This window comes from Lactobacillus sp. UMNPBX12 (genome assembly GCF_002553955.1).
Lineage (GTDB): Bacteria > Bacillota > Bacilli > Lactobacillales > Lactobacillaceae > Lactobacillus > Lactobacillus crispatus.
This window is the reverse complement of the sequence record NZ_PCYY01000007.1, coordinates 1-57,671: the sequence shown is the minus strand read 5'-3', so window position 1 is coordinate 57,671 and position 57,671 is coordinate 1. Positions and strand designations below refer to the sequence as shown.

Annotated in this window: 49 protein-coding genes and 4 pseudogenes (1 of these 53 running past the window's edge); 49 read left to right on the top strand and 4 right to left on the bottom strand. The window is 37.3% G+C overall.

The annotated features are described in order from the left end of the window. The 16 genes and pseudogenes from CP363_RS04260 to CP363_RS11180 form a co-directional block, all read left to right on the top strand. Window positions 1-166: the 3' portion of an exodeoxyribonuclease VII small subunit gene (locus CP363_RS04260; RefSeq protein WP_005723152.1), read on the top strand. Its footprint begins 77 nt before the window's first position; the window shows 166 of its 243 coding nt (coding positions 78-243); its start codon lies off the left edge, out of view; the stop codon is at window positions 164-166. 2 nt (window positions 167-168) lie between these two features. Beyond that, the gene (locus tag CP363_RS04255; RefSeq protein WP_098035879.1) at window positions 169-1,038 is read left to right on the top strand and encodes a polyprenyl synthetase family protein; all 870 of its coding nucleotides are present in this window, start codon (window positions 169-171) and stop codon (window positions 1,036-1,038) included. Further along, a complete protein-coding gene (locus CP363_RS04250) occupies window positions 1,039-1,851 on the top strand; it encodes a TlyA family RNA methyltransferase (RefSeq protein WP_005723149.1) in 813 nt (270 codons plus the stop codon). Window positions 1,852-1,861: 10 nt separating this feature from the next. Continuing rightward, window positions 1,862-3,544, top strand: a complete 1,683-nt coding sequence (gene recN / locus CP363_RS04245; RefSeq protein WP_098035878.1) for a DNA repair protein RecN — start codon at window positions 1,862-1,864, stop codon at window positions 3,542-3,544. Next, window positions 3,537-3,974 carry an ASCH domain-containing protein gene (locus tag CP363_RS04240; protein WP_005719391.1) on the top strand — a complete coding sequence of 146 codons (438 nt, stop codon included), beginning with the start codon at window positions 3,537-3,539 and terminating at the stop codon, window positions 3,972-3,974. Before recN ends, CP363_RS04240 begins: the two co-directional genes overlap by 8 nt. A gap of 107 nt (window positions 3,975-4,081) precedes the next feature. Further along, complete coding sequence (gene gmk, locus CP363_RS04235) at window positions 4,082-4,696, top strand: guanylate kinase (protein WP_005719389.1); 615 nt, start codon at window positions 4,082-4,084, stop codon at window positions 4,694-4,696. A gap of 5 nt (window positions 4,697-4,701) precedes the next feature. Then, window positions 4,702-4,926 (top strand): DNA-directed RNA polymerase subunit omega, encoded by a 225-nt coding sequence (rpoZ, locus tag CP363_RS04230; RefSeq protein ID WP_003547927.1) that lies wholly within the window; start codon window positions 4,702-4,704, stop codon window positions 4,924-4,926. Window positions 4,927-4,976: 50 nt separating this feature from the next. Further along, window positions 4,977-7,376, top strand: coding sequence for a primosomal protein N' (priA, locus tag CP363_RS04225; RefSeq protein ID WP_098035877.1), 2,400 nt, complete (start codon window positions 4,977-4,979; stop codon window positions 7,374-7,376). Window positions 7,377-7,388: 12 nt separating this feature from the next. Beyond that, a complete protein-coding gene (gene fmt, locus CP363_RS04220; protein WP_060461964.1) occupies window positions 7,389-8,333 on the top strand; it encodes a methionyl-tRNA formyltransferase in 945 nt (314 codons plus the stop codon). Next, window positions 8,284-9,645, top strand: a complete 1,362-nt coding sequence (gene rsmB, locus CP363_RS04215; RefSeq protein ID WP_089147615.1) for a 16S rRNA (cytosine(967)-C(5))-methyltransferase RsmB — start codon at window positions 8,284-8,286, stop codon at window positions 9,643-9,645. Before fmt ends, rsmB begins: the two co-directional genes overlap by 50 nt. Before the next feature lie 4 nt (window positions 9,646-9,649). Then, the gene (locus CP363_RS04210; RefSeq protein WP_005719381.1) at window positions 9,650-10,405 is read left to right on the top strand and encodes a Stp1/IreP family PP2C-type Ser/Thr phosphatase; all 756 of its coding nucleotides are present in this window, start codon (window positions 9,650-9,652) and stop codon (window positions 10,403-10,405) included. After that, the gene (pknB, locus tag CP363_RS04205) at window positions 10,395-12,425 is read left to right on the top strand and encodes a Stk1 family PASTA domain-containing Ser/Thr kinase (RefSeq protein ID WP_013086533.1); all 2,031 of its coding nucleotides are present in this window, start codon (window positions 10,395-10,397) and stop codon (window positions 12,423-12,425) included. The genes CP363_RS04210 and pknB overlap by 11 nt, the downstream gene beginning before the upstream one ends. After that, a complete protein-coding gene (gene rsgA, locus CP363_RS04200; protein WP_098035876.1) occupies window positions 12,426-13,316 on the top strand; it encodes a ribosome small subunit-dependent GTPase A in 891 nt (296 codons plus the stop codon). 12 nt (window positions 13,317-13,328) lie between these two features. Continuing rightward, window positions 13,329-13,979, top strand: a complete 651-nt coding sequence (gene rpe, locus CP363_RS04195; RefSeq protein WP_005719376.1) for a ribulose-phosphate 3-epimerase — start codon at window positions 13,329-13,331, stop codon at window positions 13,977-13,979. Further along, window positions 13,979-14,653 carry a thiamine diphosphokinase gene (locus CP363_RS04190; protein WP_065989486.1) on the top strand — a complete coding sequence of 225 codons (675 nt, stop codon included), beginning with the start codon at window positions 13,979-13,981 and terminating at the stop codon, window positions 14,651-14,653. Before rpe ends, CP363_RS04190 begins: the two co-directional genes overlap by 1 nt. 39 nt (window positions 14,654-14,692) lie before the next feature. Beyond that, window positions 14,693-14,996 (top strand): annotated as a pseudogene (locus tag CP363_RS11180) (hypothetical protein). A 116-nt stretch (window positions 14,997-15,112) separates the two neighbouring features. Here the strand turns inward: CP363_RS11180 and rpmB are convergent. Continuing rightward, complete coding sequence (gene rpmB, locus CP363_RS04180) at window positions 15,113-15,298, bottom strand: 50S ribosomal protein L28 (protein WP_005719372.1); 186 nt, start codon at window positions 15,296-15,298, stop codon at window positions 15,113-15,115. A gap of 167 nt (window positions 15,299-15,465) precedes the next feature. Between rpmB and CP363_RS04175 the strand changes: the two genes are divergently transcribed. The 17 genes and pseudogenes from CP363_RS04175 (at window position 15,466) to CP363_RS04090 (ending at window position 39,102) form a co-directional block, all read left to right on the top strand. After that, window positions 15,466-15,828 (top strand): Asp23/Gls24 family envelope stress response protein, encoded by a 363-nt coding sequence (locus CP363_RS04175; RefSeq protein WP_005719370.1) that lies wholly within the window; start codon window positions 15,466-15,468, stop codon window positions 15,826-15,828. A 21-nt stretch (window positions 15,829-15,849) separates the two neighbouring features. Further along, entirely contained in the window at window positions 15,850-17,511 is a 1,662-nt protein-coding gene (locus CP363_RS04170) for a DAK2 domain-containing protein (RefSeq protein ID WP_005719368.1), read from the top strand. A 2-nt stretch (window positions 17,512-17,513) separates the two neighbouring features. Further along, window positions 17,514-19,550 (top strand): ATP-dependent DNA helicase RecG, encoded by a 2,037-nt coding sequence (gene recG / locus CP363_RS04165; protein WP_089142891.1) that lies wholly within the window; start codon window positions 17,514-17,516, stop codon window positions 19,548-19,550. Window positions 19,551-19,569: 19 nt separating this feature from the next. Then, window positions 19,570-20,571, top strand: coding sequence for a phosphate acyltransferase PlsX (gene plsX / locus CP363_RS04160; protein ID WP_098035875.1), 1,002 nt, complete (start codon window positions 19,570-19,572; stop codon window positions 20,569-20,571). A gap of 30 nt (window positions 20,572-20,601) precedes the next feature. Next, window positions 20,602-20,844: an acyl carrier protein gene (gene acpP / locus CP363_RS04155; protein WP_057726637.1), complete on the top strand. Its 243-nt coding sequence runs from the start codon at window positions 20,602-20,604 to the stop codon at window positions 20,842-20,844. Between the two features lie 118 nt (window positions 20,845-20,962). Continuing rightward, a complete protein-coding gene (locus CP363_RS04150; protein WP_005723130.1) occupies window positions 20,963-21,979 on the top strand; it encodes an ABC transporter ATP-binding protein in 1,017 nt (338 codons plus the stop codon). 3 nt (window positions 21,980-21,982) lie between these two features. Further along, window positions 21,983-22,969: an ATP-binding cassette domain-containing protein gene (locus CP363_RS04145; RefSeq protein ID WP_023488745.1), complete on the top strand. Its 987-nt coding sequence runs from the start codon at window positions 21,983-21,985 to the stop codon at window positions 22,967-22,969. A 2-nt stretch (window positions 22,970-22,971) separates the two neighbouring features. Next, a complete protein-coding gene (gene opp4B / locus CP363_RS04140; RefSeq protein WP_065989480.1) occupies window positions 22,972-23,931 on the top strand; it encodes an oligopeptide ABC transporter permease in 960 nt (319 codons plus the stop codon). 14 nt (window positions 23,932-23,945) lie between these two features. Further along, window positions 23,946-24,875 (top strand): ABC transporter permease, encoded by a 930-nt coding sequence (locus tag CP363_RS04135; RefSeq protein WP_023488743.1) that lies wholly within the window; start codon window positions 23,946-23,948, stop codon window positions 24,873-24,875. Between the two features lie 196 nt (window positions 24,876-25,071). After that, window positions 25,072-26,857, top strand: a pseudogene (locus tag CP363_RS04130) (oligopeptide ABC transporter substrate-binding protein). Window positions 26,858-27,055: 198 nt separating this feature from the next. Beyond that, on the top strand, window positions 27,056-28,825 hold the full coding sequence (locus CP363_RS04125; protein ID WP_089146946.1) for an oligopeptide ABC transporter substrate-binding protein: 1,770 nt from the start codon (window positions 27,056-27,058) through the stop codon (window positions 28,823-28,825). Between the two features lie 106 nt (window positions 28,826-28,931). Next, window positions 28,932-29,621 (top strand): ribonuclease III, encoded by a 690-nt coding sequence (rnc, locus tag CP363_RS04120; protein WP_005728467.1) that lies wholly within the window; start codon window positions 28,932-28,934, stop codon window positions 29,619-29,621. Window positions 29,622-29,633: 12 nt separating this feature from the next. Next, window positions 29,634-33,203 carry a chromosome segregation protein SMC gene (gene smc, locus CP363_RS04115; RefSeq protein ID WP_089146945.1) on the top strand — a complete coding sequence of 1,190 codons (3,570 nt, stop codon included), beginning with the start codon at window positions 29,634-29,636 and terminating at the stop codon, window positions 33,201-33,203. After that, entirely contained in the window at window positions 33,204-34,502 is a 1,299-nt protein-coding gene (gene ftsY, locus CP363_RS04110) for a signal recognition particle-docking protein FtsY (protein ID WP_098035874.1), read from the top strand. 44 nt (window positions 34,503-34,546) lie between these two features. Continuing rightward, entirely contained in the window at window positions 34,547-35,968 is a 1,422-nt protein-coding gene (locus CP363_RS04105; protein WP_013086515.1) for a C69 family dipeptidase, read from the top strand. A 546-nt stretch (window positions 35,969-36,514) separates the two neighbouring features. Then, complete coding sequence (locus CP363_RS04095) at window positions 36,515-37,261, top strand: ABC transporter ATP-binding protein (RefSeq protein WP_013086514.1); 747 nt, start codon at window positions 36,515-36,517, stop codon at window positions 37,259-37,261. Window positions 37,262-37,275: 14 nt separating this feature from the next. Then, a complete protein-coding gene (locus CP363_RS04090) occupies window positions 37,276-39,102 on the top strand; it encodes an FtsX-like permease family protein (protein ID WP_089145369.1) in 1,827 nt (608 codons plus the stop codon). Between the two features lie 56 nt (window positions 39,103-39,158). Here the strand turns inward: CP363_RS04090 and CP363_RS04085 are convergent, their stop codons facing one another. Further along, window positions 39,159-40,589, bottom strand: a complete 1,431-nt coding sequence (locus CP363_RS04085; RefSeq protein WP_089149828.1) for an APC family permease — start codon at window positions 40,587-40,589, stop codon at window positions 39,159-39,161. Between the two features lie 172 nt (window positions 40,590-40,761). Between CP363_RS04085 and ylxM the strand changes: the two genes are divergently transcribed. The 9 genes from ylxM to CP363_RS04040 all read left to right on the top strand — a co-directional run bounded on the left by ylxM (window position 40,762) and on the right by CP363_RS04040 (window position 47,666). Next, window positions 40,762-41,103 carry a YlxM family DNA-binding protein gene (gene ylxM / locus CP363_RS04080; protein ID WP_013086512.1) on the top strand — a complete coding sequence of 114 codons (342 nt, stop codon included), beginning with the start codon at window positions 40,762-40,764 and terminating at the stop codon, window positions 41,101-41,103. Between the two features lie 3 nt (window positions 41,104-41,106). Continuing rightward, window positions 41,107-42,537, top strand: coding sequence for a signal recognition particle protein (ffh, locus tag CP363_RS04075; RefSeq protein ID WP_023488732.1), 1,431 nt, complete (start codon window positions 41,107-41,109; stop codon window positions 42,535-42,537). 87 nt (window positions 42,538-42,624) lie between these two features. Continuing rightward, complete coding sequence (rpsP, locus tag CP363_RS04070; protein WP_003547870.1) at window positions 42,625-42,897, top strand: 30S ribosomal protein S16; 273 nt, start codon at window positions 42,625-42,627, stop codon at window positions 42,895-42,897. 66 nt (window positions 42,898-42,963) lie between these two features. Continuing rightward, window positions 42,964-43,479, top strand: coding sequence for a ribosome maturation factor RimM (rimM, locus tag CP363_RS04065; protein ID WP_089150663.1), 516 nt, complete (start codon window positions 42,964-42,966; stop codon window positions 43,477-43,479). Further along, window positions 43,469-44,188: a tRNA (guanosine(37)-N1)-methyltransferase TrmD gene (gene trmD / locus CP363_RS04060; RefSeq protein WP_005719317.1), complete on the top strand. Its 720-nt coding sequence runs from the start codon at window positions 43,469-43,471 to the stop codon at window positions 44,186-44,188. Before rimM ends, trmD begins: the two co-directional genes overlap by 11 nt. Before the next feature lie 113 nt (window positions 44,189-44,301). Then, complete coding sequence (gene rplS / locus CP363_RS04055; protein WP_005722007.1) at window positions 44,302-44,649, top strand: 50S ribosomal protein L19; 348 nt, start codon at window positions 44,302-44,304, stop codon at window positions 44,647-44,649. A 111-nt stretch (window positions 44,650-44,760) separates the two neighbouring features. Beyond that, window positions 44,761-45,885, top strand: coding sequence for an SLAP domain-containing protein (locus tag CP363_RS04050; protein ID WP_098035873.1), 1,125 nt, complete (start codon window positions 44,761-44,763; stop codon window positions 45,883-45,885). 349 nt (window positions 45,886-46,234) lie between these two features. Beyond that, on the top strand, window positions 46,235-46,894 hold the full coding sequence (locus CP363_RS04045) for a uracil-DNA glycosylase (RefSeq protein ID WP_089149830.1): 660 nt from the start codon (window positions 46,235-46,237) through the stop codon (window positions 46,892-46,894). Next, window positions 46,887-47,666: an SGNH/GDSL hydrolase family protein gene (locus CP363_RS04040; RefSeq protein WP_065989466.1), complete on the top strand. Its 780-nt coding sequence runs from the start codon at window positions 46,887-46,889 to the stop codon at window positions 47,664-47,666. The genes CP363_RS04045 and CP363_RS04040 overlap by 8 nt, the downstream gene beginning before the upstream one ends. Before the next feature lie 38 nt (window positions 47,667-47,704). Here the strand turns inward: CP363_RS04040 and lexA are convergent, their stop codons facing one another. After that, window positions 47,705-48,331 (bottom strand): transcriptional repressor LexA, encoded by a 627-nt coding sequence (lexA, locus tag CP363_RS04035; RefSeq protein ID WP_005719307.1) that lies wholly within the window; start codon window positions 48,329-48,331, stop codon window positions 47,705-47,707. Window positions 48,332-48,487: 156 nt separating this feature from the next. Here lexA and CP363_RS04030 point away from each other — a divergent pair, with 156 nt between their 5' ends. From CP363_RS04030 to CP363_RS04000, 7 genes and pseudogenes are all read left to right on the top strand, one after another. After that, the gene (locus CP363_RS04030) at window positions 48,488-48,754 is read left to right on the top strand and encodes a DUF896 domain-containing protein (protein WP_013086506.1); all 267 of its coding nucleotides are present in this window, start codon (window positions 48,488-48,490) and stop codon (window positions 48,752-48,754) included. 69 nt (window positions 48,755-48,823) lie between these two features. Continuing rightward, the gene (locus CP363_RS04025) at window positions 48,824-49,042 is read left to right on the top strand and encodes a YneF family protein (RefSeq protein ID WP_057726609.1); all 219 of its coding nucleotides are present in this window, start codon (window positions 48,824-48,826) and stop codon (window positions 49,040-49,042) included. 79 nt (window positions 49,043-49,121) lie between these two features. Beyond that, window positions 49,122-50,888, top strand: a complete 1,767-nt coding sequence (locus CP363_RS04020) for an ABC transporter ATP-binding protein (RefSeq protein ID WP_089142883.1) — start codon at window positions 49,122-49,124, stop codon at window positions 50,886-50,888. Then, a complete protein-coding gene (locus CP363_RS04015) occupies window positions 50,881-52,680 on the top strand; it encodes an ABC transporter ATP-binding protein (protein ID WP_187354731.1) in 1,800 nt (599 codons plus the stop codon). The genes CP363_RS04020 and CP363_RS04015 overlap by 8 nt, the downstream gene beginning before the upstream one ends. Before the next feature lie 89 nt (window positions 52,681-52,769). Continuing rightward, window positions 52,770-54,713 carry a M13 family metallopeptidase gene (locus CP363_RS04010; protein ID WP_098035872.1) on the top strand — a complete coding sequence of 648 codons (1,944 nt, stop codon included), beginning with the start codon at window positions 52,770-52,772 and terminating at the stop codon, window positions 54,711-54,713. 35 nt (window positions 54,714-54,748) lie between these two features. Next, a pseudogene (locus tag CP363_RS04005) lies at window positions 54,749-54,985 on the top strand (FAD-dependent oxidoreductase); the annotation flags it as partial. Between the two features lie 34 nt (window positions 54,986-55,019). Further along, the gene (locus CP363_RS04000; RefSeq protein ID WP_035443727.1) at window positions 55,020-55,487 is read left to right on the top strand and encodes a DNA starvation/stationary phase protection protein; all 468 of its coding nucleotides are present in this window, start codon (window positions 55,020-55,022) and stop codon (window positions 55,485-55,487) included. Window positions 55,488-55,934: 447 nt separating this feature from the next. Here the strand turns inward: CP363_RS04000 and CP363_RS03995 are convergent. Continuing rightward, a pseudogene (locus CP363_RS03995) lies at window positions 55,935-57,602 on the bottom strand (oligopeptide ABC transporter substrate-binding protein); the annotation flags it as partial. Window positions 57,603-57,671: the final 69 nt, after the last annotated feature.

Sequence of the window (57,671 nt, the reverse complement as noted above, 5' to 3'; positions counted from 1 at the left end):
TGTTCCGTTGGAAGATGCCCTAAAAGAATTTCAGGAGGGCGTAAAGATTAGCCGTGATTTAGAAAAGAAGCTCAACAGTGCTGAAGAAACTGTGGCTAAGTTGATTGATAGTGACGGCACAGAACACAAATTAGATCCAAATAACGCATCAGCACCAGAGGAATAAATATGACAGCATTTACTTATTTTAAAGATGAATGGACCCCAGTAATTGATGATTATCTGGCTAAGCATTTGGCTAGTGAGGTTGAAGATCAAAAGATCAGTCAGATTATGGCCTACTCAGTGATGGCTGGCGGCAAGCGCTTGCGTCCGTTATTGTTTTTAGCTACGTTAAATGCTTTAGGCAGAAAGATTGAAGAACCTGAAATTATGATTGCCTGCGGGATTGAACTGATTCACACTTATTCCTTGATTCATGATGACCTGCCTGCCATGGATAACGATGACTATCGGCGCGGTAAGCTGACTAGCCACAAAAAATGGGGCGAGGCTGAGGCAATTTTAGCTGGGGATGCGCTCTTGCCGATGGGAATTCAATGGATTGCGGAAGGCAGTAAGTCGGCGAAATTGGTAGATTTAATTACCAAAGCAGTTGGCCCTAATGGGATGGTTGGCGGTCAATATTTGGATATTGATTCAACTAACAATGCTAGTGTTGCGGGTGATGCCAAGTTTATCAATAAGATGGAATGGCTGAAGACCGGTTGCTTAATTCAGGCTAGCGTTGAGATGGCTGCAGTTTATGCAGGAGCTAGTGATATTGAACAGGTAAAATTAGTCGATTTTGCCAAAATTTTTGGTCGTTCATACCAAATCTATGACGACTTGGTTGATGTCGTTGAAACTAGTGCAGAAGCTGGTAAGGCAACCCACAAAGATCAAGCTGAAGGTAAAAACAATACTTTGACTTTATTGGGAATTGACCAAAGCCGCAAAGAATTAACTGATTTGATCAAGCAGGCACAAGATGATTTGCATGGGCTCAAAGGCGAAGTACTTGCTGGCTTCTTAGATCTTTATCAAAAGGTGTTATAAATGGCAAAACAAAGAGCAGATATTTTATTAGCAGAACAAGGAATTTTTCATTCTCGTTCAGCTGCCCAAAGAGCGATTATGGCGGGGCTGGTTTCTGATCACAATCATCAACGAATTGATAAGAGCGGGACTAAGTTTCCTGAAGGGGAAAAGTTTTACGTGAAAGATGATGGTAAGAAATATGTTTCGCGTGGCGGCTTTAAACTGGAAAAAGCTCTTAAGGTCTTTGACATTGATTTAACAAATAAAATTTGTTTAGATATTGGTGCATCAACTGGCGGTTTTACTGATGTTGCTTTACAAAACGGTGCTCAGATGGTCTATGCCTTGGATGTTGGCTACAACCAGTTAGCTTGGCAATTGCGGGACGACCCGCGTGTAGTGGTGATGGAAAAGCAGAATTTCCGCTATTCGAAGCCGGAAGATTTTGATCAAGGACTGCCAGATTTTGCAATGACCGATGTGTCCTTTATCTCGTTAGATTTGATCATGGCACCGATGTATGCAATTTTGAAGAATCAATGTGATGCCGTTTGTTTGATTAAACCACAATTTGAAGCTGGCCCTGAGAATGTCGGTAAACACGGTATTGTTCATGATCATGAAGTGCACAAGGCGGTAATCGAGCACACCATGCAAAAGGCATTGGAGATCGGCTTCAATGTTTTAGGCGTTGATTATTCACCCATTAAAGGTGGCAAAGGCAATATTGAATTTTTGATTCATTTACAAAAAGACGAAGCAAATGGTGGCCGCAACTTATGGCAAGGGAGCCCAGCTGAAGTGGTTGAGCGCGCCGTAAGTGGTCTATAGGAGTGAAGCTATGCTAGTTGAGCTGGATATCAAAAACTTTGCAATTATAAAAAGCTTAAAAGTTCGTTTTCAAGAAAAAATGACGGTGATCATCGGTGAAACTGGTGCGGGTAAGTCAATTATTATTGATGCGGTTTCACTATTAATGGGTGGTCGTGGTCAAAAAGAAATGATTCGTTCAGGTGAGCCCAAGTCAATTATTACCGGCTTGTTTGAATTGGATAATCAAAAAGAGAAAATTGCGGAATTATGTGATCAATATGGATTGCCCCATGATGATGATCAATTAGTAATTAGTCGTGAATTAGCAGTAAAAGGCAGAAATGTAGTTCGCATTAATGGTCAACTAACTACAATTAATGTTTTACGCGAAATAGGTAACTATTTAGTCGATATTCACGGCCAGCATGATCAGCAAATTTTGATGGATCAGGACCGGCAGATTGACCTAGTTGATAATTATGCCCCTGCTTCTTTTAAGGCAGATTTAGCCACTTATCAAACTGATTATGCTCAATGGCAAAAGCTAACCAGTCAATTGCGGCACCTGCGTCAAGATGCCCAAGAATTAGCTCAGAAGCAAGATATTCTGCAGTTTCAGAATAATGAATTGGAAGCAGCCGACCTTGAGGATCCACAAGAAGATGAGAAACTTGAGGAAGAATATAACGAACTAAATAATTATCAAAAAATTGCGGATACGGCGAATTACTTCATGCAATTGTATGATGACGATGAGCATGGAATTGCGACTTTATTGGGGGATGCCCAGAATGCTGCAACTGATTTAACTGAATTTGGTTCAAAATTTAAGGATTTTGCTAAGACAGTTGATGATGGAGTTTATGCTTTAAATGATGCCCGTAGTGAATTGTCTAACTTGATGGATGCGATGGACTTCGATGAGGAACGTTTCCAATATGTAACTAATCGGTTAGATACTCTAAATTCATTGAAGAAAAAATATGGTCCGACCTTGGCTGATGTGTTTGCTTTTTATGAGAAAGTACAAAAAGAACTCAGTCAGTTTGAGACTGGTGGTCTTGATGAAGAAAAGCTGCAGGCAGAGGTAGCCAAGATTGAAGAAAAATTGACTAAAGAAGCCCGTAGCTTGCACTTGATTCGCGAGAAAGTTGCCCATTCACTAGAAGAGCAAATCAAGCAAGAACTGGCTGATCTCTACATGGAAAAAGCTCGCTTTTCTATTAATTTTGATGAAACAAAGACATTTACCGATAAGGGAACTGATGCGATTGTTTTCTTAATTGCACCTAATCCAGGTGAAGATTTAATGCCATTAGTTAAAATTGTTTCTGGTGGTGAACAATCAAGATTGATCTTAGCTTTGAAGGCAATCTTCAGCCGAGTTGAACCAGTGGGTACCATGATTTTTGACGAAATTGATACGGGAGTTTCTGGCCGAGTATCGGCTGCTATCGGGAAAAAGATGCACTCAATCGGTCGCAACAAGCAGGTAATTGCAATTACGCACTCACCACAAGTGGCTGCCGCGGGTGATCAACGCTACTTGGTAGCTAAGCAAGTAAAAGATGGTTCAACCTTTACTCAAATAGGCCCACTTAGCAAGGAAGAAACCATTACAGCGATTGCACAGATGATGGCTGGACAAGATGTAACCGATGCAGCAAAGAAGAATGCTGCAGATTTGATTAAGAGTATTAAAGATGACTAGTATTAGTAAATTTTGGCGTGATTTTTGTGTAGAACATCAAGTAAGTCCTACAGCATTAGAAGGTGCTTTTGCTTTTGGAGCTAATAGCCGGGATGCAGATATTCTTAGTGATTTGGTCAAAAGTGGAATTAAGACGGCAACGACTAGCCTGTATTCTGCGCAAGAAGATGTACCGGTTGTAGGGATGTACGCAATTGTTTTAAATGGACGAAATGAACCAGTTTGTGTGATTCAAAATAAGACTGTTGAGATTATGCCATTTAAAAATGTCTCAGCTGAGCATGCCTATTTAGAAGGCGAGGGCGATCGCTCATATGAATCTTGGCGTAAAGTACACGAGAAATTTTTTGCGCGCGAATGTCAAGAACTGGGACGAGAGTTCACAGATGAAACTGAAGTAGTGTGTGAGACATTCGAGAAAATAATTTAGTAAAGGAGCAGACGATTTTGTCTGTTTTTTTGTATGCAAAGAGAAAACTTGAAAAAGAAACAATTTTAGTGCAAACTAGATATATTACAAGTTAAGAGGAGTTCAGCATGGCAGATAAAGGTTTATTACTTGTGCTTTCTGGTCCTTCCGGCGTTGGTAAAGGAACTGTTAAAAGCGCGATTGTTGAAAACAAAGTCTTTCCATTTGAATATTCAGTTTCAATGACTACGCGTCAACCGCGACCAGGTGAGGTTAATGGCCAAGATTATTTTTTTGTTAGTGAAGATCGCTTTCAAGAGGCTATTAAAAATGGTGAGTTGTTAGAATATAATAAATATGTCGGTCACTATTATGGTACACCTCTTGCACCAGTGAAGAAGATGCTTCATGATGGCAAAGATGTTTTACTTGAGATTGATGTTAATGGGGCACAAAAAGTACGTGAAAAGATGCCCGATGGCGTGTTTATCTTTTTAACCCCACCAGATCTACATACGTTACATTTGCGTTTGGAACACCGTGGCACCGAGTCAGAAGATGTAATTCGTGGTCGAATTAAGCAAGCGCGCAATGAAATTTTGGAGATGGAAGACTATGATTATGCAGTAGTTAATGATACAGTAGCTAATGCAGTTGATCATATTAAAGCGATCGTCGATGCAGAACATGTCAGTGTTAAACGTGTAATTGATGACTATCGTAAGATGGTCAAGGAGGATTAATTATTATGAGAATTACTTACCCATCAATTGATAAATTATTGTCACGTGTTGATTCACGCTATTCATTATCTGTTCTTGCCGCTAAGAGAGCACATGAACTTGAAGCTGGTGATCCACCAACTTTGGAACATTTTAAGTGTGATAAGGCTGTTGGTAAGGCACTTGAAGAAATTGCTGCTGGTAAAGTTACTGTTGACCCAGCTCATGCCGAGGTTAACCTCGAAGATTAATTTATTGACCTTCATCCTTTGGGGTGAAGGTCTTTTTTACAGGTGATTAAATGATTGCTCAGGTTATTGTTGATGTAGCTGCACGGCAAACAGACCGTATTTTTGAATATCATATTCCAACAGAATTAGAAAAGGATATTGCGATTGGATCAAGAGTAGTTGTTCCATTTGGTCCTCGTAAAGTGCAAGGTTTTGTGGTGGGGATCACTGATCAAAGTGAATTTAAAGGTAAACTTAAGGATTTGCTAGTTGTGGTAGATGAGATGCCACCGCTTACGCCAGAGTTGGTAAAGTTATCTGCTGATTTAGCAAAAAATATTTTTTCTTACCGAATTAAAATTTTACAAGCGATGCTACCTTGGGTAATGCGAGCAAATTATCGCAAATTGCTAGTGCCAGCTAATGATAGAGCTGCCAAAATGCCGCTGTTTCAGGGTGATCCAATTGATTTAAATAAAATTACGGATCTGGCAGAGATTAAGCAATTCCGCAAATTATTGCAAGATGATCAAGCAAAGATTGAGTATGTGGTAGAAAATCGAGCCAAGAAGAAAAAAGAAAATCAATATGAACTAGCATTAAAAAAAGAGGAATATCCCAAAATTTACAATACTTTACGTCAAAATGCGGTAAAGCAAAAAAAGTTATTGATGGATATCATTGATAATGCAGCGGATTATCCCAAAAGCCAAAGCCAGCTAGAAAAACAGCTTGGATTGACGGCGGCGAGTTTGAATTCTGCGATTACCAAAGGTTGGTTGAATAAAAAAAGTGTTGAGGTTTATCGCGATCCGTTATCCGGATTTGATGACGGAGAACATAAAACAGCGGTTACCTTAAATGGTGAGCAGCAAGGTGCTTTGAACCAGATCACCCAAGCAATTGAACAGCGCCAGGCTGAGACTTTTTTGTTGGAAGGGATTACTGGTAGCGGGAAGACTGAAGTGTATTTACACGCTATTAGCAAGGCTCTTAAACAGGGGCGAAATGCATTAATGCTGGTGCCAGAAATTTCCTTGACGCCGCAAATGGTTCGTCAGGTTAAGGCACGTTTTGGTCAAGAGGTAGCCGTTTTACATAGTGCCCTATCTGAGGGAGAAAAATATGATGAGTGGCGCCGAATTCGTCGTGGCGAGACTAAGGTGGTCGTTGGTGCTCGGAGTGCAGTTTTTGCTCCACTAGATAATATTGGTTTAATCGTGATCGATGAGGAACATGAGTCTTCATATAAGCAAGAAACCGATCCACGTTATAATGCACGTGATGTGGCTATTTGGCGTAGTAAATTTCATAATTGTCCGTTGGTTTTAGGAAGTGCAACACCATCGTTGGGTAGCCGTGCACGCGCCCAAAAAAATGTCTATCATCTTTTACGGTTAACTGAAAGGGCTAATCAAAAGAAATTGCCTAAAGTTAATTTGATTGATCTAAAGCACGTGCAGTTTGCTGGTGGTCAATTTGATTTATCTGTTGAGCTAGTAGATGCAATAAAAAAGCGTTTGACAAAAAAAGAGCAGGTTATTTTAATGCTCAATCGACGTGGTTTTGCTAATTTTATGCTTTGCCGTGAATGTGGTTTTGTATTAAAATGTCCTAACTGTGATGTTTCTTTAAATTTGCATAAGGATACTAACAGTATGCAATGTCACTATTGTGGTCATACTGAGCCAGTGCCCACACGTTGTCCTAATTGCCAAAGCTCGCAAATTCGTTTTTTAGGTGCAGGTACACAGAAGGTACAAGAAGAATTAGAAGAGCTTCTGCCTGGTGCACGAATCTTGCGGATGGACGTTGATACAACTAGAAGAAAGGGTAGCTATAAGAAAATTCTAGATGCCTTTGGTGCTCATGAAGCTGATATTTTGTTAGGTACGCAAATGATTGCTAAAGGATTAGATTTCCCTAATGTAACTTTAGTTGGAGTAATCAATGCCGATACAGGATTATGGCTTTCTGACTATAATGCTTCTGAAAAGACTTTTGAATTATTAACTCAAGTAGCTGGCCGTGCAGGTCGTGCTGATAAGGAAGGAGAAGTCTTAATTCAAACTTATAATCCAGAGCATTATGCTATTCAACTAGCTCAAACTCAGGACTACGAACGATTTTATGGCTATGAGATGAATATGCGGCATGCTGGTAACTATCCACCATATTTTTATACCGTGCTGATTTCCATTGCTGCTAAAAAAGAACAGAATGCAGCTCGTGAGGCTTTTAGGATTAAGAGGTATTTGAATGAGCACTTGCATGAGCCAACGATTATTTTGGGACCAACGCCAAGTGCAATTTCTCGTGTAAAAAATCAATATTATTATCAAATACTGGTAAAATATAAAAAAGAACCAAATTTAAATGAATTATTACACCATGTTCAAGATTCCGCACAGGAAGCTAAGAAATATGGTTTAAGTATTTTTATTGATAATGAACCAGAGAGAATTATGTAAGGGGATGCTTTAATGACATCAATAATATTTATGGGAACACCGGAATTTTCAGTTCCAGTACTTGAAGGGTTAATTGATGAAGGCTATGAGATTAAAGCCGTGGTCACTCAACCTGATAAAAAGGTAGGACGTAAGCAGAAAATTACTAAGTCACCAGCCAAGATCGCAGCAGAAAAGCATGATTTGCCAATCTTTCAACCGGTTAAGTTGTCTGGATCAGACGAAATGCAGAAATTAATTGATATGCATGCAGATTTGATTGTAACTGCAGCATATGGGCAATTTTTACCAACTAAGTTTTTGAATTCGGTTAAAATTGCGGCAGTTAATGTTCACGGCTCACTTTTGCCTAAATACCGTGGCGGTGCACCAATTCAATATTCACTAATTAACGGTGATAAAGAAACTGGAATTACCATTATGGAAATGGTTAAGAAGATGGATGCTGGTGATATTTATGCTCAAGAAGCAATTAAGATTGAGCCTGATGATAACGCTGGCACTTTATTTAGTAAATTATCAATTGTTGGGCGGGACTTATTGCTTAAGACTTTACCAGCAATTATTGATGGCTCAATTAAAAAGGTTCCACAGGATCCAGAAAAGGTCGTCTTTTCACCTAACATCACTAAAGAACAAGAAAAGCTTAATGTTGATATGACAGCAGAAGAGGCCAACGATATGATTCGTGCTTTGAATCCAGATCCTGGTGCTTATTTGATGATTGAAGGCAAACGTTTCAAGATCTGGAAGGCAGAAATTGCATCTGATTCATCAAGTTTAAATGCCGGCTCTGTTGTTGCTAACAAAGGACGTTTTGCCATTAGTTTTGCTGATAATTCAGTACTTAACTTACTTGAAGTTCAACCAAGTGGCAAAAAGAGAATGGACATCAAGAGCTTTTTAAATGGTCAAGGTAGTAAGTTTGTCCCAGGTGAAGAAATTGTCGATCGATAAGAGTGCACGTGCAGTCAGCTTAGAGACATTGATCAAGGTCTTAGATCAAGGCTCCTATTCTAATATTAGTTTGAATAACAGCTTAAAGCACTCTAACTTGTCAATTGCAGACCAAAATTTAGCTACTAATATTGTTTATGGCACGATTCAGTATCGATTGTTTTTAGAATATCAGTTAAAAGGCTTAGTTAGGACAAAACTGACCGAAAAATATATTAAGCCATTATTGTTAATGTCACTTTACCAGTTGATTTTTTTGGATAAAGTGCCTGATCGTGCTGTACTTGATGAGGCTAATAAACTTGCTAAGCAATATGGCAAGCGACATTCAGCTGGCTTTCGGTTGGTAAATGGGATTTTGCGTTCGTTTACTAGGCGCGGGGTGATTTTACCAGCTGAAAATAATCCAGTTAAATATTTAAGTGTCAAAGAAAGCGTACCTGAATGGTTAGTTCAATATTTAATTGATAACTGGGGCCTAGACAAAGCAAAATCAGTTTTAAACAGTATTAATGAGCCAGCTAAAAACAGTGTACGTATTTCAAAGTTGGCAGATAAAGAGCAAGTTTTTGCCCAGTTAGAGCGGGATAACTATCAACCACAATGGTCTAAGTTATCAAGCGATGATGTGATTTTGAGTCACGGTGGCATTAGCGAAAGTGATTTGTTTGAAGAAGGCAAGTTAACAATTCAAGATGAGGCTGCCAGTTTAGTTGTAGAGGCTTTTGACTTTGAACAAGATGAGCATGTGCTTGATGCTTGTTCTGCTCCCGGTGGGAAAACCGTGCAAATTGCCGAAAGCATTGTTAATGGTGATGTGACTGCCTTAGATATTCATGATAAAAAATTACGTTTAGTACGAGATAATGCCCAGAGAATGCACGTTGCAAATAAGGTAAAGACTAAGGCATGTGATGCACGTAAGGCTACAGAGATTTTTGCGGCGGGTGAATTTACCAAAATTTTAGTCGATGCCCCTTGTTCTGGGCTTGGATTATTGCGTCGTAAGCCTGAAATTCGCTATACTAAGAGACAACGGGACTTACAAAATTTACAAAAAATTCAATTGGCAATCTTAACTGCAGTAAGTTCACTCTTAAAAAAGAATGGCGAGTTGGTTTATTCAACTTGCTCAATTTCAATGGAAGAAAATGAAGAGGTAGTTAAGAAGTTTTTGCAAGCACATCCTGACTTTGAACTAGTTCCATTTAAGTTAACTAAACTTGAATCAAAGACAGGGATGTTGAAAATAATGCCTGATCTAGATGGCAATGATGGATTTTTCATTGCTAAATTTAAGTTACGAGGTTAGATTTTTGATTGAAACAGCATACGCTTCGAGTATTGGTAAGGTACGGAAAAGCAATCAAGATTTTGTAAAAGTTTTTAAAAATCAAAAGGGAATTGTCTTAGCAATTGTCTGTGATGGTATGGGCGGCCATCAAGGTGGTGACGTTGCTTCAACAATGGCAGTCACCCATTTAGGACATAATTTTAGTATGACTGACTTTGCAGATGCTAATCTTGCTCATAAATGGCTTGATGTGCAATTAAATTCTGAAAATGAAACAATTTTAAAGACTGCTGATAAGTTTCCTGACTTAAATGGAATGGGGACAACGATTGTATTGGCGTTTGCATTTGATAAAAATGCCTTAATTGCTCATTTAGGTGATTCTCGGGCTTATAGTTATTCTGAAGGTAAATTTGTCCAATTAACTGAAGATCATTCTTTGGTTAACGAATTAGTTAAGATGGGTCAGATTACTAAAGAACAAGCTAAACACCATCCCCAGAAAAATATTATTACGCAAGCATTAGGCGTCTCAAGTACGATTGATCCTGAATTTGATGAGATCAAGATGGGGGGAAACGACATTATTTTGCTCTGTACTGATGGCCTAACCAATTCACTTAGCGATCCACAAATCCAACAAATTTTGGCAACTAAGGAGCTTAGCTTAAGAGAACGTTGTAATAAATTGATTAGTGAGGCCAATCGATTAGGTGGTGGTGATAATATTACTGTCTGCCTAATTTGGAACAAGGAGGACGAGAGCAGTGATCGATAAAGGTTATCTGCTTGGGGAACGTTACCGCATCATCGATACCTTAGGTGAAGGCGGAATGGCCAATGTCTATCTAGCGGAAGATATTATCCTGCAACGTAAGGTGGCAGTTAAAATTTTACGCCTTGATTTGCAGAATGAACCGCAAACCCAAGCTCGTTTTCAAAGAGAGGCATTAGCTACAAGTGAATTAAGTCATCCTAATATTGTTTCTGTACTTGATGTAGGTACCGATCATGGTTTGCCATACATGGTAATGGAGTATGTTGATGGTCCTAATCTAAAAGAATATATTCAAAAAAATTCACCTTTGGATTTAAATGAAATTATTCGAATTATGGATCAGATATTGAGTGCAGTTGCATTAGCTCATAAGCACAATGTTATTCATCGTGATCTAAAACCACAGAATATTTTGATGGATAAGCGCGGCAATATTAAAATAGCTGATTTCGGAATTGCCGTTGCTTTGAATCAAAGCTCGATTACACAAACTAATTCAGTAATGGGTTCAGTTCATTATATGTCTCCTGAGCAAACGCGTGGCGGAATGGTTACTAAACAATCTGACATCTATTCCTTGGGAATAATTTTATATGAATTGATCACAGGAACTGTTCCGTTTAACGGTGATACACCAGTGGCAATTGCACTGAAGCATGCGCAAGAACCAATTCCTTCAATTCGCAAGAAAGATTCAAGTGTACCACAAGCGCTGGAAAATGTTGTTTTAAAGGCAACCGCGAAAGATCCACGAGATAGATATGCTACAGCTCAGGAAATGAAAGCAGATTTGGATAGTAGCTTGGATCCTGAACGGGCAGATGAACCGGTTTTTGTACCATATCATGGTAATAACGATGATAAAACAATTGTATTGCCTGGATTTAAGCCACAAAAGGAAGAAAAAGAAGTGGTGGAGCCAGCAAAAACCGAATCAGTAGAATCAAGCAAGCCAGTAAAGAAAAAGACTTTTTTACAGAATGTCAAAAGTCACAAATGGTGGTGGCTGATCTCAATTATTGCCGCGGGTTTAATCATTTTTATGATGATTTTCGCTTTAAGTGGTACTGGAAATAAACGACAGGATGTTAATATTCCTGATGTAACTAATATTGCAGAAAAAGCAGCTGAGAGTAAACTTGAAGCAGCAGGCTTACAGGTTGGAAAAATTATTAGGCGACAATCAGATGATATAAAAAAAGGCAGGGTTATTGCGACAAAACCAACTGCAGGCAATAGTCTAGAACGGGGAAAGAGCGTTGATTTAATTGTTTCCAGCGGTTCTAGCATGGTTAAAGTTCCTGATATGGTTGGGAAGAACTATGCCGAAGCGGCAGAAAAATTAGAAAATATGGGCTTTGATGTAGTTAGAGAGGACCAATATTCTAATAAAGTTGACGAAAATCAAGTTATTTCTCAAAGCATTGCTGCAGGTGTAGAGGTTAAGCCGACCCAGACTACAATTACGTTGATAGTTTCACGTGGCAAGCAGGCTAGATCACATTCAAATATGGTTACCTTGAAAGACTTAAGTAATTATTCTTTGAAGAGTGCTCAAGACTATGCCAAAGAACATGGCCTGACTTTACAAATCAATCAAGAATATTCTGATGATGTTGAGAAGGGCTTAATAATTTCGATGGAGCCAGGTCCGGGTACTAAGGTTGAGCGTGGTTCAACTGTTACCATCAAGGTCTCGAAAGGTCCAAAGGAAGACAAGGAAACTACTGTAACTAAGACCTTTACCGTTGACTATGTTGGTGATGATCTTTCTAAGAGTGAGAAGCCTGATAATGATAAAGGAAGCAATAACTCTGAGTCAGAATCCGTTAATGGCAAGGGTGATCATGTCCAGATCTATATTAAGGATGATGATCATTCCTTGAACAATATTTATCGTGACTTGTATATTAAGCATGATATGAGTTTCTCGATTCCATTTAACATTAGAGAAGGTAGTGGACAATTAAAGGTTGTTCGCAATGGCGATACAGTTTTGAATGAAAAGGTGACTAAATAAATGAAACTAGCGCAAGGAACCGTCGTTGGTTTGATTGCTGGTTATTATGATGTAGAAACCGCTGCGGGTATCGTGAGAACGCGTGCTCGCGGCGTTTTTCGTCAAAAAAAGCAAAAACCGGCAGTTGGCGATCATGTGGAAATTCAGATAGATGATAAAGGAATGAGCTATCTGGTGAAAATTTTGCCGCGGATTAATCGAATTGGGCGACCAGCAGTTGCTAATGTAAGTCATGTTTTGTTAGTAATTTCTGCAGTAGAACCGGATTTTTCTGTAGAGCTGTTAGATCGTTTTTTGACTTTCTTTTCTTGGCAAAAAGTTGGTGTAACAATTTACTTGTCTAAAGCAGATTTGCTATCAGAAGCAAAGTTAAACACAATCAAGCAAGCTTTAGTATATTATCAAAAAATAGGTTATCCTGTTTTCACCGATTATCATGAAATGCAAATTCAGATTCCTAAAATGATCGAAAAAAATCAAATTTGGACTTTAGCAGGACAGTCAGGTGCTGGTAAGTCAACTTTGCTTAACCATTTAAAAAAAGATGCTAATCAAGCGACTGGTGCGATATCAACTAGCTTGAATCGTGGGAAACATACTACTAGAAAGGTCGAACTTTTTAAGTTAGGCGCGGGCTTTTTAGCAGATACGCCAGGTTTTTCGTCAATTGATTTGACACCAATCAAGTTGAATGAGTTATGTAATTACTTTGTTGAGTTTAAAAAGGCAAGTATTCACTGTAAGTTCCGCGGATGTCAGCATTTGCAGGAGCCAGGCTGTGAAGTAAAGAAGTTACTTGAAGCCGGAGAAATTCTGGCAAGTAGATATGAAGATTATTTGGCTATGCGGACTGAGATTAGTGAAGGTCGCATACCGGAATATTTAAAATAGAGGTAATAGCTGATGATGATTGCACCCTCAATTTTGAACGCAAATAATATTGATCTTAAAAATGATATTGAAAATGCAGTCCAGGCTGGAATTAGCCGTTTTCATATTGATATTATGGATGGACATTTTGTGCCTAATTTATCTTTTGGACCGCAACTAATCAAAGATTTCAAGCGTGAATTTCCGATGACAGATGCTGAAATTCACTTAATGAGTGATGCCCCAGATAAGTTGGTACCAGCTTTTGTTAGTGCAGGAGCAGATTTGGTCGAACTACACTATGAAGCAATGGACAAGCCTAAGTTATATTATTGGTTCGATTATTTAGCTTCTAATGGCGTTGATGCTGCTTTGGCAATTAGTCCAGATACACCAGTTGAAGTGGTTGAACCGTATTTGCCATTACTGAAACAAGTATTAGTAATGACGGTCAAGCCGGGATTTGGTGGACAGAGTTTTCTTCCTGAATCAGTTAGTCGAATTAAGTCAGTTAGAGAGATTGTCGGCTCTGATTTTGATATTGAGGTCGACGGCGGTATTAATGATCAGACTATTAAATTAGCTGAAAATGCTGGCGCTAATATATTTGTTGTTGGTTCATACTTGTATGAAAATGGTGATGTTGGCAGTCAAGTACATAAATTAGAAAAGATTATTAAGTAATGAAAGCATATGCATTGTTGGGCGGTCCAACTGAATTGTGGCCTGAAGATATTGAAGAAAAGCTGGCTCAAGCTGATTTAGTTATTGGGGTTGATCGTGGTGCCTTGTTTTTAGAAGAACTGGGAATAATCCCTGATGTGGCAGTAGGTGACTTTGATTCTTTACACGAAAATGACTTAAGCCAAATAGAAAGTAATGTTCAAGACATTCGTTATTCTAATCCTGTCAAGGATTGGACTGATTCTGAGCTAATGTTGCAGATTGCTTTTGAAGATTATCATGTGGATGAATTAGTGATTTTTGGTGCTACAGGTGGAAGATTGGATCATTTTTTGATCAATCTATTAGTGTTGCTAAATCCTGAAATGAGATTATATGCGAAAAAAGTAACGTTGATTGACCAACAAAATCTAATTTGCTTTTTTAATGCAGGCACGCATGTTGTTGAAAAAAGAAAAAATTACTCTTATATTGGTTTTGCAGCTTTAACAGCAATCGAAGATTTTAATATTATTGGTGCAAGATATGAGTTGAAGCACTATTCTGGAAACTATCCTCGTGTTTTTTCATCAAATGAATTTTTGCCTAATAGTAATGAATTCAGGATTAGCTTGCAAAATGGTATGATTGCAGCAATTTATTCTAAAGATATTAATCGTTTTCATGATTTATAGGTTAAAATAGAACTATAGAAAAGAAACAAGGGAATTCAAATGAAATATATTGACTTTGAAAAAGATATTGCTGGTTTCGAAAACGGTCGCTACGAAGCAAGACTTGACCGTGCAAAATAAAATGTAGAAGACTACATGCATAAGAACCACGTTCACATTTTTGATAAAAAGAAGAAGGAAGTAGCTACTATCCAATGGCTTAGTTAGAAATGTAACTTATCAAGATTTGGGCTTGCCAACTAAGTTGGGTGAAATGATTACTGAGTATGCATACACGCCAATTGATGAAAGAATGGCCGACGAAATTCCTGATGACGATAAGCATCACAATATTATGAAGTAAAGTAAAACGGTAAGAAGACAAAATAAAATGGTCTTCTTACCGTTTTTTATATAAATCATTAAAATAAGTAAAAAAATAAGCTTGCAAGATCAGTGATCTAACAAGCTCTTGGTCTATTAGGCACGAGTAACTTTACCAGACTTTAAAGCCTTGGTTGAAACCCATACGCGCTTTGGCTTACCGTCAACAAGAATGCGAACTTTTTGAAGGTTTGGCTTCCAAGCACGACGAGTTGAGTTCAATGAGTGTGAACGTTTGTTACCGAATGTAGTCTTCTTACCTGTTACGTAATCTTTTGCCATTTGCTAAACCTCCTTTATTTGTGATGTCATACTTAATTAGATTATCATATGTTTTCGCGCAATTCAATACTAAAAGGATTTTTTCAGGTGTATTTTAATTATTGATTATGTCGTTACTATGATAAAATAATAAACGTATATATAGATAATAAGACGGAGGACGAAACATGGCTGTTAAGATCAAGACAAAAGATGGTTTGATTGATATTTCAAACGGTGTAATCGCAACTGTTGTTGGTGGCGCAGCTACGTCTAACTATGGCGTTGTAGGTATGGCATCAAAGAATGCCATTCGCGATGGATTTGACGGGATTCTTAATCGTGCCAATTATAAGCGCGGTGTTGTTGTCAAGTCAGAAGATAACGAAATTACGGTTGATGTGTACATTATTGTTGGTTATGGTTTGAAGATTTCTGAAGTAAGTAAGAATGTTCAAGATAGTGTTAAGTTCAATTTGAAGAATCAGTTAGGAATAGACACTAAGGCCGTTAATGTCATTGTACAAAGCGTTAAGGTACTTGACGAATAACACAAGCGGAGGTTTTAAATAGTGGTTTTAAATGAGATAGATAGTAAGCAATTTAGAGATATGGTACGTGTTGCCACTCATCGAATTGGTAAAAATGCGGAGTTTGTTAACTCTTTGAATGTTTTCCCAGTTCCTGATGGTGATACTGGTACTAATATGAACTTAACCATTGAAAGTGGTGCTAAGGCTGTTTCGGAAAATCCAAGTACTAGTGTTAGTGATTTAACTGAAAGCTTGGCTAAAGGTATGCTAATGGGTGCCCGTGGTAACAGTGGGGTTATCACTTCACAATTATTCCGTGGCTTTTACAAGGCTACCCAAGGGATGAAGACCTTAACTGCACAGGAATTAGCAAATGCTTTTTCAAATGGTGTTGCTACTGCTTATAAGGCTGTAATGAAGCCAGTTGAAGGTACTATTCTTACTGTAGCTCGTGTTGCTGCACAAGCCGGTGCTACTAAGGCCAATGACACCGACGATGTAACTGAAGTAATGAAAGCTGTAGTTGAAGGTGCTAAGAAGGCTCTTAAGTCAACTCCAGATTTATTGCCTGTTTTGAAGCAAGTTGGTGTAGTTGACTCAGGTGGTCAAGGCCTTTTGTTTATCTATGAAGGCTTTTTGGAAGGCTTAATGGGTGAAAACTTTGCAGATCAATATCAACCTGACGAAAATGAAATGGATGAAATGATCAATGCAATGCACCACCAATCTTCAGTTCAAAGCCAATTGGCTACTCAAGATATTAAAAATGGTTACTGTACTGAAATCATGGTTGATCTTGATGCCGATGTGCCAAATAAAAAGAAGTTTGATTTGGAAGAATTTAGAAAGCACTTGTCTGGCTTGGGCGATTCATTATTAGCTGTTTCTGATGGTGAAATTGCTAAGGTTCACGTTCATACTGAACACCCTGGTGATGTTTTCCAATACGGTAGTCAGTTTGGTCAATTAGGCAAGATCAAGATTGATAACATGAGAATCCAACACGAAAGCATCGTTGACCAAGATGAAGAACAACAAGAAGCAGTTGATTTTGCAGTGATCGCAGTTGCTTCAGGTAACGGTATTCGTAAGTTGTTTGAAAGTGAAGGTGTTAACCGGATTATCTCGGGTGGGCAAACGATGAACCCATCAACTCAAGACTTTATTGATGCAATCAAGAAGTCTGGTGCGAAGAAAGCTATTGTCTTGCCAAACAACGGTAATATTGTTATGGCTGCTAAGCAGGCTGCTGAAGTTAGTGATATTCCTGTTGGTATTGTACCAACTAAGACTATTTCTCAGGGTTTAACCGCAATGCTTTCATTCAATCCAGATGCATCTGTTGATGAAAATGTGGAAGCTATGACAGAGGACTTAGATACGGTTGTTTCAGGTGAAGTTACTCAAGCTACCCGTGATACTGAAATCGATGAAGTAGAAATTCATAAGAATGACTACTTGGGAATTGTTGATGGCAAGATTAAGGTTGACAATGCTGATTTAATTAAGACTACTGTTGATATGATTGAAAAGATGCTGGATGAAGATTCAGAAATTATCACAATTATGTTTGGCCGTGATGCTAGTGAAGAGCAAGCACAAGAAGTAGTTGAACAACTTGAAGCCAAACATGATGATCTTGAATTTGAAATTCATGATGGTGGTCAACCTGTATATCACTTCTTAGTATCAGTTGAATAACAATGATTGATAATGCATTATTTGCTCCTGTCACAGACTTAAAGGGTGTAGGGACAAAGACTGCAGCTGCACTAGGAAGCTTAGGCATTTATAGTATTTATGACCTGCTCTTTTACTTTCCTTTTCGTTATGACGAATTACAAACGTTGCCGCTTGATCAAATCATGGATGGTCAAAAAGTAATGCTGAAGGGAATAGTAGCTACTGAAGCATTTGTTAGTCGGTTTGGCTATAAGAAATCTCGCTTAAGTTTCAAGATGAGAATTGACCATGATGTGATCATGGTCAATTTTTTTAATCAGCCGTGGTTAAAAAATAAAATTGAGATCGGACAAGAAGTAGCTATTTATGGTAAATACAATGTTGCTCGGCAAAGTTTGTCAGCCTTTAAATTTGTAGCAGCAAAAGAAAACGATAGTGGTATGGCGCCAATCTATCCGGTTAATAGACATGTTAAACAAAAGAAACTAGTTGATCTAATTAATTTAGCCATTGATGATTTTATTGATCAAGTACAGGACATTGTCCCAGAAAAGCTACGACAAGAATATCGTTTATTCAATGATCAAATGATTATTGAAAAGATGCATCACCCCAAGAATAGTCATGAGGCTGAACTAGCTAAGAGAAGTGCAATTTTTCGTGAGTTTTTTATTTTTGAATTACAATTAGCTTTATTGACCCGTAATGATGGTAAACAAATGGGTTATGCAAAGAAATACGATCTGACAGAAATTGCTCAATTAACTAAATCTCTGCCATTTGAATTATCAGATGATCAAAAGCATGTGGTTAATGAAATCTTTGTTGATATGCATTCTGATGGTCAAATGCGGCGACTTTTGCAGGGTGATGTTGGTTCTGGAAAAACTGTTGTAGCCGTTTATGCGATTTTTGCAGCCATTACAGCTGGCTATCAGGCGGCTTTGATGGTGCCAACAGAAATTCTGGCAACTCAGCATTTCAAAAAAATCGATGAATTGTTGCGTCCTTTAGGTGTGCGAGTAGCTCTTTTAACAGGCAATACAAAAACACTGGAGCGGCGTGAGATCTACCGTGAATTAACTGATGGCACGATTAATGTGGTAATTGGCACTCATGCTTTAATTCAAGATAGTGTTATCTTTAAAAAATTAGGTCTAGTCATTATTGATGAGCAGCACCGTTTTGGTGTAGGACAACGACAAGCTTTGATTAATAAAGGCGATCAACCAGATATTTTGGCAATGACTGCTACGCCAATCCCGCGGACGCTGGCTTTGACAGTTTATGGTGATATGACAGTCTCTGAAATACATCATTTACCAGTCGGAAGAAAGCCAATTATTTCCACATGGAAAACAAGTAGTCAAATGAAGGAAGTCTATCGACAAATGCAAGAGCAGCTAAATCAAGGCTTTCAGATTTACGCTGTGACACCATTGATTACCGAGTCAGAGACGTTAGACTTAAAAAATGCAGAAGAATTGCATGAAAAATTAAGCCATGATTTTCCTAATCACAAGGTAGTCCTGCTTCATGGTCAAATGCCAGGTGCACAAAAAGATGAAATAATGGCTGCATTTGCAGCTGGTGAGATTAATATTTTAGTGACTACTAGTGTGATTGAAGTTGGGGTCGATGTAGCCAATGCGAATATGATGGTAATTTACAATGCTGATCGTTTTGGCTTAAGTCAATTGCACCAACTGCGTGGTCGAATTGGTCGAGGACAAACACAAAGTTATTGTGTCTTTCTAGCTGATCCTAAGACCGATTCAGGTAAAGCAAGAATGAAAATTATTGCGTCGACCAATGACGGCTTCAAATTAGCTGAAGAAGATTTAAAGATGCGCGGTGAAGGTGATTTGTTTGGTAAGGCTCAGTCAGGATTGCCAGAATTTCGTGTGGGTGATGTAGTAAATAACTACAATACATTGGTCGTTGCGCAAAAAGAAGCACGAGCTTTGGTTGCGGCTGATCCTGATTTATCAGATCCAGGACATAAGGCACTTAAGCAAGTGCTAGAATATAAGCAATTAGAGCAAAACAGAATTTAGAAAAGATTGTGGTGAATATATGAGAACAATTGCAATTGATGCGATGGGTGGCGAAAATGCCCCAGATGCAATCGTTAAGGCGGTTTTACAAGCTAAAACTGGAATGCCTGAGACTAAATTTTTATTATTTGGTGATAAAGAAGCATTAAGAAAACTAATCCCTGAAGATCAAATTAATGATCAATTAGGTGTGGTCCCAACAACAGAAGTTATTGCTGACGAAGACGAACCTGTTAAGGCAATCAGAAAAAAGAAAGATTCGTCAATGGTTGTGGCAGCTAACTTCGTTAAGGAAGGAAAAGCTGATGCGTTGCTTTCCTTAGGCAATACTGGTGCATTGCTTGCTTGCGGAATTTTTATTATTGGCCGAATTAAGGGAATTATACGCCCAGGCTTGATGCCTACTTTACCTGTTCAAAATAGTGACGATGGCTTCAATATGGTTGATGTTGGTGCTAATGCTAAGAGTAAGCCAGAATATCTTTTACAATGGGCCGAAATGGCTTCGTACTATGCTGAGAAGATTCGCGGCATTAAAAATCCGCGAGTAATGCTCTTAAATAATGGAGCTGAAAGCGACAAGGGTGATGATGTTCACCAAAAGGCCTATGAATTGCTTAAAGAAAGTAATTTGAATTTCTTAGGTAATATTGAAGGTAATGAATTGCTATTAGGCAAGGCAGATGTGGTAGTAACCGATGGCTTTACCGGAAACGCTGTACTTAAGAACATTGAAGGAACCTCTAGCGTCTTGCTTCATTTATTAAAAGATAGTTTATTAAATGGCGGTGTAATGACCAAGTTAGGTGCCTTAATGGTGAAGGGCTCGTTATCAAGCTTAAAATCTAAATTTGATACGGCTAAATATGGCGGTGCAGTTTTACTAGGCGTTAATGCACCGGTAGTTAAAACCCACGGTAGATCAAATGAACGTCCAATTTATTTCACTCTTAAGCAAGTAGATAAAATGGTTAAAGAAAAACTTGTTGCAGATTTTAGAGACGAATTCGCTGAAAAATAGTACAATGTTTTATTAAAAAGGAGAAGTTTTATGTCAGAAGAAGAAATTTTTAATAAAATCAAAGACATGATCGCTGATAATTTTGATGTTGATAAAGACAAGATTACTGAAAACACTAATTTTATGGACGATTTAGATGCTGATTCAATTGATTTGGTTGAATTTATTTTGCAATTGGAAGATGAATTTGGCGCAGAAATTCCTGACGATGAAGCTGAAAAAATTAAAACAATTGGTGATGCTGTTTCATATATTAAGTCTCATCAAGGATAATTTTCTAAAAAAAGCCGTGTCGTGATTTGCATACGACCGACTTTGTGTTTATAATTAGAAAATAAATAGAAAAGATTAAATGCTTTTAATAAAAAAGCTCGAGATGGAGGAATGACCTTTGGAGAAGCAGAGTGATCTTTTATTAGATATTCAACACCTGCATACGGCATACCGTTTGCAAGGGAAATTCTATGATGCGGCAGACGATGTTAATCTGACTCTGAAGCGCGACGAGATTTTAGCCATCGTTGGTGAATCTGGTTGTGGTAAGAGTACAATTGCCTCAAGTATCATTGGATTGTACGACCATAAAAATACTAAAGTAACAGGGGACATTCTTTACAATGAATTAAACCTAGTTGGCTTGAATGAATCACTTTTCAATAAGATTCGTGGGGACAAGATCGGAATGATCTTCCAGGACCCGTTAGCCAGCTTGAACCCATTGATGCGTGTTGGTGACCAAGTTGCTGAAACTCTTTATTACCACACTGATATGGACGAAAAGGCACGTCACGCACGTGTAATTGAATTGTTTAATCAAGTAGGAATGCCAAAGCCTGAAGAAATGTACGAAATGTACCCACATGAGTTGTCTGGTGGGCTTCGTCAGCGTGTTGTAATTGCGATGGCGATTGCATGTAAGCCTGAAGTTATTATTGCCGATGAACCAACAACAGCTTTGGATGTTACTATTCAAGCTCAAATTTTGGATTTGCTTGAAGATATTCAAAAACAATCTCACTCAGGGATTATTTTGATCACTCACGACTTAGGTGTTGTAGCAGAAACTGCTGATGAAGTTGCAGTCATGTATGCTGGTCAAATTGTTGAAAAATCTGATGTAAAGACAATTTTTGAAAACCCACTTCATCCATATACTCGATCATTACTTAACTCAATGCCTCAATCAGACGATACGGATGAAGATCTTCATGTAATTCACGGTACTGTGCCATCTTTGAAGAATATGCCACGTACTGGTGATAGATTTGCTGCAAGAATTCCTTGGATTCCTGCTAGCGCACATGAAGAAGAACCTAAGGTGCATGAAGTTGCGCCAGGTCACTGGGTAAGATGTACTTGCTGGAAGTCATTCCACTTTGAGGATGAAAAGACAGCAAGTGGGGAGTAGTTTATGGCAAAAGAAATTATTCAAATCAAAGATTTAAAGGTCTATTACCCAATTCGCTCTGGATTTTGGAACAGAATTACTGATTATGTCCGTGCCGTTGATGGGATTAATTTCTCAATTGGTGAAGGTGAAACTTACGGTTTAATCGGTGAATCTGGTTCTGGTAAATCTACTACCGGTAAGGCGATTGTTGGGGTTGAAAAAGTTACAAGTGGTCAAATCATGTATAAGGGTTTGGACGTAACTAAGGCAAGCAACCGTAAGAAGCTTGATTATAATAAAGATGTTCAAATGATCTTCCAGGATTCAATGTCAAGTTTGAACCCAAGAAAGAGAATTGAAGATATCATTGCAGAGCCAATTAGAAATTTTGAAAACTTAACGACTGATCAAGAACGTGATCGTGTACAAGAATTGCTAGATATTGTAGGGATGCCTAGTGATGCAATCTACAAGTACCCACATGAATTCTCAGGTGGTCAGCGTCAGAGAATCGGTGTTGCTCGTGCCGTTGCTACTAACCCTAAGTTAATTGTTGCGGATGAACCAACGTCTGCTTTGGACTTGTCAGTTCAAGCACAGGTTTTGAACTTCATGAAGCACATTCAACAACAATATAACATTGCTTACTTGTTCATTTCTCACGACTTGGGTGTCGTTAAGCACATGTCAGAAAACTTGGCAATAATGCACCGTGGTCGTTTGGTTGAATTAGGTAGCCGTGAAGAAATTTACAAGCACCCAATTCATATCTATACTAAGCGTTTGCTTTCCGCTATTCCTCAAGTTGATGTTAAACATCGTGAAGAACACAAGAAACATCGCGAACAAGTTGAAAAGGAATTCCAAGAAAATCAAAGCAAGTGGTACGACAAGGATGGTCGTGTATATCCATTACAACAAGTAGCACCTAAGCACTGGGTAGCTTTGCCAAAAGATATGGCCCACGAAGCTAAACTTGAAGAATTAGAAGAAAAGGAGAGTGATTAAGCATGTGGAAAACGATTTTACGGCGTTTGTTAATCATGATCCCTCAATTGATTATCTTGAGTTTGCTGGTCTTCCTTTTGGCTAAAATGATGCCTGGTGACCCATTCAGTGGATCAATTAACCCTAACACCGACCCTAAACAAATTGAAGCCTTAAAACGGGCTGCAGGTCTGTTTGATCCATGGTACGTGCAATACTTTAGATGGGTGGGCAACTTGTTCCATGGTGATCTTGGTACAAGTTACATCCAGCACGTTCCTGTAACTTCATTGATTGCCGACCGTGCAAATAACACCTTCTGGTTATCACTTTTAACTACTATTTTGACTTATAGTATTGCTGTCCCTCTTGGTATTACTTCAGGTCGTCACCAAGACGAATGGCAAGATACTAGTGTTAGAATCTTTAACTACATCACTTTAGCAACTCCAGGGTTCGTATTCTATATTTTAGGTTTGTGGCTCTTCGGCTTTACTTTAGGCTGGTTCCCAATCTCTGGTTCAGTTTCAGCTAGTGCATCTGGCTTCTGGGGAATTCTTGGTAGTAGGATTTATCACATGATTCTACCAGCCATTTTGTATGCTTTGATTACCACTACTGGTACTGTTCAGTACTTAAGAACTGGGATTGTTGATAACAAAGTTGAAGACTACGTAAGAACTGCTCGTAGTAAAGGTGTGCCTGAAAATGTCGTCTTCAACAAGCACATTTTACGTAACTCATTATTGCCAATCGCTGCCTTCCTTGGTAACACTATTACCGGTTTGCTTAGTGGTTCAATGATCATTGAAAGTGTATTTAGTTACCCTGGTATGGGTAAGTTGTTCCTTGACTCAATTGGTCAACGTGACTACACTACTTTGACTGCTTTGATTTTGATCTTTGGTATCTTGACTTTAATTGGTAACTTGTTGTCAGATATCATCATGAGTATCATTGACCCACGTATTAGAATTCAATAGGGAGGAGAGAAAAAATGGCTGATAAAAAAGAAAAAGCTACAAAGAAAGCTACTAAAGAAGACGCAAAGCAAAAGGCTACTCTCCCACCTTCTGGATTCAAGGTGGCAATGCACGAAATTGTGCGTTCAAAGTCTGCTTTAACAGCTTTGATTATCATTATCGTAATTTTACTGTTTACATTCGGTGGTTCATTATTCTTGAACCGTGCTCAAGTAACTGAAATGAACATTGCGGATTCATATTATGGTTGGGGTGAAGCAGGCCACTTGTTAGGTACTGATGACGGTGGTCGTGACATCTTGAAGCTGCTAATCATGGGTGGACGTAACTCAATCATGATCGGTATTTCAGTTACTGTAATTACTGAAATTGTTGGTTTGGTAGTCGGTTTGGTTTCTGGTTACTTTGGTGGAGCAATTGACTCAGTTATCATGAGAATAGTTGACTTTATCCAGATTTTGCCACAAATGCCAATTATCATTGTTTTGACTACTGTTATTCCTAACTACAATGCCGTAACTTTGGTATTCTTGATTGCGATGTTTGGTTGGACGGTAACGGCGCGTTACTTCCGTTCGTTCGTCCTATCGCAGCGTGGTCGTGACTATGTTTTGGCATCTAAGACTTCAGGTTCATCTAACTTTAAGATTATGTTCCGTGAAGTTTTGCCAAACATTACTTCAATGATTATCATTGACGTTGTTTTGAGTATTGCTGGTAACATTGGTATTGAAACTAGTTTGTCATTCTTGAACTATGGTTTACCAAGTACTACGCCATCACTTGGTACTTTGATTGGTTTTGCCAATGACCCAGTTAACGTTATTAACCGTCCATGGTTGTGGTTGCCTGCTACTATCTTGCTTTTGGTAATTTCCTTAAGTATTAACTATGTTGGTCAAGCTCTGCAACGTGCTGGTGACGCAAGACAGCGTGAAAACTAATAAAGTAATAATTAAATTAAAACAGCTCTATCGCTTAGTAGAGCTGTTTTTTGTTTATATAACTAAAATCTTATTTAAAGTAAATAAAATAAATATTAAAAATTATTCCATAAAACTATTGCATTTCTAATTTATGGTGGTATTATTTAATCATCAACTTGATTCAAATAACTATTGAAAAAGAATTGTATCCTAGATGGGGGAAACAAAGTATGAAATTATCAAAGTATTGGGTTCAGTAGGAGTCGTTTCTGCGGCAGCATTAGCGTTAGTTGCTTGTGGTAACAAGAGTGAAAGCAATAATGCTGGTGCTAAGGATGCACAAAAATTCCCAGCATCCACTCCTAAGAAAGCTACTAAACAAGGTGGTAGTGTATCAGTTGCTCTAGAAACTGATACTCCGTTTACTGGGATTTTCTCAGATGAATTAGCAACTTCTGCAATTGACTCAAGCGTTGCAGCTCCAGGTGAAGAATCATTATTTGACACCGATGATCATTACAGAATCAATGACAAAGGTGCCGCAACTATGAAGATTGACAAGAAAGCCAAAACTGTAACTATTACAGTTAAGAAGGGTGTTAAGTGGTCTGATGGTCAACAAGTAAATGCTAAGGATCTTGAATATCCATATGAAATCTTAGCTAACAAAAAAGACAGCAGCTCAACGTTATGATTCTACTCTGGAAGAAATTAAAGGTATGAAAGAGTATCATGAGGGTAAGGCAAAAACTATTTCAGGGATTGAAATGCCAGATGGTGAAAAGGGTCGCACTATTGTAATTCATTATAAAGAATTAAAGCCTGGTATGTACTTCTCAGGTAATGGTTACTTCTGGGAATCAGCTGCTCCATATCATTATTTAAAGAACGTTCCATTTAATAAACTTCAATCAAGTGATCAAATCAGAAAGAAGCCATTATACTTTGGCCCATTTAAGCTTGATAAGCTTGTTCGTGGTCAATCAGTAACTTGGGTTCCTAACAAATACTACTGGAGAGGTAAACCAAAGTTGGATAAAATTACCATCTCTGTAGTAAACCCTAACTCAGCTTCTCAAGCTATCAAGAGTCACAAGTTCGACATTGCTGGTGTAATTAATTCACAATGGGATCAAGTTAAGAATACTAAAGGTGTTAACTGGGTTGCTCAGGTTCCACTTGCATATAGTTATCTTGGCTTTAAAGTCGGTAAGTGGGATTCCAAGACTGGCAAGAATGTAATGGATAAGAATTCTAAGGTTGGTAACAAGAATTTAAGAAAAGCTATCGGCTATGCAATGAACTTAGATGCTGTTAACAAGCGTTATACTCATGGCTTAAGCTTTAGAATTAATACTTTGATTCCTTCAGGCTTTGGTAAGTATCACGACAGTAGTATTAAGGGCTTCAATTACAACTTAAAGAAAGCTAATGAATTGCTTGACAAGGCTGGCTATAAGAAGAAGGGTAAGTGGCGTGTACAACCAAATGGTAAGCCATTAGTTCTTCACTACGCTTCAATGTCAGGCTCTGCAAACGCAGAAGCTATTACCCAAAACTACTTGCAACAATGGCATAAGATCGGTCTTAATGTTAAGTTAACTGGTGGCCGTTTGATGGAATTCAACTCATTCTATGACAAGGTGCAACACGACTCTAAAGATATTGACTTCTTCTCTGCAGGTTGGAGCTTAGCTTCTGAGCCATCACAAGCATCTATGTATGGTGAAACCTCACCAATGAACTATGAGCGTTTTGCAACTCCTGAAAACAACAAGTTGCTTGCAGAAATGGACTCTCAAAAAGCATTTGATACTAATTACCGTATTAAAGTCTTCCATGAATGGCAAAAGTACATGTATGATGAAGCATTTGTAATTCCAACTAATAATTCTTACAGTATTTCTGCAGTTAATAACAAACTTACTGGTTACTCAACCAAACCATCACAAAATAACAACGGTCACCAATTATGGTACCAAGTTGGTTACGCTAAGTAATTCATTAATCATTAGTAAAACTAAACTCCAAAATTCTAAACATAAACAAATTCCTTATATTAAATTCTAATAACTAACTAATAGAAAAGACAGGTATCTTAATTCGAATACCTGTCTTTTTCATGCTATTGTTATCTTTTTGTAATAGTGATAAAATTAAGTAATCAACTTGCTCCAAGTAATGGAGGAATTTTACTAATGAAAAAGGCAAAACTTTTTGCTGGTATTACACTGTTATCAGGTGTAGCTCTTACCTTAGCTGCCTGTGGTAAGTCAGAATCTCATTCTGATGAATCAAAGACTGCTTCTAAGTTTAAGGAAGCTGTTCCTACTAAGGCTACTAAGAATGGCGGTACTGTTAAGGTTGCTGTTGAAGCTGATACCCCATTTACTGGTATCTTCAACGACGAACTTTCAACTTCAGCTACTGATACTGAAGTTATGCAATATGGTGCAGAATTCCTTTTTGGTACTGATGATCACTATGTTTTCAATGATAAAGGTGCTGCAACAATTAAGGTTGACCAAAAAGCTAAGACCGTAACTGTTGAAATTAAGAAGGGTGTTAAGTGGTCAGATGGTAAGCAAGTTACTGCCAAGGACTATGAATACGCTTATGAAATTATTGCTAACAAAGACACTAAGTCACAACGTTACACTTCAAGTTTAGCTGATTTGGAAGGCTTACAAGAATACCATGAAGGTAAGTCAAAGACTATCTCAGGCTTTGAAATGCCAGATGGTGAAAACGGCCGTAAAGCAGTTCTTCACTTTAAGACGATGAAACCTGGTATGAACACTTCAGGTAATGGTTACATTTGGGAAGCTGCTGCTCCTTACCACTACTTGAAAGATGTTAAATTCAAGGACTTAATGTCAAGTGATAAGATCCGTAAGAAGCCATTGTTCTTTGGTGCTTACAAGTTGCAAAAGGTTGTTCGTGGTCAATCAGTAACTTGGGTTCCTAACGAATACTACTACAAGGGTAAGCCAAAGCTTTCAAAGATTACTGCTACAGTAATTAACCCTAACTCAGTTGCTCAAAGTATTAAGTCAAGAAAATTTGACGTTACTCAAGTAATCAACTCACAATGGAAGAACATCAAGGATACTAAGGGCGTTAACTTTATCGCTAAAATTCCACTACAATACTCATACTTAGGCTTTAAGGTTGGTAAGTGGGATGCCAAGAAGGGCGAAAACGTAATGGACAAGAATTCTAAGATGAATAACAAGGCCTTACGTCAAGCTATTGGTTATGGTATGAACGTTAACCAAGTTTACAAGCGTTACTCATTTGGTTTATCATTCAGAGTTCCAACTTTGATTCCAAAACAATTTGGTGATTACTTTGACAAGGATATTAAGGGTTACACTTACAATATCAAGAAGGGTAATGAAATCTTGGATAAGGCTGGCTTCAAGAAGAAGGGTACTTATCGTGTACAACCTAATGGCAAGCCTTTAACTATTCGTTTAGCTGCTATGACTGGTAGTTCAACAGCAGAACCAATCGTTCAAAACTACATCCAACAATGGAAGAAGATGGGCTTGAACGTTAAGTTAACTAGTGGTCGTTTAATCGAATTCAATTCATTCTATGACAAGGTTCAAAACGATGATCCATCAGTAGATATGTTTATTGGTGCATGGTCATTATCAAGTGAACCATCACCTAATGACTTGTATAGCGAAAAGGCTCCAATGAACTACTCACGTTTCGTAACTCCTGAAAACACCAAGTTACTTGACGAAATGGATTCACAGAAGGCCTTCAACCACAAGTACAGAGTTGAAAAATTCCATGAATGGCAAAAGTACATGTTTGATGAAGCTTACGTAATTCCTATAGCTAATAGTTACTCAATTACTGCCGTTAACAAGAAGCTTACTGGTTACTCACTTAAGCCATCGGATTCAATGGGTAATGGTTTCCCTAACTGGTACAATGTTGCTTACGCTAAGTAAAGCAATTATTTAAAATTACAAAAGACTGTTTCTAAATTTTAGAAGCGGTCTTTTTTCTGTGACCCGAAAACTGGTATAATTTATAGGTATAAAAAGGGGCATTTTTATGGTAAGTACAAAGTTTTTAAAAAAATTAAAAGACGATTATAATATCGAATTTAACAATGAAAAGCTATTAGAAGAAGCATTTACGCATTCTTCATATTCAAATGAACATCCCAATGATGGAATTCGCGATTATGAAAAACTCGAATTTCTTGGTGATGCTGTGCTAGAATTAGCCGTTTCGAATTATGTTTATCTTCATTATCCTAAGTTGAATGAAGGTGAATTAACTCGTTTGAGATCTAATATTGTCCGAACTGAAGGATTTTCAGAATTCGCCATTGAATGTGGTTTTCAAGATGAGATTCACTTGGGCAATGGTGAAGAAAAAGCTGGAGCACGACACCGCAAAACTTTACTGGAAGACGTGTTTGAAGCTTTCAATGGGGCACTTTTCCTTGATCAAGGGATGCCAGCAGTTGAACATTTTTTGCATTTAACAGTTTATCCATTGATTGATAAGGGTGAATTCGATGATTCACGCGACTATAAGACAGACTTGCAGGAAGTATTGCAGCAAGATGGTCCTGTGAATATCGAATACACCGTTATTAGTGAATCTCAATTACCTTCACACTTTGTTGTTGAACTAAAAATTAACGGAAAAGTTGAATCAAAAGGTGAGGGTCACAATAAGAAAGCAGCTGAACAACAAGCTGCTAAGGTCGCTTTACAAAAATTAGAAAAATAAGGGGATGAAAAAGTGCCATTAACAGAATTAGTGCTCGATGGTTTTAAATCATTCGCTGATAAGACAACTATTCATTTTGATGATGGAATTACGGGAATCGTTGGTCCTAATGGTTCGGGGAAAAGTAACATTACTGAAGCCGTACGTTGGGTAATGGGTGAATCCAGTGCTAAGTCACTACGTGGAACGAATATGAAGGATGTCATCTTTGCCGGTAGTCAATTTCGCAAGCCGCTCAATAAGGCGGAAGTTACTTTAGTTTTTGATAATAAAAAGCGTGAGTTGGCTTTTGATTCAGATCAGGTCTCAATTACTAGAAGAATTCTGCGATCAGGTGACAGTGACTTTTTAATTAATAATCAGCAAGTGCGGATGCGAGATGTGCGGACACTCTTTCTTGATTCTGGAATTTCACCTAATAGCCTAGCAATTATTTCTCAGGGTCGAGTTGATCAAATCTTGAATTCTCGTCCTGAACAAAGAAGAGTAATCTTTGAAGAAGCTGCTGGTGTTTTGCATTTTAAACAACAAAAAGAAGCTGCCAGGGCGCAAATGGAGAAAACCAAGGATAATTTAATTAGAATCAATGACTTGGTTAAAGAACTTGAAGGTCGATTGGAGCCGCTGCATGAGCAAAGTTCGCTGGCTAAAGAATATCAATTTCAAAAGAAGGGACTAGATCAGAAATTAAAAAGTCTATTAGCTTTTGAAATTGAGGATTTAAACCGGCAAAAAGAAGAAGTCCAAAAAGCAGCAGATAGGAACCAAATCCTGTTAACAAAACTGGATAATGAAGTAAAAGGTTCGCAAAGTGCTGTTTCTGAAAAACGGGCAGAATATCAAAAAATTCAAAATGAGCGAGAGCAAACGCAGAGTGAATTATTAAAGCTAAGTGACCAATTATCACAGATCAATACTAACTTGCAGGTCGCACAGCAATCACAACAGTTTAATAATTCAACTAGGGTAGAAACTCAACGTCAAGTTGAAGAATTGAAAAATAGCTTGGTTAAGCTAAAGGATGAATTGTCTGAACTGCAGCGGAATAAAAAGCAACTTAAGCAGGAGCAAGATGCTTTACAAGAGCAGCATGATCAATTGACTGGTGAATTGCACGATGATCCAGAAGAATTGAGTAAGCGACTAGAAGATTGTCGTAACGACTATATTCAACTTTTACAAGATCAGGCTACAACTAATAATCAGATTGTTAATCTGAATACTGAATTAAAACGTAGTCAGGCAGACACTACATATCAAAATAGTGATGTAAGCAAGCAGCTAACCGATGCTCGGACTGAACTGGAAAAGCTGAGAACTGAAGGCAAGCAGCTGACAGTTAAGCGGCAAAAGGAAAAAGAAAAATTTGCGCAAGTTAATGATCAAAATAATGATTTAACTAAACAGATTAATCAGATTCGGCAAGCCGTTAACGCAGAGCGCAGTCAATTAGAGAAAGTTGAAGCACGACATGAAGCTTTAGTAAATATTCAAAAGCGGCATGAGGGTTATTACTACGGTGTACGTAATGTTTTGAATCATCTATCTGATTTCCCTGGTGTGATCGGGGCTGTGGGTGAATTGATTACATTTCCAGTTGAGCTAGAAGCTGCAATGACGACGGCTCTTGGCGGTGGCGTACAGGATTTGATTACTGAAAGCAGAGTTAGTGCTAGGGATGCAATTAATCAATTAAAGCGTAGTCGTAGTGGACGAGCTACTTTTTTACCATTAGATGGCTTGCGTCAATACACTATTCCACAGTCAACTATCACTACTTTGCAATCTTTTAGTGGCTTTAAGGGCGTAGCAAGTGATTTAGTTGAAAGTAAAACCGATCAAGATATTACTGCTGCGATTAATTATTTGCTGGGTAGTGTGATTATCGTTGATACGATTGATAGTGCAATGTCAATTTCACGTCGAGTTAACCGCTATCGGATTGTTACCTTAGATGGCGATGTGATTTCCCCAGGTGGTTCGATGACTGGTGGTCAAAGAAACCAACGTAATAATTCACCACTGCAGACGGCAACTGAAATTAATCAGTTAGAGAAGCAATTACAGACTTTACGACAAAATTTGGCTGAAGATCAAGAACGGTTAGATGAGCTAGTTACTCAAGGTGAAAAAGTTGCGGCTAAATTGCAACAACTGCGTGATACTTTGCAGGAGACTAATCAAGCGATTAATGAAGCTGCTATTTCTTTCCAAAATCAAGAAAAGGAAGTAAAGCGGCTAACTGATGCTAATAGTTTATATAAATCTCGAGTAAAAGAACAACAAGATCGGATTGCTGCTTTAAAGAAAGAAATCACTCAGGCTAATGATCAGCAGGAACAATTGGCTAAGCAAAATGAAGTACAAAAGGGCAAAATGAATGACTTGCAAGAAAAGATTAAGAACTTCAATAGCTTAAGTCAACGTGTACAAGAGGAATTATCAAAGCTTGATCCTCAAATTGCAGTTTATACTAATAAGTTGGAAAACTTAGCTAGTCAGGAAAAAGAAAAAAATATTCAGATCACTAATAATCAGAAGCAAACTGATAGCTTAGAGCAGAAATTAACTGAATTAAGTCAAAATGGTGAATTATCAGTTAAAAAGAATTCTGATTTACAAACACAAAAAGCTGAAATTAAGCAAAAGAATGAAACTCTGCAAAAGAAGCTGAATGAACTTAGTGCGCAATTAGGACAAGTTGATGCGCAGATTAATCAACTTGACCAAGTTGCCAGTCGTAATTATGATTTACGCAAAGATGCAGCAATTGAACAAGAAGATTACTCAGTAAAGATTGCGAAGTTTAATTCCGCAATTGATCAGCGCTTGTCAACTTTGAGTGAAGAGTATGCCTTAACGTTTGAAGCTGCTTTAGAGCAAGCAGAAGGCGAAAATACTGAAGAAAAGCGCAATGAACTGGCTAAAAGCGTGAAGTTGCATCGCATGTCAATTGAAGATATTGGCCAAGTAAATCTTGATTCTATTCAAGAATATGAAGATGTGAAAAAGCGCTATGACTTTTTGAATGGTCAGCAAAATGACCTGTTAAAAGCTCGTGATGACCTTGAAAAGTCAATGAACGAGTTAGATGAAGAAGTTAAGACGCGCTTCAAGAGTACCTTTAATCAAGTAGCATCTAGCTTTAAGAGTATTTTTCCAGTTGTCTTTGGTGGCGGTAAAGCTAGATTGGAACTCACTGAGCCTAATAATTTGCTAGAAACTGGAATTGAGATTATCGCACAGCCGCCTGGCAAAAAGCAGCAACGTTTAAGTCTGCTTTCTGGTGGTGAACGCGCGTTAACCGCAATTACTTTGTTGTTTGCCATGTTGCAGGTTAATCCGGTACCATTTTGTGTACTTGATGAAGTAGAAGCTGCCCTGGATGATGCAAACGTTACTCGTTTTGCGCAATTTTTGCTTAAATACGATATGAAAACCCAATTCATCGTGATCACGCATAGACGAGGGACGATGCGGCAGGCTGACCAACTATATGGTGTGGTTATGCAAGAATCTGGCGTTTCGCAAGTATTGTCGGTATCATTAAAAGAAATGAAGAATAAAAATGAGGTGAAATAGTTGGGTTTATTTGATCGAATAAAAAAATCACTCTTTGGTAAAAAAGACGAAGAGGATGAAAACAAAAAAGAAGAAAAACAGACTGAGCAAGAAAATGAAGCTAAGCCTGAATCAGAAGATAATGATCAAGAATCTGAAAAAGTAGTTGATGAAGCTAAATCGAAAACTGAAACTACTGATAAAGAAGAACAAACAGTAGAAGCACAAGAAGACTCTGAGGTAGAAGCTGAATCTGGTGATGAAGAAAAAGCAGTAGATTTAGATTCTAAACAACAGCCTGAAGAAGTTAAAGTAGAAGAGACTACTGAGACTGAAACAGAAGAACAAGTTGAAGAAACTGAAGTTTCTGATGAGGAGCCAACAGAATCACAAGAACAGCTTTATGAAAAGGGGCTAGAAAAGACTAACAAAGGATTTGGTGCAAGACTTAACGCCTTTTTTGCCAAGTTTAGAACAGTTGATGAAGATTTCTTCGATGATCTAGAAGACTTATTAATTGAATCTGACGTTGGCTATGAAACTGCTGAACAATTAACTGATGAATTGCGTGAAGAGGCTAAATTGCAAAATGCTAAGTCACGTGATGACTTGAAGCGAGTAATCGTTGAAAAGTTGGTTGACCTTTATGATAAAGGCGGCAATAGCGAAGATGAGCAATTGACGTATAATGCTGAAGCTAAACCTAACGTTTACCTATTTGTTGGTGTTAATGGTGCAGGTAAAACTACTACAATCGGTAAGTTAGCCAAACGTTTTAAGGATGAAGGAAAGTCAGTAATTTTAGCTGCGGCCGATACCTTTAGAGCGGGTGCCGTTGAACAGCTAGTTGAATGGGGAAAACGTGTTGACGTACCCGTAGTTACTGGTAAAGAAAAGGCTGATCCTGCTTCTGTTGTTTATGATGCAACTGAACGGGCAATCAATGAAAAAGCTGACTATCTTTTAGTCGATACTGCGGGACGCTTACAAAATAAGAAGAATTTAATGGCTGAATTGGAAAAAATTCAAAGAACAATCAAGAAGCTTTTACCAGATCAGCCAACAGAAACCTTGCTTGTGTTAGATGGTTCAACCGGGCAAAATGCGCTTTTGCAAGCCAAAGACTTTGACAAGACCACCAAATTAACTGGGCTTGTTTTAACTAAGTTGGACGGCTCATCTAAGGGTGGGGTAGTTCTAGCTATCCGTAACGAAATGAATTTGCCGGTTAAATTGGTTGGCTTAGGTGAGAGAGCTGAAGACTTAGCTGATTTTGATGCTGCAAATTATGCGATCGGTCTTTTCCACGGCTTGGTCTAGTGATAAAGTTAGAGATGTAAATATAGTTTTATAAGGAGAATTTTATGAAAGAATATAGTGCTTGTACTACTATCTTAGTTGGTAAAAATGCCTCGATTGATGGCACCACTATGATTGCTCGTAATGATGACACTTTTCGTCCAATTACCCCACAAAAGTTCATTATTGAGCCAGCCCGTCATGGTGAAAAGAAACATATTAAGTCATGGTTAAACAAGTTTGAAATGGACTTGCCAGAAGATGCGCAACGTGTACCAGCTGTTCCTAATGTTGATTACAAGCATCGTGGCTACTACGATGAAAGTGGAATTAACCAAGAAAACGTTGCAATGTCATGTACTGAATCAACTTATGGTAATGAGAGAACTTTAGCATTTGATCCACTTGTTAAAGATGGATTAGATGAAGACTGCATGCAGACTTCTGTTTTGCCATACATTCATTCAGCTCGTGATGGTGTGCAATATTTAGGTAAGTTAATTGCTAAGTACGGTTCACCAGCTGGTAACTCAGTTTTATTCAGTGATAAAGATGAAATTTGGTACATGGAAATTGTTACAGGTCACCACTGGGTAGCTGAGCGCATTCCAGATGATTGTTACGCTGCAACTGGTAATCGAGTTGCGATTGAACAAGTTGACTTTGATAATCCTGATTACTTCATGTGGAGTGAAGGTATTCAAGAATTTGTTGAAGAACACCATTTGAACCCAGATCATGAAGGCTGGAACTTCCGTCATATTTTTGGCACCTATACTGAACAAGATCGTCACTACAACACCAACCGTCAATGGTATATTCAAAAATTGTTCAATCCCGAAATTGAACAAGACCCACAAGATGGCGATATTCCATTTATTCGTAAGGCAGCTAAGAAGATCACTAAGGAAGATATTCAATTTGCTTTAGGTTCACACTACCAAGATACCCCGTATGATCCATTTGGTAAGGGTACGGATGAAGAAAAACATCGCTACCGTCCAATCGGTTTGAACCGTACGCAAAATGCTCATATTTTGCAAATTAGAAGTGATGTTCCAGCAGATCGTGCGGCTATTATGTGGTTATGTATCGGTGGTCCAACTTTCACTCCATTTGTACCATTCTTTGCTAATATGAATGATACTGATCCTTCATATAACAATACCTCAATGGATTACAATATGAATGATGCATGGTGGTATTACAAGTCATTTGCAGCTATCGTTGAAAGTCATTACCCACAATTTGTTCAGCTTGATACTACTTATTTAACTGAACTTAACCGCTACTTCAGAGGTCGAGTTGAAGAAATTATTGCTGGTGCAGAAGGTAAATCAGGTGATGAGTTAACTGAATATTTGACTAAGGAAAATCAAAAGACTGTTGCCCATACTCGTAAGGAAACTGAAAAGCTTTGGGGTCAAATGATGATTGAATCGATCAACATGTCCAAACTTACTTTCAATATGGATGAAAATCTTTAATAAATTCAAAACAGCTCGAAAAAGGGCTGTTTTTTATAATATGTGAAATGAAAGGAATATAGACAATGGCAGAAGGTACTATTGGCTCATTTTTTACTAAGATTAACAATGAAGTTGAAAAACAAATGAATGACGATTTAAAAAAATTTGGTATTAATGCTAATGAACTGTTATTGAATTAAATCATCATCAGCATGGCAAAACTTTTGAAAAGTTGGCGAAAGAATTGCATGTAACTAATGACAAGGTCAAATCTTTGACAAAAAATTTGCTGCCAAAGATTTGTGAAAGAAAGTTGAAAAGCACCGAGCAGAAACTGACCAAACTATTCCAGGGATGCTCAGTAAAGATGAAACTCTTGGCTTGGTTAATGTACTGAAAAAGATGCTTAAGTCGAGTGAAGACAATAAGTAATGTAAAAATAGTAGAACTCCAGAAGTTAATTACTTTTGGAGTTTTTTTATGCAAAAATTATTGACAAATCTTTAATATAATATTACTGTATTAAGTGAATAGAACAGTAATATTATTAGTGAAAGGATAAAAATGTCAGAAATTTTAAGAGTGGATCAAGTAACTAAGACTTATGGTAAAAAAGGTGAGAAGCAATATCAAGCTTTAAAAGGAATTAGCTTTGCCATTGAACAAGGTGAATTCGTTGGCATTATGGGTGCTTCTGGTTCAGGAAAGACAACTTTATTGAATATCTTGTCGACGTTAGATAAGCCAACTAGTGGACATGTTTTAGTCAATAAGCAAGACATTACTGCACTTAAGAACAATCAAATGGCAGATTTTCGCGGAAAAGAAATTGGCTTTATTTTTCAAGATTTCAACTTGCTAGATAATTTGACTAATCGCGAGAATATAGCCTTGCCATTATCGCTTCAAGGAGTGAAGGCAAAGGAGATTGACGGAAAAGCAATGGCGATTGCCAAAAGATTGGGGATAGAATCTATCTTGGACAAATACCCAGCTGAAATTTCTGGTGGTCAAAAACAGCGTGTTGCTTCAGCTCGAGCATTGGTCCATAATCCGGCAATTTTATATGGTGATGAACCTACAGGAGCTTTAGATTCACAATCAGCTACGGAATTATTGAAAACAATGGCAGACTTGAATAAGAATGATCAAGTTTCGATTCTGATGGTAACGCATGATCCTTATTCAGCTTCTTACGCTCAAAGAATTTTGTTCATCAAAGATGGAAAAATCGGCAAAGAAATTAAAAAAGAAAATAAGACCAGAGAAGAATTTTATCAAGATATTATTGCTGAATTAGGTAGACGTTAGAGGGAGGTATAGATGTGCTTTGGAAATTATCACTAACAGGGCTAAAAAGTCGCTTTAAAGATTATGCTGTTTTGTTTTCGGGGCTAACTCTAGCTGCTGCAATCTTTTATATGTTTATGACCATTGCAATTAATCCAGCTTTTCTTAAGGGTTCAATGGCCATTGCTTTTTCAATTACCCAGATGGTCTTTATTTTTGGGATAGCGCTATTAGCTATTATTACCCTAGTCTATATTGTTTACGCAAATAGTTTTTTGCTTAGTATGCGTAAAAAAGATTATGGTACTTATATGATCCTAGGAGCGAGAAATAGTAAAATTGGCCGTTTAATTTTTACAGAGACGGTTGTTATTGGTTTACTCGCTACTGCATTAGGAATTTTAATTGGTATCGGCTTGACTCAAGTTGTTTCTCAGTTATTAATCTCTCAATTGGGTTTGCAGCTGCATAAATTCTTAGGCTTTTATTTACCGGCTATTTTATGGACAGTTGTTTTCTTTGTAGTTTTATTCTTCTTGGCTGCAATTTGGAATCGGCATAAATTGGTAAGTACTAGTGTAATCAAGCTTTTGCATGAGGATCAAAAACCAGTTAAGTTACGTAATAACCGAATCTGGAAAGCAACTGAAGTAATTCTAGGCCTTGCCCTTCTAGCCATTGGCTACTGGGCAATGTGGGATTACCATCAGTTGCAAATTAAATCGGTTGAAATTGGTTTTGTCACTATTTTGGCTGGTTCATATTTTGTATTTGATTCTGTATTTACTACAGTTATCAATGCTTTACGGAAAAATAAAAAGTTTAAATACAGTAAACTGCATTCTTTTACCTTAGGTCAGCTAAAATTTAGGTTAGGTGATTACAATAGAGTTTTAACTGTTATTTCCTTGCTTTTTGCTCTAGCATTAGGTGCGATCACTGTTGGATTAAACTTTAATAATATGACAGAGACTGCTCTTCAGGCAACATATTATGATGCTGTGTTGTATAAAAGGGATGCTAAAGTTAATCAACAACTTAAAAAAGTTGCCGTTAGAAAACAAACGACTTTGAATTATAAGGTCAATGGGAAAAAGAAGTTTCCTGTTCTATATGTTACTGACCAAGAAATTGCTAAGAAAAAAATCAAATTCCAATCTGGTCGAAAGAACGGCGACCAAATGAATTGGAAGACAAAGACGATTACAGTTGCAGGTGTAAAGAATAAAAAACAAGAGATGAATTTCCAACTTGCTAGTTTAACACCTTATTCTGATTATGAGGTTAAAGTTGTAACTCCAGCTGAATATGTGAAGATTCCTGTAAAAAACAAACAAGTAACCTTGCTATTAATCAATAACTTTAGAAGTAATTTTAATAATATTGAAAAATTGCAAAAGATGTCACTTGACCAGACAGTTACTAAGGATGCACAAGGAGTTTATGTTTCTCTGAATAATTCTAAATCTGCTCAATATCGCTTAGTAGCAAGCGTTGCGTCAGGTTTTGAATTTATGGGCTTCTTCTTAGGCTTAGCTTTCTTAGCTATGTTAGCTTCAACCTTAATGTTTAAAGTGCTATCAGGAGCAAACAGTGATCGTCCTCGATATGAAATGTTGTGGAAGGTCGGATCAAGACGTAAGTTATTAAAGAGCTCGATTAAAGCGGAGATTGGTACCTTGTTCACTTTACCGGCTGTCTTGGGTGTGATTGATGTATTATTTGGACTACAATTTTTCAAAGGGATTTTAGCTAATCCATACGATAAAATTTGGATTCCATTTACGATCTTTTTAGTATTGTATTTGCTTTATTACTTAATTACAGTAAAACTCTATGAAGGAATTGTATTGAAAAAATAATGGTACGAAAAAAGATCTGCAAAATGCAGATCTTTTTAACTGTATTTAGATTAATTTTATTTATTTTGCTTATTTAAAATTGAATGACGAACACCATAGCTAAAGTAAATGATTAAGCCTAAAATAAACCAAATACCAGCACAAAGTTTAGCTTGGTAGTCAAGCCCTAAGAAGACAATTAAAGCAGCCATGAAACCTAAAGCAGGTAAAACTGGATAAAATGGCATCTTGAATGAAGGATCATCAATGTCTTTTCCTTCACGTGGACGCAACTTATAAATACCTAAAGAAACAAACATAAAAGCAATTAAAGTACCAGCTGAAACCAATTGTGACAACATGGAGAAGGGGAAAAATGCTCCAAGTAAAATTGCTACGATTGTTAATGTCCATAAAGCATTATTAGGTCGACGATCTGCATTCAACTTGCCCAGCCATTTAGGAAGCATCCCGTCACGGCCAAATGAATAGATCAATCTTGAACCGGCCATACTCATCCCAATCAAAGCAGTGAACATCCCTAAAACAGCAATGGTTTGAACAATGATGGCAACAATTGGATGACCAGCAAACCGTAAGGCTAAACCCACTGGTTCAGCGGAATTAGCATACTTCTGATAAGGCATAATTCCAATTAAAACTAAACTAACTCCGACAAATAAAGTAACAGCAATAGCAAGTGAGCCTAAAATGCCGCGAGGCATAGTTTTTTGTGGATTAATTGCCTCAGCTGAGTTAGCGGCGATTGAATCAAAGCCAATGTAAGATAAGAAAATCATTGAAACACCAGCATAGATTCCTTGCCAGCCACCGAATGGACCGTTAGCAGTCATCTTGTATTTCGGTATAAATGGGGTGAAGTTAACTTTTTTAATTGCAAAAACGCCAACGGCAATAAAGAGTAGAATGGCTACCACCTTTAATACAACTAAGGCATTTTCAACGCGAGCTGCCCTTGAAACACCATGACCAATTAATAAGGCAACTAACAAGATTGAAACTAAAGAAATGATATCAATAATACCACCGTTATTGCCAAAGGCGTTAGATAATGACGCGGGTAGTTTCCAACCTAATGGTGCGATTAGAGCTCTAAAGTTAGCAGAAAGCCCCGAACCGACGAAAGCCAAAGCAATGAAATATTCTGCTAGAAGGGCCCATCCTGCTACCCAACCCCAGAATTCTCCTAAAACTACGTTGATCCATGAATAAGCTGATCCTGCAAATGGCATTGCAGCAGCCATTTCTGCATAGGCAAAAGCCACTAAACCAGCAGCGATTGCTGCTAAAATAAAGGAAATCGCTACTGCAGGGCCGGTATGCTTAGCTGCAACTTCACCAGGTAGAGTGAAAATTGAAGCGGAGACGATTGTTCCAACACCTAGAGCTAAGAAGTCCTTTACTTTTAATGAGCGAACCAGGTGTCCATCTTTATTTTCATAGACGCGTGGATCTTCTTTACTGTTCATTCTCTGCCAAAGATTCACAACGCAACTCCTCCTTATGTTAAAATATATCCATCTAATTATAATTAAAAATACGTTAAAAAATCAATTACTACATATTTGAAATTCCACTTTTTTTAGAAATTGTTATCTAAGATAGGTTAATCTAGCACTAGCTTATGACCTTTGTTATACTAAAGACTGGTGAAAATCAATGGATGAACTAACTAAAAACGAGGAGCTAGGCGATTTATATGCCTACTATGGCTCTTTATTAACCCGGGGGCAACAATCTTATTTTGAAGACTATTACTACAATGATTTGTCTCTAGGCGAAATCGCTGCTAATCATCAAGTATCTCGTCAGGCTATCTATGATAATCTCAAGCGCTCAAGTAAAATTCTTCAGAACTATGAAGAGAAATTGCATATGAAGCGCGACAACAATCAGGTTGAAGATGTCTTGGCAGATACGCTTTTATCTTTAGATAATGGTGATAGTGAAGCTGCTAAAAAAGAAATAACCAATTTATTAAATCAATTGAGGGGAGAATAGCCCATGGCTTTTGAAAATTTAAGTGAAAGAATTCAAAAAGCATTAAAAAATTTAACTGGCAAAGGTAAGGTCTCAGAAGAAGATATTAATAAGGCTAGTCGTGAAATTCGACTTGCTTTGTTAGAAGCCGACGTTAACTTTAAGGTCGTTAAGGACTTTATTAAAACCATTAAGAAAGAAGCCCTTGGCAAGGAAGTTCAGGAAAGTTTAAACCCAGGTCAACAAGTAATTAAGATCGTTAATGAACAGTTAACGAAGATGATGGGTGAAGAAGCAGTTCCTTTAAACAAGTCTAAGCATATTCCAACTATCATTATGATGGTCGGTTTGCAGGGTACTGGTAAGACTACGACTGTGGGTAAATTAGCCTATCATTTGCAAAAGACCGAAAAGGCCCGTCCGCTGTTGATAGCTGGCGATATTTATCGTCCGGCTGCTGTTGATCAATTGAAACAAATTGGTGATCAGTTAAAAGTTCCAGTATATAGTGAAGACGGAGAAAAAGACGTAGCTAAAATTGTTCAAGATGGACTTGCAGAGGCTGAAAAGAACAAGAATGACTATGTTTTGATCGATACAGCTGGTCGTTTAGAAATCGATGAACCTTTAATGGAAGAATTAGAGCGGGTAAAGAAAGTAGCCCATCCTGATAACATTCTTTTAGTCGTTGATGCCATGACTGGTCAGGCGGCAACAGATGTAGCCAAAGGCTTTGACGAACGCCTTGATGTTACGGGAGTGATTTTGACTAAGTTAGATGGTGATACTCGTGGTGGTGCAGCTCTTTCAATTCGTGCGGTAACTGGTAAGCCGATCTTATTTACTGGTCAAGGTGAAAAATTAAGCGATTTAGATGTTTTCCATCCAGATAGAATGGCATCCAGAATTTTAGGTATGGGTGACATGCTTTCCTTAATTGAAAAAGCCCAACAAGATTATGATGCTAAGGAAGCTGAAAAAGTCGCTGAAAAGATGCGGGAAAATACTTTTGACTTCAATGATTTTGTTGATCAATTGCAACAAGTTCAAAAAATGGGGCCTCTTGACCAAATCATGAAGATGATTCCGGGACTAGCTAATAATCCGCAATTAAAGAATCTAAATGTTGATCAAAAGCAAATTGATCATACTGAAGCAATTGTTTATTCAATGACTCCTGAGGAACGAGAAAATCCTGATATGCTTAATCCAAGCCGTCGCCGAAGAATAGCTGCTGGTTCAGGTCGTCCTGTAGTTGAAGTCAATAGGATGATTAAGCAGTTTAAGCAAATGCGCGACATGATGAGTAAAATGTCTAAAGGAAATATGAAGGGCTTGAGCAATTTGCCTGGAATGGATTCGCCAATGGCTAAGATGGCAATGCGCCGAATGAATAAGAATTTCAAGAAAAATAAGAAGAAGCGTTTACGCAAGGTAAAAAGATTCCATTCTTAAAAAATAAACTGTTAAGGAAAAATACTTTACACCTGTTAAGTTTGGTGGTATATTATTAATCGTTAAGTTTTAGGAGGAAATTAATTTATGTCAGTTAAAATTCGTATGCACCGTGCTGGTGCCAAGAGAAAGCCATTTTACAGAATCGTTGTTGCAGACTCACGTATGCCACGTGATGGTCGCTTCATCGAACAAGTTGGTTACTACAACCCAGTTTCACAACCAAAGGAATTGAAGCTTGACGAAGACAAGATCTTTGAATGGTTACAAAAAGGTGCACAACCTTCAGACACTGTTAGATCACTTCTTTCAGGTGCTGGCTTGATGGCTAAGTTGCACGATGCAAAATACAACAAGTAATTTTGCTATTAATTAAAAGCTTGATGCCGTGTGCTTCAAGCTTTTTTTATACCTAAAGGAGAAAAAATGGAATATTACGATGTTGCTCGGATTTTAACTACGCACGGTTTGAATGGTGAAGTTAAAGTTAGTGTAATTACTGATTTCCCTGAAGATCGTTTTGCTATAGGGATGCATTTGGCAATCAAAGATGAAACTTCTCAAGTTTTAACTGTGGCCAAGAGTAGACCTTTTAAGCAATTTTGGTTAGTTCAATTTGCAGAGATTACTGATATTGATCATGCTGAAAAATTAAAAGGAAAAATACTAGTTGTTAGTGAAGCCGACCGCGGTGAACTACCTGAAGGCGTTTATTACTATAAGGACATCTTTGACTGTGATGTCATTGATGAAGAATCCGGTAAGCGCTTGGGTAAAATCACTGATATTGAATCACCTGGTGCTAATGATATTTGGCTAGTCCATGAAGATAATGGTAAAGAGTATTGGATTCCTAATATTGCATCGGTGGTTAAAAAAGTAGATGTAGCTAATAAAAAAGTCTATGTTGAGTTATTGGAGGGCTTACGCGATGAAGATTAATGTATTGACACTTTTTCCTGATATGTTTGCTCCTTTGCAAGTTTCAATGTTGGGACGTGGGCTTGAAGATAAAAAATGGGAGCTTAATTTAGTTAATTTTCGTAATTTCACTACCGATGTACATCATCATGTTGATGATACGCCCTATGGTGGTGGCGCTGGGATGGTTTTGCAAATTATGCCGATTAAAAAAGCACTTGACTCGTTACCATCTACAGGTAAGGTAATTATTACTGCACCACAAGGTAAAACTTTTAATGAAAAAATGGCGCAAAGCTGGGCCCAAGAAGATGAATTAACCTTTATTTGCGGACATTACGAGGGCTTTGATCAGCGGGTTTATGACTTGGCTGACGAAACTGTTTCAATCGGTGATTATGTTTTAACTGGTGGTGAATTGCCAACAATGAGTATGATTGATGCTACAGTAAGACTTTTACCTGGTATTTTGGGCAATGCAGCTAGTCCAGTTGAAGAAAGCTTTTCACATGGGTTGTTAGAATATCCGCAATATACGCGTCCAGCAGATTTTGAAGGGCAAAAGGTGCCAGAGATATTGACTAGTGGCAATCATCAAAAAATTGCACAATGGCGGCATAAAGAGGCTCTTAGAACAACATATTTGCATCGACCTGATTTGCTCAAAGAACGAGTTTTAACAACTGAAGAAAAGAAAATGTTGGCAGATATTAAAGCAGAGCTTGATTAAGCAAGCTCTACTTGATATACTATTCATCGTGGCGTGACCACAATGAATAAGTTTAGGGGTGTTCCGCTGGCGTTGGTACGTTGATGAATGCCGAAGAAGGAGAAAAGTATATTATGGATCCATTAATTCAAGAATTAACTAAAGAACAACTTCGTGACGATATTCCTGCATTCCGTGCAGGTGACACTGTTACTGTTCATGTACGTGTTGTTGAAGGTACTCACGAACGTATTCAGTTGTTCGAAGGCGTTGTAATCAAGAAGAAGGGTACTGGCATCGGTGCTACTTACACAGTTCGTAAGATTGCTTCAGGTGTTGGTGTTGAAAGAACCTTCCCAGTTAACGACCCACGTGTTGCTAAGGTTGAAGTTAAGCGTCATGGTCGTGTACGTCGTGCTAAGCTTTACTACTTACGTGAACGTCACGGCAAGTCAGCAAGAATTGCTGAAGCACGTCGTTAATCATAACGTCAATCATAAAAAGGTCAGTTCCAGTGGAACTGGCTTTTTTTCTACCCAAAAGTTGTATATAAAATGCTATGATGGAGTTATGGAATGAATGAGGTGAAATAAATGAAGTTCAATTGCAAATTTGCACTTGTGGCAGCAACCGTATTGACAGTAGCACCTATATTATCTTTTCCCAATATCACGACTACGGTACAAGCAACGACGAAGAAAGCCCAAGCAGCTAAGAATACAATCCAGGTAAATAAAGCACCAATAATTTATGATCGTGCAGGTAATTATAATTCGAAATATCATCAAAATATCAAAGCTGGTACTCGTTTAAAATATAGTGGCAAGACTTATATTATTCAGCAGCGCTTTGCAGCTGGGATTCCTGTGCCAACTAGTCGAATTATTGGTGGTAAGCTTTACTATTCGATTGGTAAAGGAGGCTATGTTAAAGAAAGCGATGTGTTAACCTGGCTTGGTAACACAAATACGGTCAAGTTACATTTTCGGCACAAGAAAAATTATATTTATGATAAAAATGGTAAAAAATTAGTTAGCTATAATGGTGGCAAGAATTATTTTACTAATAAACAAAAACCAAAAATTGAGGTACCATACTATAATTCGCCTAAGCAATTATTTAATATTGATAAGGGCGGTTATATTGATGCCAGCCAAGTAACTACTTTGAATGGCAAGGGAACCGTGTTTTTAAATAATAATGCACCTATTTATGATGCAACAGGCAAGCAAGTCAAGAATAAAAATCTAAAACAAGGCACGGTTTTAAACTATTATGGTAAACCTAAGAAAGCGGCTGCTAATACTCAATTTTATTATTATCAAAATAAAACTAAGATGACTTTACCTGCAATTCAACAGGGTGATCATACTTATTTTCAGATTAGTAAAACACAATATATCAATGCGGCAGACGTTGCTTTAGTAGATGGTAAGACGTTGTGGGATAAAGGACCTGTGAGTGTGTCTTTAATAAATGATGCATATGCGTATACTGCCAAATTTAAGCAAAATAAAAAGGTGCTTTATCGTGCTGGCGCTAAACTAACGGTTGATAGAACCAAAATAGAAGGTGAAAAATCACCTCAACTTTATTTACATGTTAAAGGTACCAAAAACTATCTTTATTGGGGGAATGAAAAAGACTATGGCGCATCACCATTAGATTATCGTCACGGTTCAACTAATTTAATATTGCAGACACTGTTGCATAATTAGTCTGTGTGTAATACTTTTAAACTGATATCATAAAGGACTATTATCTTAATAGAAGGTGATAGCCTTTTATTTTAAAAAGATCACAATGATAAAATGGCTGTATAGTAGTAATGATGAAAAAAGATTGTGAAGAAATTCAGCTGTGAAACGGTTGTGAAACTAAGACAAAAATCACAAAGTTGGCAGATATCTATTACTAATCTTGATATAAAGACATTTGTTATTGTGAAGCTATTTTTGTAAAAAATAATATTAAATGTGGAATTAGCGTTAGAACCAATAGTTATCCACATTTGTAAATGTCCCCAGTAAAGTCGAGTAAAACAAAAATTTAAAAGAAGATGGAAAAATGGATTATCCGAAAAAACTGATTGACGAAGTGAAAGAACGATCTAAAGGCATGCAGCTAGAAGGAATTAATTCTGGCTCGGGTCCCCAACATCCTTTATTAATGATTGTCGGTGAAGCTCCTGGTCGAAATGAAATTGTTAATAATATTCCCTTTAGCGGGGATACGGGTAAGGAATTGGATAAATCATTGAAGCAGATTGGTCTGACACGTGATCAGGTATATATTACATCTGCTGTGAGAAGTCGACCTTTTGCAATCAAAAAGGTTTTTAGCAAGCGTGAAAATAAAGAAGTAATCAAATATCCCAATCGTAAGCCAACCAAAAAAGAGATTCTAGCTCATGCGCCTTTCTTAGATTTTGAAATTGACTATGCTCAACCAAAACTAATTGTTGCCTTGGGTAATACGGGATTAGAACGTCTTTTGGGGTCTGGTCATAAGATTTCAGCTGAACATGGTCAAGTAATTAAAAATACACCAATTTTACGTTTAAATGAAACTAAAGACGGCTATATTTGGTCAAAAGAAAGATACACTATTTTCCCAGAATATCATCCTGCCGCTGTTTTTTATAATCGCAAGCTAACAGATGATATTATTAAAGATTGGGATAAAATCAAGCCGTATGTAGAAAAGGAAAAATCTGAAAATGAGTAATGAAACTTTTTTGATTCCAATTAGACAAAATAATGATTTATCGGATATCGCTTTAAATGAATTACGCATGGATCTAGATGAGCATGCCTTACATCAACGTTATTACACTGATATTGCTTATTTAGCAGGAAATAGTCGTAAGTATAGTCTAAATAGTGTACAAACCGTTGCGAGCCCTTTGATAGGTAAGAAAATTTTATTTTTGGGTTCTTCCGTTACTTTTGGTTTTGGCGCTTTGGGTGAAAGCTTTGTTGATTATCTTTGGAAGCGTGATGGCGTTGCTGCAATTAAAGATGCAGAAAATGGTACGACCTTAGTTGATGAAGATACTTATAAGCCAAACGATTCTTATGTTGCTCGTTTTAGAGAAGAGTTGACCGAATCACAACCTGATGTTTTTGTCTTACAACTTTCAACTAATGATGCAAATCAAAATAAAAAACTAGGCAAAATTACTAATCAAAACTTTGACACCAAAACCATTACGGGAGCTTTGGAATATATGATTTCAACGGCTCAAGCAAGGTGGAAATGTCCAATTTTAATTTATACTAATCCTTATTTTGCTAATCCGTTATACAAACAGATGGTTGAACGAGTACACGAACTGTCTCAAAAGTGTCACATTGAGATTCTAGATTTATACGATCATCCTGATTTTCAGCATCAAGACGCTTTGTATATGGCTGATGAAATTCATCCAACTCGTGCGGGTTATCTAAAGAAATGGTTACCATTATTTGAAGAAAAAATAACTGAAATTTTGGCATAAAGAAAGACCTAGATAAATTATCTAGGTCAAAATTGAAATTAGTCAATGTTATTACGATACAAGCTAACTACCTTACCCAAAATTGTAACTTTAGGTAAAATGATTGGAGCCATTGTATCATTTTCTGGCTGTAATCGGTAGTGATCCTTTTCTTTGTAGAAACGCTTAACTGTAGCTTCATTTTCTTCAGTCATTGCCACCACGATTTCACCATTGTTGGCAGATGATTGTTTGCGTACGATTACGCTATCACCGTTTAAAATGCCAGCGTTAATCATACTTTCACCGTGGACTTTGAGCATAAAGAGTTCACCAGCATCACTTTTTAAGTCTGGTGGGAGTGGAAAGTAGTCATCAATATCTTCAACTGCCAGAATTGGTTGTCCTGCAGTAACCACACCGATAACTGGAATTTCCTTTGGCTTGATACCTAACTCTTTTTTACCCTCACGGGTAATTTCCAAAGCACGAGGTTTTGTAGCGTCTTTTACTAGCCAGCCCTTTCTTTCAAGGCGAGCTAAATGACCATGGACAGTGGAAGTAGAAGAAAGACCAACTGCAGAACAGATTTCTCTAACTGTAGGTGGAATGCTCCGTTTCTCAACTGTATCGTAAATATATTGCAAAATTTCTAGTTGCTTTTTATCGCTTGTTTTTCTTGGCATTTTTAATTCTCCGTTTGTATTTATGGTACTTAATATTATAACCTAATTCTACCAGATAATGTCAATATTCTCAAACAGGCGTTCTTAAGAAGTTATACTTTTTTTATGATAAAAAATAAGGTAGACTAATGATTGTTAATGTGAGGTGGAACTATTATGGATAATAAAGATGCAATGAGTAAAGAAGAAGAAAAAAAGGTAACAGATCGAATTAATGAACTTTACCATAAGAAAGAAAAAGAAGGATTAACTCCTGAAGAAGAAGCAGAAAGAAAAGAACTGCATAAGAAGTTTTTAGCTAACTTTAGAGCAGCTTTTAAACAAGATGTTGAAAACATGGTTATCTTGGATAAGAATGGTAAAGAAGTTACTTCAGAACGAGCTAAACGTGCTCAAAGAAAAAAAGGACTTAGAAAAGATTAACTAGCTCTTTTAATAAGTTAGAGGATTATGATAAAATATAAATGTTAGTTAGATGGAGGATTTAATAAGATGAATTTAGGTTTAGCAATTTTTTTGATCATTGTTGCGCTCTTGGTTGGTGCAACAGCGGGTTTCTATGGTGCAAGAGCATACATGAAGAAGTACTTTAAGGAAAATCCTCCTATTAGTGAAGATATGATCGTTGCTATGATGTCTCAAATGGGACAAAAGCCTTCAAATAAGAAGGTACATCAAGTAATGAACATGATGAAACACCAACAAAGGTAATTAATTTAGATTATTTTTGGAAAGAGGCGAAGGATTTTCTTTGTCTCTTTTTTGTGCAATTTTTAAAATGAGGTGAAATATGGGAATATTTAGCAAACTAGGTTGGTTTTTTAAGGCTGAAAAAAAGCGCTACATTATTGGGATTACTTTCTTAGCGCTGACTTCCTTAGCCAATTTAGTACCACCGCGCGTATTAGGTTTGATGGCTGATCAACTTGATCAAGGACATATTTCCTGGGGCCAATACGGAATGCTGATCATTGCCGTTTTAGCCGCAGCGCTCACTCTTTATATTTTGCGCTATTTCTGGCGTAAGCAAATCTGGGGCGGAGCGGCAGAATTGGAACGGCAGATGCGGTCAAAGTTATTCGATCATTTTATGATTATGGACCGAACTTTTTATCAGCGCCATCGAACGGGTGATTTAATGGCACATGCCACTAATGATGTTTCCGCTATTCAGAATGTAGCTGGAGACGGTGTTTTAACTTTAGTTGATTCTTTAGTTATGGGGCTGTCAACAATGATCGCAATGATTATTTTTGTTGATTGGCGTTTAACAATTGTCGCTTTATTACCGTTGCCATTTTTGGCTTTGGGAGCTTGGAAGCTAGGCGATCATCTACATGATGCTTTTGATAAATCACAAGCTGCGTTTTCAAAGTTGAATAATAAGACACAAGAATCCGTTTCGGGTATTAAAGTGCTTAAAACTTTTGGTCAGGGTAAAGAAGATACTGCTGCTTTTGACAAGATGGTCGATGAAACGATCAATATTAATAAAAAAGTTTTTGTCTGGGATTCCTTATTTGATCCACTGGGAACAATAATTATCGGTACTACGTATGTGATTACGATTATTTATGGGGGACTATTAGTAACTAACAAGATTTTATCAATTGGCCAGTTGGTTTCTTTTATCGCGTATATTTCTAACATGGTTTGGCCAATGTTTGCTATTGGTTATTTGTTTAATATTCTAGAGCGTGGTAGTGCAAGTTATGACCGTGTAGAAAAGTTACTTGATGAAAAGCCTTTGATTACTGATGCACATGCAGATCCAAATATTACTTCTCAAGATTTGCAAGGTGAATTAAAATATGACATTAAATCATTCGCATATCCAGATGAGCCAGATATTCCAGTTTTAAAGCAAGTCAATTTCACTTTAAAACCTGGGCAAACTTTAGGGTTAGTTGGTCGAGTTGGTGCGGGTAAAACCACAATTATTCAACTGCTTTTGCGAGAATTTGATCAGTATGATGGTCAAATTACTCTGAATGGCAAAGATATTAGAAATATTCCACTAAAGGTATTACTCAGTCAGATCTCCTACGTTCCTCAAAATAATTTCTTGTTTTCAACTAGTATCGGCAAAAATATTGCTTTCTCTTCTGAAAATGTAGATAAGGATGATATTGCAGCTGCAGCCAAGAAGAGTGATTTGCATGATGATGTTTTGCAAATGCCTAAAGGCTATGAAACATTAGTTGGTGAAAATGGGTTATCGCTTTCAGGTGGTCAAAGACAGAGAATGTCGATTGCCCGTGCGTTGTTAAAAGATAGTCAGATCTTGATTTTGGATGATGCTTTATCAGCAGTTGATGCGAAGACTGAAACTGAAATTTTATCATCATTAAGAAAAGAGCGAGCAGATAAGACTACGATGATTGCAGCTCACCGCTTAACTTCTGTCATGGATGCGGATCTGATTTTAGTTTTAAAAGATGGGCGAATCGTTGAACGAGGCAATCACCAACAACTTTTAGACGAAGATGGTTGGTATGCAGAAATGTGGCGTAGACAAGAGTTACAAGCAAAGGTGGGTGAAGATGTAGATGAATAACGAAGAACAACATGAATCCGTCTGGTCGAAGACAATTCCGTTTAAAGAACAAGTTGACATTTTTAAACGACTAATGGGCTTTGTGGAGCAATTTAAATTTGAAATGATCATTGCTTTAGTTGGAGCTTTTGTTGTCAGCATAATTAATATTCTTTTACCAAGGGGTTTGCAATATTTCTTAGATCATTTCTTGTTACACCAAAATACAACGGTGCAAGTGATTCTTTTTGCAGGATTATTGTATGCTTTAGGCTCTATTTTAAAGGCAATTATCCAGTTTACTTATCAATATTTCTTTGCCTTAGGCTCAGAGAAAACATTAGAAAGTGTCAGAAGAGCGCTTTACCGTAAGTTACATAAATTAGGGATGCGTTATTTTGACCAAACTCCAGCTGGTTCAATTGTTTCAAGAGTTACTAATGATACAATGACTTTGAGCAATTTTTTGACTGTTCTATCAACTTTTGTAATTGGTGTTTTCTCTGTAGTAACAGCATTAGTAGCGATGTTTACTACTAATGTAGTTGCTGGCTGGTTAATTTTGCTTTTTATGCCAATTCTGTTATTTGTTATTTGGCTTTACTCTCAAAGAAGTTCGCGACTTTATCGTAATTATCGTGAACGCCTTAGTCGAATTAACACTAATTTGAACGAATCAATTGAAGGAGTCTCTGTTATTCAAGAGTTTAATCAGGAAAAACGGATGACCCACAATTTTGAAGGCGAAAATGGTGGGTTAATGAATACTCGTTTTAATATGATTCGGGTTAATTCACTATTATTGTCGCCTTTAACCTCATTGCTTTATTCATTAGCCTTGGCTGTTTCATTGATGTATTTTGGTTTTCCATTACGTGAGACTTTTGTACCAGCCGGTGTGGTATATGCTTTTTCACAATATATTTCACAGCTGTTTAACCCGATTTCAACTATGATGGACCAAATGACTTTCTTCCAAGATGGGATTGTTGCTGGTAAAAGAATTTTTTATATTTTGGATGATACGCAATATGAACCTAAACAAGATGCACAAGCCGGCTTAACAATTAGCAAAGGGAAGATTGAATTTAAGCATGTGAGTTTTTCATATGATGGCAAGCATGAAATTTTGCATGATATTTCTTTTGTGGTTAACCCAGGCGAAACATTAGGAATTGTTGGACATACTGGTTCAGGAAAAAGCTCAATTATTAATGTGATGATGCGCTTTTATGAATTTGGTCAAGGTGAAGTTTTAATCGATGATGTTGATATTCGTAAATATCCTAAAGAGGAGTTACGCAAAAAACTTGGATTAGTTTTGCAAGAGCCATTTATGTTTTATGGCGATATCGCTTCTAATATTCGTTTATATAATAAGCAGATTACTGATGCTCAAATTAAGGCTGCGGCTAAAGCAGTTCAAGCTGATCAATTTATTGAAAAAATGCCAGGTAAATACTATGCAAAGGTAATTGAAGGTGGAGAGGAATTTAGTCAAGGGCAACGGCAACTAATTTCTTTTGCCAGAACTTTAGTCACAGACCCCAAAGTTTTAGTATTAGATGAAGCAACTGCTAATGTTGATACCGAAACTGAAACTTTAATTCAGCAAGGTCTAAAACGTTTACGTAAAGGACGGACCACTCTAGCAATTGCCCACCGGCTTTCAACTATTGCCGATGCTGATCAAATCATTGTTTTGGATAAAGGACGAATTATTGAGCGCGGTACTCATGAAGAATTATTAGCGCAAAAAGGCTATTATTATAACTTGTATACTTTGCAAAATAATGAAAATAAGGATAATTAATTTTGAGGACGTTTGTTTAGTAACGACGTCCTTTTTGCTATAATAATGAAAAAGTATTAAATAATTATGAATATTTGTAAGGAGAAAAAATGAGAAGATATTTTGCCGTTCGTGGTGGAGCTGGCGATGTTGCACAACCAGATCTTAATGCCAAACCACAAGATAATTTGTATTTAGCTGTCAATTCAGAATGGTTGTCTAAAGCTAAAATCCCTGCAGATAAGACGTCTGCTGGGATTAACTCTGAACTAGATCAACGAATTGAAGATCGGGTAATGAAAGATTTTGCTGATGTTGCAGCGGGTAAAGAAAGAATGCCTGATATCAAGGATTTTGGAAAAGCAATTGCTTTATATAAAATTGCCAAAGATTTTGACAAAAGGGATGCTGAAAAAGCTAATCCAATTCAAAAAGATTTACAAAAGTTATTAGCTTTGAGTAGCTTTAGTGATTTTGAACAAAAGGCTGCTGATTTATTTATGGGTCCATATACTTTGCCATTTGTCTTTGATGTTGATGCTGACATGAAGAATACTGATGTAAATGTGCTTCATTTTGGTGGACCAAGTACATTTTTACCAGATACTACGACCTATAAAACAGCTGATGCCAAAAAACTCTTGGATATTTTACAAGATCAAAGCATTAATTTGTTAATGATGGCCGGGGTTGGTAAGAGTGAAGCACGTACTTATGTTGCCGATGCTTTAGCTTTTGATCAAAAATTGGCTAAGATTGTTAAATCAACCGAAGAATGGTCAGATTACGCAGCAATCTATAATCCAGTAAACTATGCTGAATTTATTGCAAAATTTAAGTCATTTAAGATGGCTGACTTTATGGCTGCTGTTTTGCCAGTTAAACCAGAGCGTATCATTGTAATGGAACCACGTTTTCTTGATCATGCTGAGAGTTTATTAAACGCAGCTAATTTTGCCGAAATTAAAGGCTGGATGTTGGTTAAATACATTAACAATGTAGCTAGATTTTTGTCTCAAGCTTTTCGAGAAGCAGCATTTCCATTTAATCAGGCAATTACTGGTACGCCACAATTGCCAACTCAAATTAAACAAGCTTATCGTTTAGCAAATAGTGCTTTTGATGAAGTAGTCGGCATTTTTTATGGGCAAAAGTATTTTGGAGCTAAGGCCAAAAAAGATGTTGAAGACATGATTCATAAGATGCTCAAGGTTTATGAGGAAAGAATCAAATCAAATACCTGGCTTTCTGCTGAAACCAAAAAGAAAGCTGTGATTAAGTTAAAGGCGTTGGTTTTAAAAATTGGTTACCCAGACAAGATCGAAGAAATCTTTGACTTATTGCAAGTTGATCCGAAAAAGAGCTTGTATGAAAATGAAGCGGCAATGTCAACTGTACGAACGAAATATATGCTTAATAAGTTAACTAAGCCAGTTGACCGTTCAGTTTGGCTAATGCCAGGTAATTTAAATAATGCCTGCTATGATCCACAAAGAAATGATTTAACTTTCCCAGCAGGAATCTTGCAGGCACCGTTTTATGATATTAATCAATCGCGCGGTGCTAACTATGGCGGTATTGGTGCAACTATTGGTCACGAAGTATCACATGCTTTTGATAATAGTGGTGCTAAGTTTGATGAACGAGGAAATATGAATAATTGGTGGACTGATGCAGACTTCGCTGAATTTAATAAACGAGTTGGCCAAATGGTTGATATTTTTGATGGTTTGCAATATGGTCCAGCTAAAGTGAATGGTAAGCAAGTTGTTGGTGAAAATATAGCTGATTTAGCTGGACTTGCCTGTGCTGTCCAAACTGGAAAAGATGATGGTGCCGATTTAAAGGATCTTTTTGAAAACTATGCTCGTAGCTGGATGCAAAAACAACGTCCTGAAGCAATCAAAACAGAAGTTCAAACCGATGTCCATGCGCCGCAGCCAACTAGAGTAAATATTCCGGTTCAATGCCAAGATGAATTCTATGATGCATTTGACGTTAAGAAGACAGATGGCATGTGGCTTAACCCAGAAGATAGAATTACAATCTGGTAAAAATAACAAGAATCTATATTGGCCTAAGTGAATAAGATGAAGATAACCCATTAGGTTATGTAGCATTGACCTTTGATAAGCTTAACCACCAAATTTTAGGTGGGGCAGTAATGTCTACTTATGATTTAACAGGTTAAGGAAATGTCCTTAGTTTAGCTATTCGCCATAGACTTACTTTAGAAGATCTTGCAGAACAAGATTTCTTCTTCTCACCAAGTTTTGACCGTCAATGGAGTCTACTTAACTTGGCGGCCCAACATGCCTTAGGCTGAGCTAAATTCTAATTTAATGAAAGTAGGTCTCAATATGAAGTATCCAGAAACAAAAGAAAGGTTAAATGAATTAGTCATTAATTTATTGCATATGCACATGATTGTTCGCCGTCACCATTGGTATATGCGCGGCAGTCAATTCTTGAAGTTGCACCCATATCTTGATGACTTAATGGATGAACTAGATGATCAGATTGATGGTCTTGCAGAAAGACTAATTACCATCGATGGTTCACCTGTTGCCACTTTAAGGGAAGTTGTTCAATTAAATAAAATTCCTGGTGAAAAGGGGAGTTGGGACTTCACTAATACACAAAGACTTGAAAAGATCATTTCAGGCTATCGTTATTTAGATAAGCTCTATGAAGAAGCGCTTGAAGCTTCTGATAAAGAAGGAGATTACTCGACTAATGATATTTTGACTGGTTTCCATACTGATCTTGAAAAGCGACTTTGGATGTTAACGGCTGAACTTGGTCAAGCTCCAGATATTGATGCATAAGTCGTAAATTTAGAGAAAATAGCGAATCTGTAGTGGTTCGCTATTTTTTATGGCAAAAAGCTCTATCACAATTTACGTAAGCACCTGAAATTTGGACTATAATTTCGAGGCTTTTGTTATGTCTAAATTATCTGAACGAGACATTAATTATTTCTGAAACTTGCGAACTCTGTTCGCGGGTGTGTCATTGTTTCATAGCTTCTGTTTTAGTTTTACGCTGTCCTTCAGGTCTTTGTCTGTGTTGCAGGTTTATCCATTATTTGGCCCGACTAGACATCTGTACGCGCACATGAAAAAATTGATAGTCAATTCCTTCATTAATAACGTCACTATTAGTGATACACAAGAAAAATGCTACCAAATCAGTCAGATTTAGTAGCATTTTTTTAGATTAATTAAAGTAAATTTTAGAAAAGATATTTATTAAGCAAGACAGTTAGGTAATGTTTATTTTACAAACCCTGCACTAAACCAGTTAGTTGCGCTTGGTTTAAGTGACCATCCAGTTACTTTTTTATTAACAGCGGTTATTGAATATGAATTAGTGGTAGGTACAACATAGGCCTCATTGTACATCCATTTTTGCCATTTTCTGAATGCGTCAACACGATACTTATGGTTGAAAGCTTTTTCTGAGTCAATATCAGCTAAAAGCTTACTTTGTACAGGGGAAACAAAACGTGCCATATTATATGGTGCAGCAGCGCTATAAAGATCATTAGGAGAAGGTTCACTTGAAAGTGACCAGCCACCTTCAAAGACATCAATTTTTGGATCATCAGATTGAACTGCTTGTACCCAATTGTTAAATTCCATTGGACGACCGCCAACAAACTTAACGTTCAAACCGATTTTCTTCCATTGTTGGATATAATTACGCCATACGGGCTCTGCGGTAGTAGCATTGTTTCTAACAGCTAAATTAATAGTAAGCTTCTTTCCGTTAGGTTGAACTCTGAATTCGCCTTTCTTTTTATATCCGGCTTTATCTAGTAATTGGTTGGCTTTCTTCAAATTATATGGGTAACCTTTAATTGAACTATCGGAAAAGTCACCAAATTGTTCTGGAATCAAAGTATTAACACGGAATGCTAATCCTTGGTAATAGCGTTTAGCAACAGCATCAATATTCATTGCATAGGCCATTGCTTTACGTAATGCTGGATTATTCATCTTGGCATTCTTATTTTCAACATTCTTTCCTAGCTTCTTATCCCATTTACCAACTTTAAAAGCTAAGTAGTTATAACTAAGTGGAACTTCACCAATAAAGTTAGTATCAGTTGCATTCTTAGTTTGATCCCATTGTGTATTAACCACATCAGCAATATCAAATTTATGACTTTTAATGGCTTGGGTAGCAGAACTGGAGCTGATAACAGATGCAGTTACTTTTTCAAAGTTTGGTGTACCACGCCAGTAATAAGGATTACGCTCCCAAGAAACAGATTGACCACGAACAATATTAGATACACGGAATGGTCCAAAAAATAGTGGGGATTTTCTGACCTTGTCACTAGATAAAAGCTTTGAAAAAGGTACATCCTTTAAGTAATGATAGGGTTCAGCACATTCCCAGAAATATCCATTACCTGATTGAAGCATACCAGGCTTCATTTGCTTGAAATGGATTACGACTTTGCGTCCATTTTCACCATCAGGCATTTCAATTCCAGAAATTTTCTTGCTTTTGCCTTCATGATATTCAGCTAAGCCAACAATATCAGCTAAAGATTCAGTATATCTTTGTGATTTAGAGTCTTTATTTGCAATAATTTCATAAGCAAATTCAACGTCTTTAGCATTCACTTGCTTACCATCTGACCACTTAACTCCTTTTTTCACTTCGATTGTGATAGTCTTAGCTTTCCGATTTAGTTTAAAAGTAGCAGCTCCTTTATTATTAATCTTATATTGATCATCTGTTGAAAATAAAGATTCTAGACCTGGGCTTTGTACCTCACTATCAATTGTAGTATCTGATAATTCTGGTAAGAAAATACCAGTGAATGGACTGTCTGATTCAACAGCATAGGTTAAAGTTTTAATACTTTTTACGGGAACAGTTTCGCTAAACTTATGATTAGTTTTATTTGCATTACTACTGTTTGTATGTTTGAAACTGTCAAATCTTTTGTGTAAATAGATCTTTCTCGTAAATTGATTTTTTAATTATTTATTTAA

Coding starts and splice junctions, on each gene's coding strand:
- CP363_RS04255 (WP_098035879.1), top strand. CDS start 169: ATGACAGCATTTACTTATTTTAAAGATGAATGGACCCCAGTAATTGAT.
- CP363_RS04250 (WP_005723149.1), top strand. CDS start 1,039: ATGGCAAAACAAAGAGCAGATATTTTATTAGCAGAACAAGGAATTTTT.
- recN (WP_098035878.1), top strand. CDS start 1,862: ATGCTAGTTGAGCTGGATATCAAAAACTTTGCAATTATAAAAAGCTTA.
- CP363_RS04240 (WP_005719391.1), top strand. CDS start 3,537: ATGACTAGTATTAGTAAATTTTGGCGTGATTTTTGTGTAGAACATCAA.
- gmk (WP_005719389.1), top strand. CDS start 4,082: ATGGCAGATAAAGGTTTATTACTTGTGCTTTCTGGTCCTTCCGGCGTT.
- rpoZ (WP_003547927.1), top strand. CDS start 4,702: ATGAGAATTACTTACCCATCAATTGATAAATTATTGTCACGTGTTGAT.
- priA (WP_098035877.1), top strand. CDS start 4,977: ATGATTGCTCAGGTTATTGTTGATGTAGCTGCACGGCAAACAGACCGT.
- fmt (WP_060461964.1), top strand. CDS start 7,389: ATGACATCAATAATATTTATGGGAACACCGGAATTTTCAGTTCCAGTA.
- rsmB (WP_089147615.1), top strand. CDS start 8,284: ATGGTCAAGGTAGTAAGTTTGTCCCAGGTGAAGAAATTGTCGATCGAT.
- rsgA (WP_098035876.1), top strand. CDS start 12,426: ATGAAACTAGCGCAAGGAACCGTCGTTGGTTTGATTGCTGGTTATTAT.
- rpe (WP_005719376.1), top strand. CDS start 13,329: ATGATGATTGCACCCTCAATTTTGAACGCAAATAATATTGATCTTAAA.
- CP363_RS04190 (WP_065989486.1), top strand. CDS start 13,979: ATGAAAGCATATGCATTGTTGGGCGGTCCAACTGAATTGTGGCCTGAA.
- rpmB (WP_005719372.1), bottom strand. CDS start 15,298: ATGGCAAAAGATTACGTAACAGGTAAGAAGACTACATTCGGTAACAAA.
- CP363_RS04175 (WP_005719370.1), top strand. CDS start 15,466: ATGGCTGTTAAGATCAAGACAAAAGATGGTTTGATTGATATTTCAAAC.
- recG (WP_089142891.1), top strand. CDS start 17,514: ATGATTGATAATGCATTATTTGCTCCTGTCACAGACTTAAAGGGTGTA.
- plsX (WP_098035875.1), top strand. CDS start 19,570: ATGAGAACAATTGCAATTGATGCGATGGGTGGCGAAAATGCCCCAGAT.
- acpP (WP_057726637.1), top strand. CDS start 20,602: ATGTCAGAAGAAGAAATTTTTAATAAAATCAAAGACATGATCGCTGAT.
- CP363_RS04145 (WP_023488745.1), top strand. CDS start 21,983: ATGGCAAAAGAAATTATTCAAATCAAAGATTTAAAGGTCTATTACCCA.
- opp4B (WP_065989480.1), top strand. CDS start 22,972: ATGTGGAAAACGATTTTACGGCGTTTGTTAATCATGATCCCTCAATTG.
- CP363_RS04135 (WP_023488743.1), top strand. CDS start 23,946: ATGGCTGATAAAAAAGAAAAAGCTACAAAGAAAGCTACTAAAGAAGAC.
- CP363_RS04125 (WP_089146946.1), top strand. CDS start 27,056: ATGAAAAAGGCAAAACTTTTTGCTGGTATTACACTGTTATCAGGTGTA.
- rnc (WP_005728467.1), top strand. CDS start 28,932: ATGGTAAGTACAAAGTTTTTAAAAAAATTAAAAGACGATTATAATATC.
- CP363_RS04105 (WP_013086515.1), top strand. CDS start 34,547: ATGAAAGAATATAGTGCTTGTACTACTATCTTAGTTGGTAAAAATGCC.
- CP363_RS04095 (WP_013086514.1), top strand. CDS start 36,515: ATGTCAGAAATTTTAAGAGTGGATCAAGTAACTAAGACTTATGGTAAA.
- ylxM (WP_013086512.1), top strand. CDS start 40,762: ATGGATGAACTAACTAAAAACGAGGAGCTAGGCGATTTATATGCCTAC.
- ffh (WP_023488732.1), top strand. CDS start 41,107: ATGGCTTTTGAAAATTTAAGTGAAAGAATTCAAAAAGCATTAAAAAAT.
- rpsP (WP_003547870.1), top strand. CDS start 42,625: ATGTCAGTTAAAATTCGTATGCACCGTGCTGGTGCCAAGAGAAAGCCA.
- rimM (WP_089150663.1), top strand. CDS start 42,964: ATGGAATATTACGATGTTGCTCGGATTTTAACTACGCACGGTTTGAAT.
- trmD (WP_005719317.1), top strand. CDS start 43,469: ATGAAGATTAATGTATTGACACTTTTTCCTGATATGTTTGCTCCTTTG.
- rplS (WP_005722007.1), top strand. CDS start 44,302: ATGGATCCATTAATTCAAGAATTAACTAAAGAACAACTTCGTGACGAT.
- CP363_RS04050 (WP_098035873.1), top strand. CDS start 44,761: ATGAAGTTCAATTGCAAATTTGCACTTGTGGCAGCAACCGTATTGACA.
- CP363_RS04045 (WP_089149830.1), top strand. CDS start 46,235: ATGGATTATCCGAAAAAACTGATTGACGAAGTGAAAGAACGATCTAAA.
- CP363_RS04040 (WP_065989466.1), top strand. CDS start 46,887: ATGAGTAATGAAACTTTTTTGATTCCAATTAGACAAAATAATGATTTA.
- lexA (WP_005719307.1), bottom strand. CDS start 48,331: ATGCCAAGAAAAACAAGCGATAAAAAGCAACTAGAAATTTTGCAATAT.
- CP363_RS04030 (WP_013086506.1), top strand. CDS start 48,488: ATGGATAATAAAGATGCAATGAGTAAAGAAGAAGAAAAAAAGGTAACA.
- CP363_RS04025 (WP_057726609.1), top strand. CDS start 48,824: ATGAATTTAGGTTTAGCAATTTTTTTGATCATTGTTGCGCTCTTGGTT.
- CP363_RS04020 (WP_089142883.1), top strand. CDS start 49,122: ATGGGAATATTTAGCAAACTAGGTTGGTTTTTTAAGGCTGAAAAAAAG.
- CP363_RS04015 (WP_187354731.1), top strand. CDS start 50,881: ATGAATAACGAAGAACAACATGAATCCGTCTGGTCGAAGACAATTCCG.
- CP363_RS04010 (WP_098035872.1), top strand. CDS start 52,770: ATGAGAAGATATTTTGCCGTTCGTGGTGGAGCTGGCGATGTTGCACAA.
- CP363_RS04000 (WP_035443727.1), top strand. CDS start 55,020: ATGAAGTATCCAGAAACAAAAGAAAGGTTAAATGAATTAGTCATTAAT.